Raw genomic sequence first — 54,434 nt, 5'->3', positions numbered from 1 at the left:
GCACTGCCGCCGCAACGCTGGTTCCTCGACCAACTGGCCGCGCTGAGCGACTAGTTCAGGCCAACGCGTCGGCCAGCGCGGCGAGCAGCTCCACCATGCCTTCCGGGCCGTCGACCACCAGGTCGGCGCGGGCGGCGAGTTCGGCGACCTCGTTGCTGCCGCTGCACACCAGCACCCCGGGCACGCCCTCCGCCCGGAGCTCCTCCACCGCGTCGAAGGCGGCCAGGTCACCGAGGTCGTCCCCGCCGTAGAGCACCGCGCCGGCGCCGGTCTCCCGTACGTAGGAGGCCAGCGCGACGCCCTTGTCCATGCCCGGCGGCCGAAGCTCCAGCACCATGCGTCCCGGTTCGACGATCAGGCCGTGCTTGTGGGCGAGTTCGGTGAGCGGCCCGCGCAGCGCCTCCAGGGCGGCGTTCGGGTCGTCGGTCCTGCGGGTGTGCACGGCGACGGCGCGACCGCCCTTGTGCTCGATGTGCGCGGTCTCCACCCAGGTGTCGCGCCAGGCGCCGAGGCGTTCGAGGAATCCGGGCAGCTCGGCCCGTACCGCCAGTACGCCCGGGTCGTCGCCGGGACCGCGCACCTCACCGGAGACGGCGTCCCAGCGCTCGGCGCCGTAGTGGCCGAGCACCACCAGGTTCTCCAGGCCGGGTACGCCCGCGAAGCCCCCGTAGCGCACCGCGACTCCGGCCGGGCGGCCGGTGATCACCACGACCGAGGCTACCCGCGGCGCCAGCCGGGAGAGCACCGGCACCGCGCGCGGATGCGCCCGGGCCTGCTCCGGGTCGGCGACGATCGGAGCCAGCGTGCCGTCGAAGTCCAGCGCCACCACGGCCCGCTTGGGCTCGGCCAGCAGCGCGGCCATCCCGGCCTTGCCCGCTGGCGTTACGGGGGTGGGAACAGGTTGGCTGCCCATGCCCCGACCCTACCGGCAGCAGGTGCGGCCGTGGTCGCATTCCCCCCCGTCGGCTAACGGTTGGCGCGGCGCGCCTCGCGCAGTCGGCGCAGACGGTTGACGGTGGCGGGGGCGTGGGCGAGGGCGCGGGGGTCGTCCAGCAGGGCGTTGAGGAGTTGGTAGTACAGGTGCGGCGAGATGCCCAACCGCTCCCTTACGACCCGCTCCTTGGCGCCCACCGTCGGCCATGAGCGCCCGGCCACGTCGAGGATGCCGCGCTCCCGCTCGGACAGGGCGCCAACCCGCTCCGTCACCGGCGCCACCTCCTCGGCACGTCCCACGCCGTCAACGCTACTTCGCTGCGGCGCTGTTGTCCGCCGCTTCCGCGGTGCGCTGGAGGTCGCCGAGGACGCCGACCGGGTCCTGGGTGGCCGCCCGGCCGATGACCTGCTTCAGCTTGGCGTTGACCGGGCCCCAGGAGACCTTGTTGTCCGGGTAGAAGCGGGCGCTCGGCAGTTCGTTCAGGAACGGCCAGACCGGCTTCAGGGAGGAGTCGGCGAGCATCGCGTTGGACGCGGACACCGTGACCGGCTGGAGGTCGTAGGCGCGCAGGAACCGCAGCGTGTTCTGCTGGCTGTACGCGAACTCCAGGAACTTGCCGATCTGCTGCCGGTTGCCGTTCTTCTTGAACGCCATCATCCAGTCGGCGACACCGACCGTGGACGCCAGCGGACCGCCCTTGCCGGGGATCTTGGCGATGCCGAAGTCGACCCTGGCCCTGTCGGCCATCTGCATCAGCGTGGGGTGGCCGTTGAGGAAACCGCAGTCACCGGCGGCGAACGCGTTGAACACGTCCTGGCGGTTGGTGGTGGCCGGGTTGCGGCCGGACAGGCCGGTGTCGGAGAGGTTGGCCTTGATCCACTGGAAGGCCTCGATGTTCTGCGCCGAGTTGATGGTGTAACTGCCCACGTCGTCGGTGTAGTTGCCGCCGTTGCCGAGCATCCATATCAGCGTCTCCGCGGCCGGCTCCTCCGGCCCGAACGGCAGGCCGAACGGCACCTTCACGCCCGCCGCCTTCAGCTTCTGGGCGGCGGCCTTGAGGTCGTCCCAGCTCTTCGGCGGCTGAGCGGCGCCGCTGGCGTCGACGATCCCGGCCTGCTTGAACAGAGTCTTGTTGTAGAAGAGCATGCGCGCGCTGGAGACGAACGGCATGCCGTACTGGGTCCGGTTGACGCTGCCCGCGTCCGCCATGGAGCTGATGAAGTCGGCCTGGGCGGGTATGGAGAGCAGGTCGTCCACGCTGTAGAGCAGGCCCTTGGCCGCGTAGTCGGCGTACGCGCCGCACTGCGCGATGTCGGGGGTCTGCCCGGCGGCCACCATGTCGGCGACCTTCTTGTCCACCACGTCCCAGCTGTAGACCTTGACGTCAACCGTGATGTCGGGGTTCTTCTGCTTGAACTGGCCGGCGACGTCGTTCCAGTACGTCTGCGAGGTGTTGGTGGCGTTGTCGCCGTAGTCCGCCGCGACCATGGTGAGCTTGGTGCCGCCGCCCGTCGCGCCGCCACCGCATCCCGTCAGCGACATCGCTCCCGCGAGGCCACCCCCCGCCGCGAGCCCAAGGAACCGCCGCCGCTCCACTGTGTACCTACCGCCCTTTGCGCCTCGTCCCCGCCGAAAGCGCCAATATACGTGCCGCGCCAGGTGCGCCCGCCGCCCACCCACCCCGTCCACGGGGACGGCAAACGGGTGGGCGGCCGGCGCAGCACAACGGGTGGACTAGACCAGTGCGGCGCGACCGGTCAGACTGGTCACCGTGGAACACGTCATCGCCCTGGACGTAGGCGGCACCGGCATGAAGGCCGCGCTGGTCGCGGCGGACGGCACCCTCCTGTACGAGGCGCGCCGCCCCACGCACCGCGAGCGCGGTCCGGAAGCCGTGATCACCGCCATACTCGACTTCGCCGCGCAGCTGCGCTCCCACGGCGAGCGGACCCTCGGCAGGACCGCCGCCGCGGCGGGCGTCGCGGTACCCGGGGTGGTCGACGACGCGCGCGGCGTCGCCGTCTACTCGTCCAACATCGGCTGGCGGGACGTGCCCATGCGCTCGCTGCTCGCCGACCGGCTGGGCGGGATCCCCACCGCCCTCGGCCATGACCTGCGCTGCGGCGGGCTCGCCGAGGGGCGGCTGGGCGCCGGGCGCGACCAGGACCGGTTCCTGTTCCTCGCGCTGGGCACCGGGATCGCCGCCGCCATCGGCATCGACGGCCGGATCGAGCCGGGCGCGCACGGCTCGGCGGGCGAGATCGGCCACATCGTGGTGCGCCCCGGCGGACGCCGCTGTCCCTGCGGGCAGACCGGCTGCCTGGAGACCGAGGCGTCGGCCGCCGCGGTGGCCCGCGACTGGGCCGAGGCCAGCGGTGACCCGGCGGCCACCGCCGCCGACTGCGCGCAGGCGGTCGACAAGGCCGACCCGCGCGCGCTGGCCGTCTGGCGCAACGCCGTCAGCGCCCTGGCCGACGGCCTGGTGACCGGGCTCACCCTGCTCGACCCGGGAACGCTGATCGTCGGCGGCGGGCTGGCCGAGGCGGGCGAGACGCTGCTGGCGCCGCTGCGCGAGGCCGTCACGGAGCGCGTGACGTTCCAACGGCTCCCCCTCATCGTTCCGGCGGCCCTCGGGGACGCTGCCGGGTGCCTGGGCGCGGGTCTGCTCGCCTGGGACCGACTCTCCGTGGAGGTAACCGCCTGATGGACACACAGCACACCGATCGCCGCGAAGTCCTCACCGGGGCACGGGTGGTACTGCCGTCGGGCGTCGTCCGGGACAGCCTGACCGTCGAGGGCGGCCGGATCGCCGCCAACCGCTACGACGAGCGCGGCGGCACCGACCTTTCCGGGCACTGGATCGTGCCCGGTTTCGTCGACATCCACGTGCACGGCGGCGGCGGTGCCTCGTTCTCCGCGGGCACCGCCGAGGAGGCGCTGACCGCCATCGGCACCCACCGCGCCCATGGCACCACCACCATGCTCGCCTCGACCGTCACCGGTGACCTGGACGACCTCGCCCGCCAGGCCGGCGCGCTGTCCGAACTGGTCGAGCAGGGCGAGTTGGCCGGAATCCACTTCGAGGGTCCGTTCATCTCCCCGCACCGCTGCGGCGCGCACGAGCCGACGCTGCTGCGCGATCCGGACCCGGCCGACGTACGGAAGCTGGTCGACGCGGCGCGCGGCACCGCCCGGATGATGACGCTCGCCCCCGAACTGCCCGGCGGGCTGGACTCGGTACGGCTGCTGGTCGAGCACGGGGTCATCGCCGCCGTGGGCCACACCGACGGGGACTACGACGCGACGCTGGAGGCGATCGACGCGGGCGCGACCGTCGCGACGCACCTGTTCAACGCCATGCCGGCGCTGGCCCACCGCGCTCCCGGCCCGATCGCCGCGCTCCTCGGCGACGAGCGGGTCACGGTGGAGCTGATCAACGACGGCACCCATCTGCACCCGTCCGTCCTGGAGTTGGCGTTCCGCAACGCGGGTGCCCGGCGGGTGGCGTTCATCACCGACGCGATGGGCGCGGCCGGTATGAGCGACGGCCGCTATCCGCTCGGCCCGATGCAGGTCGAGGTCAAGGACGGGGTGGCCCGGCTCGTGGAGGGCGGCTCCATCGCGGGATCCACGCTCACCCTGGACACCGCGTTCCGCCGCGCGGTGACCGTCGACCGGCTGCCGATCGAGCAGGTCGTACAGGCCATTTCCGCCAACCCGGCCAAGCTGCTCGGGCTTTACGACCGCGTCGGCTCGCTGGAGCCGGGCAAGGACGCCGACCTCGTGGTCCTGGACGACGACTTCGCGCTGGCGGGTGTGATGCGCAGGGGCGAGTGGGTGGTGCGGCCCACCGGCAGGTGACGCATTCGTACGGCTTCGTGCCGTGAAGCCGGACGGCGGTCGGCCCGACTCTGGGCCGACCGCCGTTCTTTTGGCATGATCGCTCGCGAAACGGCTTCCGAGACCGAGCGAGTCCTATCGAGACAGGGGTGCTGGCGCGATGATCCTGACGGTCACGCTCAACGCCGCCCTCGACGTGACATACCGTGTGCCACGGCTGGAACCGCACGCCACCCACCGGGTGCGCGAGGTCGTCGAGCGGCCCGGCGGAAAGGGCCTCAACGTCGCCCGGGTGCTGGCCGCACTGGGTCATGGCACCACCGTCACCGGCCTGGTCGGCGGCCGTACGGGCGAAGCGCTGCGCGCCCTGCTGCGGCAGACCGCCCCCGGGGTGGCCGACGCGCTGGTCACGGTGGCGGGCGACACCCGCCGCACCGTCGCGGTGGTGGACGGCTCCAGCGGCGACACCACGATGTTCAACGAGCCGGGACCGGTCATCAGCCCCGAGGAGTGGACGGCCTTCCTAGACCGCTACCGCGAACTGCTGGCGGACGCACGGGCAGTGGCGCTGTGCGGCAGCCTGCCGCCGGGCCTGCCGGTGGGCTCGTACGCCGAACTGGTACGCACCGCACGGTCGGTGGGCGTGCCGGTGCTGCTGGACACCAGCGGCGAGGCGCTGCGCCGGGGCATCGCGGCCCGGCCGGACGTGGTCAAGCCCAACGCGGAGGAGCTGGCCCAACTCACGGGCCTGACCGATCCGTTGCGCGCCGCCCGGGAGGCACGGCGGCGCGGGGCACGGGCGGTGGTCGCCTCCGGTGGCGCGGAGGGGATGCTGGCGGTCACCGAACGCGGCATCTGGCGGGCCGCCCCGCCCAGGCGGCTCTCCGGCAACCCGACCGGTGCGGGCGACTCGGCCGTGGCGGGCCTGTTGTCCGCGACGGCGGAGGACCTCCCCTGGCCCGACCGCCTGGCCCGCGCGGTGGCGCTCTCCGCGGCCACGGTACTCACGTCCGCGGCGGGGGAGTTCGACCGGGAGCGGTACGAGGTTCTGCTGCCGCAGGTCGCGGTCACCGAGCAGTAGGGCTTCGGGGGCACACCCACGTTCCAGGACGAGCCCCCGACTCCCCTGCGGTTACCAGCCTTCCGGCTTGGCGTTCTGGTCGACCGTCACGCCCACCCGGTCCAGGTTGTAGTGGCAGACGTCGCCGGGGGCGCAGGTCAACGCGATCGTGTTGGCACCCTGGTTGAGGTTCACCGACATCCACGAGGTGTACCACAGGTCCCAGTTGCCCGCCGTGCCGTAGTTCTTGAGGTTGATCTTGTAGCTCAGCGGCTTGCCGTTGACCACGACGGTGCTCTTCGCGTCGTCCGGCTGGGCGTTGGCGTAGCGGACCCACAGGGCGTAGGTGCCCGTCTTCGGCACGGTGGCGTTCCAGGTGACGGTGGCGCCCGGCGTCTCCATACCGTCCACGAACGCGCCGTTGGGGCCCTTGGCGCCCTGGTGGTTGTTGTCGGTCTTCGCCCCGCCGCTCAACGTCAGCGTGGCGGCGAACTCCTGCGGCAGCTTCGCGTTCGGGTCGCTGCTCGCGGACGGCGAGGGGCTTTGGGAGCCCTGTGAAGTGCTGGGCGCGGGGCTGGTGTTGGCGCCCGCCTGGTTGTCCGACTTGTCACTGCCGGTCAGCGCGGCGACGCCGATGCCGACGGCGACCACCACGACCACCGCGATGGCGCCGAGCATCAGTCCGCGCCGGTTGGAACCAGAACCCCGGCCGCCGCCGTGGCCCCCGCGATGTGCGGGCGGGGCGGCGGCGTACTGCTGCTGCGGCTGGGCCTGGGCCTGGGTCTGGGGCGGCGGCGGATAGCCGTAGCCGCTCTGCTGTGGCGCCTGGCGCCGCTCACCGACCCGGGTGACCTGGTTGTACGAGGTGCGCGGCACGCCCGCCCGGCGCCCACCACCGCCCTCGAACGAGGCGTTTCGCGCCCCTGTGGCGTTCGATCGGTCGGCCGCGGACGCGGCCTCGTCACCCTCCCCGCGGTACAGGTACGCGAAGGGGTCGTCGTTCTCGGGCTCTGGCGTGCCGTTACCCGCGGCCGTCATCCGCTGCTCACTCCCCACTGCGTCCGGCCACCGCGGACCGGATATTGCTGGACCCGCGCGAGCCTACCCCGATCCGGTGGCTCAACGCGTGTCCCCGCCCACAGCGGTGATCAGCCCGCCCGGCGCTGGGCCTTGGCCCGGGAGCGCTTCTCGACGTACATCCGCTGGTCGGCGGAGTGCAGCACTTCCTCCACCGTCATCCCACAGCCCGCCCAGCCGATGCCGAAGCTGGCGCCGACCCGCACCGCCCGGCCGTCCACCCTGATCGGCGGGATGATCGCGTTGCGCAGCCGGACGGCGAGGTCCTGGGCGCCGTCCCGGTCCAGGCCGTCGGCGAGCACCACGAACTCGTCGCCGCCGAGCCGGGCCACGGTGTCCCCGTCCCGCACGACGCTGGACAGCCGCCTTGCCACCTCGATCAGCACCGCGTCACCGGTGTGGTGGCCGAACCTGTCGTTGATCGACTTGAAGCCGTCCAGGTCGCAGAACAGCACCGCCAGGCCCTTGCCGCTCTCGCCCTCACCCTCGTCCGGCTCGATGGCGTGGACGTGGTGGTCATAGGGGTGTGCGGGCGGCGCGGGGAAGCTGTACCCGAACTCGTCCAGGTCGTCGGCGCTGGCGGTGTGCTCCTCGGCGGCGAACGGACGGGAGCAGAGCCGGGCGCTCAGCCGGGCCCGCAGTTCGGCGCTGTTCGGCAGGCCGGTGAGGGAGTCATGGCTGGCGCGGTGCGCCAGGGCGAGTTCGTGCCGCTTGCGCTCCTCGATGTCCTCGACATGGGTGAGCAGGAAGCGCGGCCCGTCGGTGGTGTCGGCCACCACCGAGTTGCGCAGCGACACCCACAGGTACGTGCCGTCCCGGCGGGCAAGCCGCAGCTCGGCCCGGCCGCCCTCGGCCGAGGTGCGCAGCAGCGTCCCGATGTCCTCGGGATGCACCAGGTCGGAGAAGGAGTAGCGGCGCATCTGGTTGGCCGGGCGGCCCAGCATCCGGCACAGCGCGTCATTGGCGCGCAGCAGCTTGCCGTGCTGGTCGCCGCCCATCTCGGCGATCGCCATACCGCTGGGCGCGTACTCGAACGCCTGCCGGAAGCTCTCCTCGCTGGCCCGCAGCGCCTGCTGCTCGCGCTCCAGCCGGACCAGCGCGCGCTGCATGTTGGCGCGCAGCCGGGCGTTGCTGATCGCGATGCCCGCCTGGAACGAGTAGGTCTGCAGAGCCTCCCGGGCCCAGGCGCCGGGGCGGCGGCCACCACGCGGCCGGTCCACCGAGATCACGCCGATCAGCTCGCCGCCGCCCGCCGGGGTGGCGTACATGGGGGCGAGCAGCCGGTCCTGCGGGTGCCACTCGTCGGACAGGCGCGGCGCGGGGCCGCCCTCCCGGTGCCAGCTCGGTACGTCGTCGCCGTCCAGCACCCAGCCCTCGTCGTACGGGATGAAACGCAGCGACCCCCACCGGTGGCCCATCGCCAGCCGCCGCTCCCAGGAGGCCCGGGAACCGACCCGGCCCGCCATCAGCGCCTCGGCGCCCGCGCTTCCGGCGACCGCGGCGACGACCAGATCGCCGTCGGGCCGCACCAGGTTCACAGCGCACAGCTCGTACCCCAACCCGCTGACCACGCCGTCGGCGACGGCCTGCAGGGTGTCGGCCAGGCTGCGGGCGGTGTTCAGGTCCGCGACGACCTGGTGCAGCTGGCGCAGAGTCGCGAGGCGGACGTACGGCTCCGACTCCGTGTCCATGTCTCTCCCCCGAGCCTCGACGAGTTCCACTTCGTACTTCTTGGGTTCCTCGGTTGTTAATCCCTTGGTCTGTTCGCGATTTCCTATCGTCCGATTGCCACCGCAACTGAATCACAGCGAGCAGCCCAGCGGGTACACAGGGTCAACAATTCCCCCTCCTTGTGACTGAGGTCACAGCCCTCTGTCAAAAGTCGGGCACGGTAAGTGGTTTCGTGCGCAAGACTTTGGGGTTCGAACGTTACATACCGGACGCCCGGCCGGAATCTGTGTCCGGAGCGTACGACACGAGCCCCCAGAAGACCTAGGTCTCCTCGCGGAGCCCGTATGGTCCGTCCGCCCGACGCGCGGGCCGCGGCCGCCGGTTACCGTTTGGTACGTGTTGCAGGAATCCCCCGAGCAGACCGCCCCAGCCATGCCCCCGGCCGAGGGCATCCCTCATGCTGGAGGCGTGCCGAACCCCGATGAGCGTGTGAGCCCGGCGGAGCCGCGCTCCGGCGAGCCGCGGGCTAGCGCCGACGAGTTCCGTGCCGCGATGTCCCGGCTCGCCGCGGGCGTCACGCTGATCACCGCGCACGACCCGGAGGACGGGTTGGCGGGCGAGGACGTCGGGATGACCGCGACCGCGTTCCTCTCGGTCTCGCTGGAACCGCCGCTGGTGCTGGTCAGTGTGCGGGTGGGGTCGCGGATGGACGAGCTGCTGGAGCGGCAGCCGTGCTGGGCGGCCTCGGTGCTCAGCGAGAGTCAGCGGCATGTCGCGGGCCGCTTCGCGATGCGCGGCCGGGTCAGCGACCGCCTGCTGTTCGACGACATCCCGTACACCCGGGGCGCCGTCTCGGGCGCTCCGCTGATCGGCGGCGCGCTGTCGATCCTGGAGTGCCGCACCACGCAGCGCGTTCCGGCCGGAGACCACACCCTGGTCATAGCCGAGGTGCTCACCGCCCGCACACCGAGCGCGGGCGGCCGTCCGCTGGCGTACTTCCGCGGGCGCTACCACCAGTTGGGCTGACCCGAGCGCCCTGGGCCGGTCCGCCCCGGGCGGCCCGTCAGTCCCAGCCGCGCCCGCTGCGCCCGCGCTTGATGTCGCTGCGCTCGCGCTTGACCCGCAGCCTGCGTTCGTTGATGCCGCGCGGCACCTTCGTGGGACGGCGCGGCTTGGGCGGTGGCGCGGTGGCCTGCGCCAGCAGCGCGGCGAGCCGAACCGCCGCGGTCTCCCGGTTGCGCCACTGGGAGCGGTGCTCGCTGGCCCGTACCACCAGCACGCCGTCCACCAGGCGGTCCGCCAGCCGCTCCAGCGCGCGCTCCTTCCAGACCGCGGGCAGCGACTGGGTGGCCGCCAGGTCGAAGCGCAACTCCACCTGGCTGTCAGTGGTGTTCACGTGCTGCCCGCCCGGTCCGGACGAGCGCGAGAAACGCCACATCAGCTCGGCCTCCGGTACGGAGACCGAACCGCGTATGACGAGTGGTCCGGACATGGCTCCATGGTCCCCGGTAACGGCGGTCCCGTCACGCCGTTTTACCCTCCCCCGGGCGGTCGCTCCGCCGACGGCACCTAGGATTCCGGGGTGATCGACCTCGGATACGCCCTGTCGCGCCGGTTTCCCGACCCGCCGCAGACCGACTACCGGACCGCTGACGTGTACGCGCTGCGGCACGACCTGTTCTGCGGCGACGTCTACCTGGCGGAGGGCGACCGTGAGCTGTCCACAGCCTGGGGATGGGTGCCGGTGCTGGACTTCGCCTGGGCGCTGTGCGACATCACCGAGCAGCTCGACCAGGACCCCATGGGCAGCCGGGCCGCCCGGCCGCAGCGGGCCGAGCTGGACTTCACCCAGTCGACCGAGCGGCTGCGCTTCGAGCGGCGCTTCGGCTGGGTGGACATCACCGCGGACTGGGCGGAGGACGAGCCGCCCATCTCGGTACGGCACAGTGATCTGCGCCGCGAAGCAAGGGACTTCCTGCACGATGTACTGGCGGACCTGGTAGACATGCACGACGGCCTCGCCGACAACCCCGCCGTGTGGAACCTGCGGGCCCGCCTTCCCCGTGTATAGAGGGGAAGCACAAACCTCCCGTTACGGTGGAATTACATGGAGATACAAACCAGGCGCTCAGGCCGCCGAGGGTGTCTGGTGGGACTGGCCTTCGGAGCCGTACTCGTAGTCGCCGCCGCCCTCGGCATCGTCTGGTGGCTGACCCGGCCGCCCGCGCTGCCCACCATTCCCAACCAGTACCTGGCGACCGTTCAGTCGGCCGCCAAGACGTGCCCGGAGCTGAGCGTTCCGATGCTGGCCGCGCAACTCGACGCCGAGAGCCACTGGAACCCCCAGGCGGACTCCGGCCAGGCCCAGGGCATCGCGCAGTTCTACCCGTCGACCTGGGCGGAGTGGGGCAAGGACTACACCGGCGACGGCAAGGCCGACGTGTGGAACCCGGCCGACGCCATCCCGGCCCAGGGTGCCTACATGTGCCACCTGTTCAACGAGGTCAAGAGCATCCCCGGCGACCCCACCCAGCTCGCGCTCGCCGCGTACAACGCGGGCCCCGGCGCGGTGCTCAAGGCCCAGGGCATCCCGCAGATCCCCGAGACGCAGAACTACGTCAACCGGATCGAGGCGCTGATCCCGAAGTACACCCAGACCTACGCGAAGCAGATCGGCGCGTCACCCAGCCCGTCGGGCAACTGACGACCACACGCGAAAGGGGTCCGCACCTCGTCGGTGCGGACCCCTTTCGCGTGTCCTACGGCGTGGCGCCCCCGAGCCGGCCCCGGGGCGCCGTACGCTGACGTCGTCAGCTGATCATTCGGACGGACCCTGCATGTGCTGGCTGATCCACTCGATCGTGCCCTCGTCCATGCCCCGGGTGTAGCTGCGGGCGTTGTGCTCGCCGCCGGCGATCACCTGCAGCCGGGTGTGGACCGGGCCGCGTCCGTACTCCTGTATGAACTGCTTGACCTTGACCATGTCGGACGTCTCGGTGGTGCCGACCTGGAAGCCCAGGTAGACGTCCGGGCCGCCCTTCTTGGCCAGTTCCTTGGCCAGGTACTGCGGGTTGTTGGCCTGCATCGCGGCCTTGTCGCCGTGCCACAGCGGCGAGTCCGGAACTATGTCCGGACCGCTGGGTATCGCGGCCTTGAAGGTGTCCGGGTACTGCAGCACGCTCTTGAGGCCGCAGAAGCCGCCGGAGGACGAGCCCATGAAGCCCCAGCCGTCACGGGTCTTCAGGGTGCGGAAGTTCTGCTTCACCAGGTCCGGCACGTCCTGGGTGAGCCATGTGCCCATCTTCTGCGAGCCCGGTATGTCACTGCAGTCGTGGTACTGCTTGTCCGGGTTGATCACCGGCATCACCAGGATGAAGGGCAGCGCCTTGCCCTCCTGGGACCACTTGTAGAAGTCCTCCTGGAGCTTCAGGTCGGCGCCGAACCAGTAGTTGGTCGGCCAGCCCTCACCACCGGGCAGGGCGATGATCACCGGGAAGCCCTTGTTGGCGTTCTCCTTCTGGAAGTACTGCGGCGGCGCCCAGACCCACACCTTGCCGGTGAAGCCGGACTTCGCACCGTGGTAGGTGGTCACACCTATCTTGGTGTTGTCCGCCGCCTCGACCGTCCGCTGCACCTTGAAGTTCGCGGCCGGGCCGGTCGGCATCTGTGCCAGGGAGTTCGGGTTGTCCGGCTTCGGCGCCGCGGAGCCCGCGGCGCTCGGGTTCGTGTTGCCGAACGACACCGGGTCGCCTTCGTCGCTGCAACCGGCGACCAGGCCCAGGGATATCAGGGCCACAGCCGCGGTCAGCCAACGTTTCATCAAGGGTCGCTCCACCGAATCGTTCTTCCTAACGGGTCCATGGCGAGTCATCTGCCCTCTGTGAGATGCAGAAAACGAGCGGGTGGATCCCGTCCTCCTCCATGAATTACGTCATAGGTTCGTAACAGCCGACAAACAGGGGGGTGATAGCCGGGTGAGAGCACCCGCCCCGTCACCGTCCGTGAAGATCAGTCTCCCAGCCCACGAGTTCGCCGCGCGAGCTGACGCCCAGTTTGGGATACGCCTTGTAGAGGTGATAGCCGACCGTGCGCGGGCTGAGGAACAGCTGTGCCGCGATGTCGCGATTGGACAGCCCCCGTGCCGCCAATCGGACGATCTGTAGCTCCTGTGGGGTAAGCCCGGCCGGCGCCCCCGACCGCCCCGGTGTGCGCGGCGCCGACTCCCCGGTGGCCCCCAGCTCGGTGCGCGCCCGCTCCGCCCAGGGACCGGCCCCGAGCCGCTCGAACGTCTCGACGGCGGCCCGCAGTGGCGCCCTGGCCTCCGCCTTGCGCCGAGCGCGGCGCAACCACTCCCCGTACAACAGGGCGGTACGGGCCTGCTCCAACGGGCGGTCAGGGCCGTCCGTCTCCTGGTACGCGGCGAGCGCCTTGGTGTAGCAGGCCTCCTGGTCGGCGGGGTCGTCGGCGAGCAGCGCCCGGCAGCGCAGCGCCAGCGCCTCGGCCCAGGGCTGCCCGGTGAGCGCGGCCCACCCGGCGAACCGCTCGGCAGGTCCTCGGGCCCGCTCCGCACGGCCGAGCCGCACCGCCGCCTCGACCAGGTCGGGCACCGCCCGCGTGGCCGAGACATGGTGCCGCATCGGCCCTTCGACCAGCGGCGCCAACCGGTCCAGGGCCTCCGCCGCGCGTCCGGCGCCCAGGTCGAGCAGGCCGAACGCCCACCGCGTCCACGGCTCACCCGGCGCCATGGCCGGGGACCCGCCGGTGTCGGTGAGGGCGTCGTCACCCAGGCGGCGGCAGCCCTCCGCGTCGCCCTCGACGGCCGCCAAGTAGGCCAGGAATGCGGTCAGTTGACTGCTCCACTGCCGCTGCCCGGTGTCCCGGGCGATGCGCAGCGCCTCGGTGGCGCTGGCCAGCGCGTCGCGGTGGCGTCCGTGGAACAGTTCGGCCTCGGCCAGGAAGAACAGCACGGTGGGGAGTTGCCCGAAGCCGCCGCTCGCCCGGCAGCCGACGGCCAGCGAGGCGGCGAGGCGGTACGTTTCCGCGTCCCGCCCGTGGATCAGCGACGCCCCGCACACCTGGACCACGTCCCACGGCACCCGAGCGCCGTTCGCCTCGGCGGCGGCCACCGTCTCGGCGAGCGGCGGCAGCGGCACGGCGCGACGGCCGAGCAGCGGCGAGGTGGCGGCGACGAGGTAGTGGACCAGCGGGGTGACCGCGTCGTCCGCCGGATGCGTCAGCCTCCCCAGCCCGTCGACGACCTCGCCCAGTTCGCGTTCGCCGAGGTACCAGGCGACGTGGAAGGCCTGCATCAGCATCCGGGCGGCCTGCCGCGGGTCGCTCCCGGCGGCGCGGTCGGCGCCGTCGACCAGCAGCCGGTAGGCGCCCGGGAAGTCCCCCCGCAGGAAGCGCGCGGTGGCCCTTACATGGGCCAGCACATCGCGCATTCCCGGCTCGCCCGGCATCACCGGGACGTCGTACAGCGGCTCGGTCAGGCGGGCGGCGGCGCGCTCCGCGAGGGACTCGGCGCGCGCCGGGTCGCCCGCCTCGATGGCCGCCTCCGCGGAGAGCGCGAAGCGGCGGGTGGCGGTGTCGCGGTCCGGGCTGAGGCGCGCGGCGCGTTCGATCGCGGCGGCGGCCGCCGCGTGGCCGCCACGGCCGTGGGCCCGCACGGCGGCCTGTTCCAGGGCCGCCGCCACCGTCTCGTCGGGGGCCGGGGCGGCCAGCGCCAGATGCCAGGCGCGGCGGTCGGCGGCCTCGTCGTCCGTCGACCGGGCGAGCGCGTCGGCCAGTGCGCGGTGTGCGGCGAGTCGGCTGGCGAGCGGCGCCCGGCGGTAGACGGCGGCCCGCAGCAGCGGATGGCGGAAGGCGAGCGTCCGCGGTGCCGGGTCCGACTCGACGGTGTGTACCAGGTCCGCCTCCTCGGCGGGGCGCAGATCGGGCAGCCCGGCGCCGAGCCGTTCCGCGGCCCGGCGCAGCACCTCCAGGTCGCCGCCGGGTTCGGCGGCAGCCACCAGCAGCAGGGTCTGGGTGGCCGCGGGCAGTCTGCTGACCTGGCCGTGGAAGGCCACCTGGAGCCGGTCGGTGAGCGGAATCGCGCCCGGCACCTCGGGAACGCCCGCCGGTTCGGCGGCGAGCGCGGCGGGCAGTTCGGTGAGCGCCAGCGGATTGCCCCGCGCCTCGGTGAGCACCCGGTGCCGCACCGGGGCGGCGAGCCGGCCGAAGCGGGCGTCCAGGAGCTCCGTCGCGGCCGGCTCGGCGAGCCCGGTCAACCGCAGCTCGGGCAGTCCGGCGGTGGCCAGCCCACCCTCGCCGTCGCGGGCGGCCAGCAGCAGCGCGACCGGCTCGGCCTGTAGCCGCCGGGCGGCCAGCAGCAGGGCGTCGGCGGAGGCGCGGTCCAGCCACTGCGCGTCGTCCACCACGCACAGCAGGGGCCGTTCCTCGGCCAGTTCGGACAGCAGCGACAGCACGGCGAGCCCGGTCAGCAGCCGGTCCGTGACGGCGGGCGGTGCCAGGCCGAAGGCGCCCTCAAGCGCCTGGCGCTGCGGCTGCGGCAGGGCGGAGAGCCGGTCAAGGCCGGTTCCGAGCAGCAGATGCAGCGCGGCGTACGGCAGCTCGGCCTCGTACTCCACACCGGCGGCGCGGATCACCCGCATGCCCGCGGCGGCGCCGGTGGCGACCGCGTGGTCGAGCAGCGCCGTCTTGCCGATCCCGGGTTCGCCACGCAGCACGAGGACGCCGCTCATGCCGTCCCCGGCCCCTTCGAGGAGACGGTCGAGCACCGCCTGCTCGTGCTCCCTCCCGTACAGCGATCCCGGCATGGACGTAAAGCTTAACGACGTCAACTCCCCTACCGGCTACGGGAATACCTATGGGCGACGGATTCCGCCGACCGTCGTTCCGCGTACGTTTCTGACCAGCGGGAACGCCCCGCGGTCGAGCAGGAGGAGATGACCATGAGCGACATCCAGGACCTCGTCGAGCGCTACATCGCCGTCTGGAACGAGACCGACCCGGTCGCCCGGCGCGGCAGGCTCGAAGCGCTGTGGGCCGAGGACGGCAGCTATGTGGACCCGCTGGCGGTCGCGGAGGGGCGGGAGGCGTTCGACGCCACCATCGCGGCGGTGCAGGCGCAGTTCCCCGGGCTGGTCTTCCGGCTCGCGGGACCGGTCGACGCGCACCACCATCTGGCCCGTTTCACCTGGGAGTTGGGGCCGGTGGACGGTGCTGCGCTGGCCGTCGGCTTCGATGTGGCGGCGGTCGGGGCGGACGGCAGGATCCAGACGGTGCACGGCTTCCTGGACAAGGTCCCGTCCCTCTGAACAACGCCGGCGGCGGGCGGTCGAACCCCTGACGGGCCATCTGGGCGGAACCCTCCGGACGGCTGCGCCAACCGGCGTACAAGGCGGCTTATCTGACGCCGGATGAGCTGATTATCGGGGTACATATCTGGCGTATCAGCCAGCCAGGGGAGGAAGCGCCCATGACCGCCAGCCTCGACCAGTTGCGCCGCTGCACCGTCGCCGTGGACCTCGGCCCGTCCAGGACCAGGGTGTATCTGAAGAACACCGGCATCATCGTGGACGAGCCCAGCATGGCCGCCGTCGACTGCCGTTCCGGTTCGCTCGTCGCCGTGGGAGACGACGCCGCGCACATGGTGGGCCGCACCCCCGAGCACATCCGAGTGGTGCGGCCCGTCGTCGGCGGCACCGTGGTCAACATCGACATGGCGCAGCGCATGCTGCGGGCGCTCATCGGCGACAAGCTGAGCAAGGCCTGGCGGTTCAAGCCGGTGCTGCGCGCCGCGGTGTGCGTACCGCACGGCAGCGAACCGCTCGCCCAGCGCGCCAGCATCGAGACGCTCGCCGGTCTCGGTGCCCGCCGGGTGGAGCTGATCGACGCGCTGGTCGCCGCCGCGGTCGGCTGTGGGCTGCCCGTGGAACTGCCCGAGGCGACGATGATCGTGATGTCCGGGGCGGCGACCACGCAGGTCGCGGTGCTGTCGCTGGGCTCGATCGTGGCGGCCGAGACGATCCCGGTGGGGCGCGACATCATGGACCGCGCCGTCATCCAGCACCTGCGCAACCACCACGCGCTGATGATCCCCGGTCAGGAGGTGCATCCGCTGCACCAGATGCTGGACGCCGACGGCACCGCCATCCGCAGCACCGAGGTACACGGCATGGACGCGGCCAGCGGGCTGGCCCGCTCGGTGCTGGTCGACTCCGAGAGCGTACGGATGGCGGTGCGCACCCCCATGAACGCGGTGCTCGACGGGCTGCGCTCGGTGCTGCGCCGCTGCCCGCCGGACCTCGTCGCCGATCTCGCCGACCGGGGCATCACGCTCGCCGGCAGCAGCGCGCCGATGCCGGGACTTGACACGATGCTGCGTACGACGACCGGGATGCCGGTGCAGATCGCGGAGAACCCGGACGACTGCGCGGTGCGTGGGCTGGGCGCGATGCTGGAGGGCCGGGTGCGGCCGGTGGCGTTCGACCCGATGCGCTGACGGCGCGGCCCCTAGGGGATCCCGGGTGGGAAATCCCGCCCCAGGACCGGTTGGCCGCCCCATGGTCCGGTGCCCGCGGAACAGAGATCCTGACCGGGACTTCGCACCACGACCAGGGGGATCTCCATGCACACGTCCACGACCCGCCGCGGTTCAGGCGTCCGGCGATGCGCCGGACTACTGCTCGGCGCCGCGCTCGCGGCCACCGCACTCGCGGCATCCCAGGCGACCGCCGCGTCGAACGGCCCGACGCTGCCCGCACCCACCGGCTCCCACCAGGTCGGCACGGTCTCCCTGCACCTGGTCGACCCGGCCCGGCGCGACCCGTGGGTCGCCGCCCGGCAGCACCGCGAGCTGATGGTGAGCGTCCGCTACCCGGCGCGCGACGCCGACCGGTATCCGCTGGCGCCGCAGATGCTGCCCGGGGAAGCGGCCGGGTTCGACGCGCTGAACAACTTCACCGGCGTCCCCAAGGGCAGGGTCGACTGGTCGGCCACCCGCTCCCACGCTCACGAAGGAGCGCCGGTGGACCGGCGGGGCGGCCCGCTGCCGGTGGTCCTCTACGAACCCGGGACGCTGGACCCGCGCTCGCTGGGCACCACCCTTGCCGATGACCTCGCTTCGCACGGCTTCGTCGTGGTCACCGTCGACCACACCTATGACGCCTCCGCCGTGCAGTTCCCCGGCGGCCGGGTCGAACGCTCGGTACTGCCAAAGGAGTGCGCCGCCACCAAGGGCGAACCAGCCGCGATCACCGCACTGTTGAAGAAGGTGATGGCGGTGAACGTCGCCGACACCCGCTTCGTACTGGACCAGGTGGACGCCCTGGCCGCCGGGCACGATCCGGACGCGGAGCACCGCCCGCTGCCGCAGGGCCTGGTGGGCGCCCTCGATCCGCACCGCGTCGGCATGTTCGGCCAGTCCTCCGGGGGCATGGCGGCGCTGGAGACGATGCACGAGGACCCGCGCATCACGGCGGGCGCGGACCTGGACGGCGTGCTCGCCTACGAACAGGGTGACCACACCCCGGGCAACCCCTTCCCGGTGGCCACGGCCGGGCTGAAGCGCCCCTTCCTGCTGATGGGCATGGACGGCGACAACCACCACACCGTGCCGTCCTGGGGTCAGTTGTGGAACAACAGTCGCGGCTGGCACCGGGATCTGACACTGCGCGGCGGCCAACACGCCTCGTTCACCGACGCCGAGTCGCTGCTTCCGCAGGTCGCCCGCCAGTTGGGGCTGCCCGCCAGTACGGTGCGGGAGAACGTGGGCTCCATCGACCCCGGCCAGGCCGTGGCCGCCGAAAGTGCCTACCTCACCGCCTTCTTCGACCAGTGGCTGCGCGGCGGCAGCGGCGATGGCCTGTTCGACGGCCCGTCCCCGCGCTTCCCCGTGATCGATTACGTACGCTGACGGCAAGACAGGAAACGGGCAGCGTAAGGGGAGCCGCATGGCACAGCGGGTACGTGGTGTGATCGCCCCGGGCAAGGGCGAACCGGTGCGGATCGAGACGGTCATCGTGCCGGATCCGGGCCCCGGCGAGGCGGTGGTACAGGTCCAGGCCTGCGGGGTCTGCCACACGGACCTGCACTACCGCGAGGGCGGTATCAACGACGAGTTCCCCTTCCTGCTCGGGCACGAGGCCGCGGGCGTGGTGGAGTCGGTGGGCGAGGGCGTCACCGACGTCGCGCCCGGCGACTTCGTGATCCTCAACTGGCGTGCGGTGTGCGGCCAGTGCCGCGCTTGTCGGCGCGGTCGGCCCTGGTACTGCTTCAACACCCACAACGCCCGGCAGAAGATGACCCTGGAGGACGGCACCGAGCTGTCCCCGGCGCTGGGCATCGGGGCGTTCGCCGACAAGACGCTGGTGGCGGCCGGGCAGTGCACAAAGGTCGATCCGGCCGCCTCCCCGGCCGCCGCCGGGCTGCTGGGCTGCGGGGTGATGGCCGGCCTTGGCGCGGCCATCAACACCGGCGGGGTCACCCGGGGCGACTCGGTGGCCGTCATCGGCTGCGGAGGCGTGGGCAACGCGGCCGTCATGGGCGCCCGGCTGGCTGGTGCGGCCAAGGTGATCGCCGTCGACATCGACGACACCAAGCTCACCGTCGCCCAACAACTGGGCGCCACGCACACCGTCAACTCGCGTTCCCAGGACCCTGTCGACGCCATCCGCGAGCTGACCGACGGCAACGGCGCCGACGTGGTGATCGAGGCGGTCGGCCGCCCGGAGACGTACAAACAGGCCTTCTACGCACGGGACTTGGCCGGCACGGTCGTCCTGGTCGGTGTACCAACTCCCGAGATGAAGCTGGAACTACCGCTGCTGGACGTGTTCGGGCGCGGTGGCGCGCTCAAGTCCTCCTGGTACGGCGACTGCCTGCCGTCCCGCGACTTCCCCATGCTGATCGACCTCTACCTCCAGGGACGACTGGATCTGGACGCGTTCGTCTCCGAGACGATCGCGCTGGACGGTGTCGAGGCGGCGTTCGACAAGATGACGAAGGGCGAGGTGCTGCGCTCGGTCGTACTGCTGTAGCCCCACCCATACCCGGGCTGCCGCTCGCCTTCAGCGCACTCGCGCCGCACACCGTGCGCTGGCGGCACGTGAGCCAGGGCGTCCCGCCCGGACAGCCCGGCGGCCTCGCCGCGTTCCCTGGGGAGCGCGGCGAGCACGCTGGACCGCCCCTGATCACCCGCGCGCCTTGACGCGCTCCTGACGCTACTTGCGTCAATACGCAAGTAGCTGCGTATACTGCCGATGGTTCCAACAGGAGGCACCTCGTTCGGTGAGGCGTCTTCACGGACACAGGCCACTGATCCCACCCGTCGAGAGACGCTCCGGATCAGGACAGGTCTCCCCGAGTTAAGGGGTGATCCCAAGTGGCTGCCCCCACGGGGGACTACGCCGTGAAGTGCCAAAGCTCTGACGAGTTGGGGTGAGCCGGTCGGTCATGCGGGCCGGTCCGCTCCTGCCGAGTCGATGATGACGCGCACCATGCGCGGCCCCGGCCGGAAGGAGGCGAAAGACATGGATCGCAGTAGCAGTACGTCGAGCAGCCCGAGTACTCCGGGCCATAGTCAGCCGCACACCCGGCCCGCTCCGCGCGCGTACTCGCCGTGTCCGGCGCCGCGTTCCGCGCGCTCTGCCGCCGACCGCTAGCGCCCCCTTTCCGTCGACCACCGCACCGACCCGCTCACGGCTCGCTGCGCACCACAGCACGTTGACCGATCTCCCCGCGTGCCGCGGGGGCACCGTCATGCCCTCGTGTCCCCCTCCCCGGAGGTGACCTCCATGACCGTACTGACCCTTCGCCGTACCCGCACCGTCCGCCTCGCGCTGTCCGACGGCGTGGAGCGCGACTACCTGCTTGACACTCCGACCTCGACCGCCAGCGCACTCGGCTGCCCCGTCTACGACCGGCTGGTGCACGCCGCGTACGTCCTGGCCCGCCAGGGCTACGACGCCCACTGGCTGACCCGGTTCGCCCAACTGCCGCCGACCGCCGCCCATCGCATCACCGAAGCGGCGGCGCACGCTTCCCACTGAACCCGCTCATCCCCCTTGCCTTCCTTCGATCTCCCCGAACTCCTCGGGAGGTGTCATCAGCATGACCGCGACCATCACCACCGTCCGCTTCCTACGCCCCTCGTCGACCACGCGCCTGCGGCGCTTCCTCGCCGACGCGCTCAACCGGATCGCCGACGCCCCACTGCACAGCCCGGTCGTCACCGCGCTCCGGCCGACCGCACGCGCCGCCACCCTGCCGCACGGCGCCTGCCAACGCTCGTCGGTGACCCTGCACTTGGCGTGCGACGTACGCCAGGAGGGACGGATCCGCGCGCTGTTGAGCGATGCCCTCGCCACCTCGGGCCTGCGGTACGAGGGGCTTCGAGCCCAACTCGCCGACAACACCGTCAAGTTCCAGGCCACGGTCACCGTGCACGGCGCACCCGCCCCGGCCGTGGAGCCCCTGGTCTCCCGGCTGTTCCTCCAGCCTGGCGTACACGACGTGCGCTGGACCGCGACGGACGTGCGGCCCCCGTCCCCGCCCGGGCCCCGCGCCGTAGCCGCCTGAACCGTCCCAACAGCCCCCAGGGCCTCAAGGAGCACCGATGCCCGTCCGCTACCCCCGAGCCCACCGCCGTCGCGCCGTCTTCATACCGCCCTTCCGGGACATCCCGGCGACCGACGCGCCCCGGGCCGCCGCCCCCTCGGCCGCCGCCATGGTGCGGACCATCCCTGTCCCGGAGGTGTCCTCAGCCCCAGGCCTGACCGTTGACACCGAACGCCGAGTGGCCTCGATCGACGGCCGGGTGCTCAAGCTGACGTATCTGGAATTCGAACTCCTCGCGCATCTGGTCGTCCACCCCCGACGGGTGCACAGCCGCGCCCAGTTGATCGCCGCCGTGTGGAACCAGCCCGCGGTCGGCGACACCCGTACCGTCGATGTGCATATCGCTCGCCTCCGCAGCAAACTCGGAGCGGGTCACCGCCAGTTGATCGCGACGGTCCGCCAGGTCGGTTACAGCTACAGCCCCCTCTCCGCTTCCCCCGGCGACGACGAACGGCCATGACCGCGCATGAAGGCCGTGCCTTGCCGGGCATCACCAAGGTGACGGGGTTTCGGGCCGGGATGGTGGTGGCCGGGATGACGCTCACGACACTGGTCCTCCTGCCGAGCCCGGAGGGACTTTCGACCGGCGCGGTGTTCGCCGTCGTCGCGGTGGCGGGCGCCGCCATGGTCTCGGTCGCCCTGTTCGGCGTCGCACGGCGGCGTCGGCGCGGCACGGTCCGGGTGTTCGATCCGGTGCTGCTCGTGACGGAGGAACCGTGGTTCCCGGCCACGACACTGACCGGCTTTCCCGCGGACGCCCTGGACGCCACGCTCTCCGGTCCCGACGCACCGAGCCTCAACCGCCTCCACGTCGCCTGGGTGTTCGCCACCCAGGGCTACGACGCACCGTGGATCGCCCGCCACTTCGATCTCCGGTTGTCGGTGGCACGGATGCTGGAGGACGCGGCGCGCGAGTACCGGTGAGGGGCACGCCCCTGGCACTGCCTGTTCGTCGCGGCCGTAATGCACCGCGACCCGCGTCCCGTCCCGCGCGAGCCGCTCCGCGATGGGCCGCCCGATGCCCTTGCTGCCGCCGGTGATCAGCGCCGTCCTGCCTGCGAGCGCGCTCATGGCGGCACCCCCCTTCGCTTTTCTAGTGGTCGCTACAGAAGTAGCGTAGGGCACTTCCCGAGCGAACGCTACGGAATTTGGTTTTGGAATCAGGTTTCCACGTGACCGACGCGAAGGCGGGTTGGCGGCGCGGGAGCGGCGGGAGTGGTCGGGGAAGGGTGCCGGGATGCGAGGGACGGGCGGGGACGGCGCGGCGGGCCGGGAGGGGCCAGCAGCCGCGGCGGCGAGGGGTCGCGGCGACGGCAGCCGGGTCAGCGGCGGGAACAGCGGCAGGCGGGGCGGTGGCAACGGCGGCCGGAGCGGTGGCAGCGGCGACCCGGGCGGATGAGGGCCGGACGGACCCGCCGAGGGCCCTACTGCGGGCGCGATGCGTCCAAGTGGGCGGCGAGCCGCTTCGGGGCGACCGCCCGGTAGCTGTCCTCGATCCAGTCGCAGAGCACCTCCAGCGGCGGGATGCCGTCGCTGAAGGGCACTGTCACCCAACCGGACTTGCCGAGTCCGTATCCCGCGGGCTCAGCGCCAGGAACGGCCAGGGCATCGGCGTGCACATCCTCATCCGTGAGCTTGAGCGTGAAGCGGAGCGGCCCCTCACCCTCGTCAGGACCGAGGAAGACGAAGATCTTCTTGTTCACCTTGGCGACCGAGCCATCCCACGGGAACTCCTCCCGCGCCTCCGGCAACGACAGCGCGTACTCGCGCACCGCCTCCCGGACCCTGCCCGCGTCGAACGCCGCGCCCATCCCGACCTCCCGCCGCCCGATCCATTCCCGGCCGATGCTAAGGCCTCCCCCCGGCGGCGCGCCCCCTTCCTAGCCGCAGGCCTGCAAGTCTCCGCCTGGACCGGTCCGCACGGTCTCCGTGACCGAGGTATCCCTCGCGCCGAAGAAGTCCGCCGCCCACGCGCCGCCTATGACAAGGCACTTGAGCAGGTGGGCCTGCTCCTCATGCCCACCACCCCGCGGAAGGCGGAGCCACTCCCACCCGCCGACGCGTCGGTCGCCCAGTGGCGCACCCGAGCAACGGAAATGTTCGCCGACACCTCGCCCTTCAACGCCACCCACCATCCGTCCCTGGCCCTCCCCTGCGGCACCTCGACGCCCTCCCCGTAGGCCTCACCCTGGTAACCCGCCCCTTCACCGAACCCACCCTCTACCGCGCCGCGCACGCGGATGAGCGGCGGGACGGGAGGTGCCCCAGGGGAGCCGCGACAAACACAAGGCCCGCGACCTACAAGGTCACGGGCCAAGGCGTCATTCCGCCAAGAGCCCCCTGTCGGGTTCGAACCGACGACCCCCGCTTTACAAGAGCGGTGCTCTGGCCAGCTGAGCTAAGGAGGCTTGGCCCTGCCGGATGGACGGCTGGGGCCACGAGAAGGGTACCAAGGGGCGGGCGGGTGGCCACACAGATCGGGCAGGAAAACGCGGGTTCCGGGCGCTGACAAGTGGGCGGGCGGGGGGTAGCGTCACGGGCAGTCCACGCTTCGTGGACTAGACCTTTACTCGGATCGTCCGGCACGTTCCTGCCGGTGAAGGGATCTGCACCATGGCCACTGTCACGTTCGAAAAGGCGACCCGTATCTATCCCGGCGCGGAGCGGGCGGCCGTCGACAAGCTGGACATCGAGATCGCGGACGGCGAGTTCCTGGTACTCGTCGGGCCGTCCGGATGCGGCAAGTCGACGTCGCTGCGGATGCTCGCGGGGCTTGAGGACGTCGACGACGGCGCGATCCGGATCGGGGACCGCGACGTCACGCATCTGCCGCCGAAGGACCGGGACATCGCCATGGTGTTCCAGAACTACGCGCTCTACCCGCACATGACCGTCGCCGACAACATGGGGTTCGCGCTCAAGATCGCCGGAGTGAACAAGGCGGAGATCAGGACCCGCGTCGAGGAGGCGGCGAAGATCCTCGACCTCACCGAGTTCCTGGGACGCAAGCCGAAGGCGCTCTCCGGCGGCCAGCGGCAGCGGGTCGCGATGGGGCGGGCGATCGTGCGGGAGCCGCAGGTGTTCCTGATGGACGAACCCCTGTCGAACCTCGACGCCAAGCTTCGGGTGCAGACCCGCACTCAGATCGCCGGGCTGCAGCGGCGGCTGGGGACCACCACGGTCTACGTCACGCACGACCAGGTCGAGGCCATGACGATGGGCGACCGGGTCGCCGTGCTCAAGGACGGGCTGCTGCAGCAGATCGACTCGCCGCGCAACATGTACGACCGTCCGGCGAACCTGTTCGTCGCGGGGTTCATCGGCTCCCCCGCCATGAACCTGGTCGAGGTGGCGATCACCGACGGCGGAGTGAAGTTCGGCAACAGCATCGTGCCGGTCAACCGCGAGGCCATCGCGGCGGCCGCCGAGAAGGGCGACCGCACGGTGACGGTCGGGGTACGGCCCGAGCACTTCGACATCGTCAGCGGCGAGGCGCAGTCCCTCGCCAAGGACGAACCGGCGGGCGTCGCCGTCACGGTGAACGTGGTCGAGGAACTCGGTGCCGACGGATACGTCTACGGAACCGCCGAGATCGGCGGGGAGCACAAGGACATCGTGGTCCGGGTCGGCGGCCGCCAGGTGCCGATGAAGGGCGACGTACTGCACGTCGTACCGCGCGCGGGCGAGACGCACGTGTTCTCGACGTCGTCCGGCGAGCGGCTGAGCGACTGAGCCGGGCGTGGGCCCGTAGGGTCGATCCGCCGTACGGGCCCACATCGGCGAGTGCCGGGGCGATCACCGGCTCTGTCGACAAATAGCCAGACGTGGCGGGGCTTTCCGAGGGGCACGCGTCAATCAACAACCCCCGATCCAGGGACTTGCATCACTCGTAAGGGTGACTAAATGTCGCCAAATCATCACCCCTCGCTACCATCACCGTCGTGAACCAGGCAGCTCGCCGTATCGGCAAGACTCTCGCACTCGTGCTCCCGGTCGTCCTCGTACTGTCCGGGACCCTCGCCGTCACCCGCGTTCCCTGGGCCGCCTCGCCCTCCGACGCGCAAGTGCTCACGGCCTCCTCCCACCGCGGCACCACGGAGTCCGGCACGGCCGCGCAGGATGTGCTGCGCCGTCGCCTCCTCGCCGAGCTCCAGGAGCGGAACCCCGGCGTCGCGCTGACCGACCTCCAGACGGAGATGGCCAGGAAGCCGTCGCTCGCCCGCTACTGCGCCGACCTCGCACGCGCCCTCGGCCAGGCCGCCGTCGCCAAGTACACCCGCCTGTACGGCGCTTCGTCGGCCGGTCGGCGGGCCCAGGCGTGGTCCCGGCCGGTGTGCGACACCTCCTTCGCCTCCGGCGTCGCCTCGATCCGCTGACCAACCCCGGGGTGACCAGGCGGCCTTGTCGTCAACCGGTGTTAACGCGAAGCCTGCCCAGCGTTATACCGAGCCCGTATCGTGCGCAGCATGACGACAGGTGCCATCTCCAACGCCCCGGTCACCCAGGCGGTCATCCTGGCCGGTGGCCAGGGTTCGCGACTGCGGCCGTACACCGACGACCGGCCCAAGCCGATGGTCGAGATTCCCGGGACCGGGACCCCGATCATCGGCCATCAGCTCGACTGGCTCGCCGCCGAGGGCGTCACCGACGTCGTCGTCTCCTGCGGGCACCTCGCCGAAGTGCTGCAGAAGTGGCTGGACTCGGCCGACCTGCCGCTGAAGGTGACCACGGTGGTGGAGCGGGAACCGCTGGGCCGCGGCGGTGGGTTGAAGTACGCGGCCGCCGCCCTGCCGCGCCCCGAGGAGCCGTGGTACGCCACCAACGGCGACATCTGGACGCGCTTCTCACTGCGCGCCATGGCCGACTTCCACGCCGAGCGGGCGGCCACCGCGACGCTCGCACTGGCCCGGCCGAACATCCCCTGGGGCGCCGTCGAGACCGACGAGTTCGGACACGTCCTGGACTTCATCGAGGCTCCGCCGTCCCCGTATCTGATCAACGCGGGGCTGTACGTGTTCGCTCCCGAGTTCGCGGAACTGCTGCCGGAGCGCGGCGACCACGAGCGGACCACCTTCCCGCAGCTCGCCCGCGAGCGGCGGCTCGCCGGCTTCCCGCTGCCGCAGGGCGCCTACTGGCGGGCCATCGACACCGCGAAGGACCTCACCGAGGCGGCGAAGGAACTCACCCAGTCGGGCACCACGTCGGCCTGACGCATTAAGTACCGAGGACGCGTCAAACCGCCAACACGTAGGCCGCGCAACCCGACTGGGTTGCGCGGCCTCGTGTTGACGCTCAGGCGATGCCGTTGTTCGACTGTGCCCTGCGCTCGCCCGGCATGCCCAGCAGCCAACCGGTCGGCGGCTTGCTGCCCAGCAGGCCGCCCAACGAGCCGCCGGTCGACGAACCGCCGCTGGACGGAGGCGGGTTGGCGGGCTCGGAGCGCGGCGCCGGAGCGGAGTCGTGCGGAGCCTGCACCGTCTGGTCCTGGGTGGGCACCCGGTGACGGCCAGCCGTACCACCCAGGTGCGACGTACCGGCCGTGGTCCCGGCCCCCGATGTCGCGGACGCCCCCGGGGTGCCCGCGGTGGCCGCGGACGAACTCGCGCCCGCGGAAGGTGACTTGGAGCGCCCTGCGCCGGGCAGCAGCGAGTGACGCGGCGACGGAACGCCGGTGTCCGGCGCCTGCGGCAGCGGCGAGCCGGGCAGGTCGTTGGTGGGCAGGTCGCTCGGGACCGTCGGGGGCACGAGGTGGGTGTGCGAGGCACGCACCGCGCTGCCCAGCACCGCGCCCAGCACCAGCGTGCCGCCCGCGGCGAAGGTCGCCAGCACGATGCCGCGCCGCAGCACGTACCGCCGCAGGTCCCACAGCGGGGCACGCGGACCGAGGCGCCGCCAGGCCTCGCCCGCCAGCTTGGCGTCCACCGAGTAGACGGGGGCGCCCGCGATGACCAGCGGGCTCCAGGCGGCCAGATAGATGATGTCCGGCGCGTCGTAGACCGGAACGGTCCGCCAGCTGACGGTCACCAGCAGCGCCACCGACAGCAGCGCGCCGAAGCTCGCCGCCACCCGCTGCCACAGCCCCATGATCGTCAGCACGCCGACGGTCACCTGGAGGAACGCCACCGTCAGCCCGGCGCCCACCGGGTGGGCGAGCGCCGTGGCGCGCAGCGGCTCGGCGACCGACCACGGGTGCAGCGCGTGCAGCCAGTGGACCATCGAGCCGCGCGCGCCACCGTCGAAGTACACCGGGTCGCAGAGCTTGCCGAGGCCGGCGTAGATGGAGATGAAGCCGAGGAAGATCCGCAGCGGGAGCAGGACCACGCCGAGGTTCATTCGGCGCCCTGGATACCAGGCGTGCCGAACCGGTTCCCCGCGCCTGCGGTCCCGGCGGTCGGCGCGGCCGAGGTACTCGTCCTGCTCGTCGTCGTACACCTCGTCGTACGAGGCGCCGTGCGGCGGCGTGCCGTACTCGTCGTGGCCGTCGCGCGGCGGCCGTACGCCGCCGGGAGCCTCACCCGGAGCGGGGCCGCCCACGACCGGTGACCGGGGCGCCACGACCGCGGGCCGCACCGGCGGCATGCCGTCGTCCAGGTCCTCGTCGTGCAGCCGCTCACCGACCCTGGGCAGCAACTGGGTGCCGCCCGCGCCGCGGACCGCCTGGAGGAGCTGGGTGGCCGCCGGATCGCCGTCGGTGTGCCCGGACCACACCACGGGCGCGGCACGGCGCCTGCGCGGCATGCGGGCTTCCGCCGCGGAGCGCACTGATGTCGGGATGACCGGGATCGGGGTGGTGTCGTCGGCGGGGTCGTACTTCGGCTCGGGCGCGCTCGCGCCGAGTTTCACCCGGAAACTGGCGTGGTTGACGATGACCTGGGCCGGATCGCTCGGGACCCGCACCGTGTTGAGCACGTCCTCTTCGAACCCGGGTGACCGTCCCCCCGTGGATGAGCGGGGTGTTCTGGTATCCACACTCATCTAACCGAGTGACGCCCGGTTAGGACACTGCCTGACGGCCGGTGCGGTGTCCGAGGCCCGTCAAAGTTCCAGTCAAAACGCGGATCTTGGCCGACCGGTCCGGCGGCCGTCGCATTAACCGACCGCGCCGCCGCCGGACCCGCGGGGCAAGAGCTACGCCTGTGCCCGGCGGCGAGCCGCCTCGTACAGCACGACGCCCGCCGCTACACCGGCGTTCAGCGATTCGGCCGCGCCGCCCGGCATCGGGATCCGCACCCGCAGGTCACAGGTCTCGCCGACCAGTCGGGACAGGCCCTTGCCCTCGCTGCCGACCACGATCACCACCGGGCCGTCCAGCGCCTCCAGCTCGGTCAGCTCGACGTCGCCGTCGGCGGCCAGGCCGACCACGATCATGCCCGCCTTCTGGTAGGCCTCAAGGGTGCGGGTCAGATTGGTGGCGCGGGCCACCGGGACGCGCGCCGCGGTGCCCGCCGAGGTCTTCCACGCTCCCGCGGTCATGCCCGCCGCGCGCCGCTCCGGCACCACCACGCCGTGCCCGCCGAAGGCGGCGACGGAGCGCACCACGGCGCCGAGGTTGCGCGGGTCGGTCACACCGTCGAGCGCGACGATCATCGCGTCCTCGCCTTGGTCGGCGGCGGCGGCCGTCAGGTCGTCGGGGTGGGCGTAGTCGTACGGCGGGATCTGCATCGCCAGACCCTGGTGGTTGATGCCGTTGGTCATCCGGTCCAGCTCCGGGCGCGGCGCCTCCATCAACGGGATGCCGCGCTCGGTGGCGAGCTTGAGCGCCTCGCGAACGCGTTCGTCGTTGTCGATGTACTGCTGGACGTAGAGCGCCGTCGCCGGGATGTCGGCGCGCAGCGCCTCGACCACCGGGTTGCGGCCGACGACCAGCTCGGACGCGGACTTGCCGCCCTTGCCGCCCGCCGCGCGCCGCTGGGCGGTGACGGCCCGCTTGGCCTTGGCCTGCGCGGCGCGCTGCTTGACGTGGCCCTTGCGCATCTCGGCGGGCGGGGTCGGGCCCTTGCCCTCCAGGCCGCGGCGCCGCTGACCGCCGCTGCCGACCTGGGCGCCCTTCTTGGACGCGGTGCGGCGGTTACGTCGCTGGCTGTTCCCGGCCATGGGGCACCTTCACTTCTTCTTCGAGCCAAAACTTGTGGGCGGGGTGGATCCCGGGGGCACTGCGGCCCCCGGGCCCCGCTGCGGAACCGTTGGCTCCGCGGGGCGGTGGGTGCGGTGATCGCTCACCGCGAGCCGATCGACCACCGGGGGCCGGACGGTGTGTCCTCGATCTCCAGACCCGACTGCTGGAGCTGGTCCCGGATGGCGTCGGCGGTGGCGTAGTCCTTGCGGGCGCGGGCGCTCTCGCGCTGCTCCAGCACGAGACGCACCAGCGAGTCGACGACCCCGTGCAGGTCGTCACCACGGTCGGTACCGGCCCACTGCGCGTCCAGGGGGTCCAGACCCAGCACTCCGAGCATCGCACGGACCTCGGCGAGCCGCGCCACCGCGGACTCCTTGTCGTCGGCCGTGAGCGCGGAGTTCCCCTGGCGGACGGTGGTGTGCACGATCGCGAGCGCCTGCGGAACCCCGAGGTCGTCGTCCATCGCCTCGGCGAAGGCGGGCGGCACCTCGGCGGCGGGAGGGATGACCTCCCCCGCCTTCTCGGTGACCCGCTGGACGAAGCCCTCGATCCGCGCGAACGCCGCCTCCGCCTCGCGCAGCGCGTCCTCGCTGTACTCGATCGTGGAGCGGTAGTGCGCGGACCCCAGGTAGTAGCGCAGCACGATGGGCCGCCACCGGGTGACCATCTCGGAGACCAGCACCGAGTTGCCCAGCGACTTGCTCATCTTCTCGCCGCTCATGGTGACCCAGGCGTTGTGCACCCAGTACCGCGCGAACTCGTCTCCACAGGCCACCGCCTGTGCGATCTCGTTCTCGTGGTGCGGGAAGATCAGGTCGATCCCGCCGCCGTGGATGTCGAACGCCGAGCCCAGGTACTTGTGGGCCATCGCCGAGCACTCCAGGTGCCAGCCGGGCCGTCCGGGGCCCCACGGTGTCTGCCAGCTCGGCTCGCCCGGGCGGGCCGCCTTCCACATGGCGAAGTCCCGCGGGTCGCGCTTGCCGGTCTCGCCCTCGCCCTCCGGCTGGCGCAGGTTGTCCAGCTCCTGGTTGGACAGGGACAGGTAGCCGGGGAAGGAGCGCACGTCGAAGTACACGTTGCCGTCGGCGGCGTAGGCATGTCCCCGCTCGATCAGCTCGCGCATCATCTCGATCATCTCGGGAACATGGCCGGTCGCCCGCGGCTCGTACGTCGGCGGCAGGCAGCCCAGCACGTCGTAACCCGCGGTGAAGGCGCGCTCGTTCTCGTAGCCGATCGCCCACCACGGGCGGCCCTGCTCGGCCGACTTGGCCAGGATCTTGTCGTCGATGTCGGTGACGTTGCGGACGAACGTCACGTCATAGCCGCGGTAGGCGAACCAGCGCCGCATGATGTCGAAGTTGAGCCCCGACCTGATGTGCCCGATGTGCGGGGCGGCCTGCACGGTGGCACCACACAGGTAGATCGAGACGCAGCCCGGCACGAGCGGGGTGAAGTCACGGACCTGGCGGGCGCTGGTGTCGTACAGGCGAATAGTCACGGCAACAAGGGTAGTGGGCGTGACGGGGTGCCCTGCGTCCAATAGGACCGCGGGGACACAAGAATGTGACGGCGGGCGCGTCAGCGCTCTCGTTCGAGGGTAGTGGCGAGCGATCCCGACCGTGTTTTCCGCCGTACCGAAATGTGTGAACGCGCCCGGCGGCTCAGATGCTTCCCACGACCTTGCGCGGCGTAATGCGGACCACGACCCGCTGGGCGTCATTCACGGACGCCGGGTTGAACTCGGCGTACGGCTTGCCGGTGTACTTGCGGGAGAGTTCCTCGATCAGTTCCGGTCCGCCCTCGGTGGTCAGCATGGCCTCGCCGCGGATCTCGGCGTACGTGTACGGCGCGTCGGAGGGCTGCACGAGGACGGTCACGCGGGGGTCGCGCCGCATGTTCTTCTCCTTGCGGCGGCCGATGGTCGTCGAGATCAGCACGTCGTCTCCGTCGCGCTTGCACCACACCGGGGAGAGCTGCGGGCTGCCGTCCGGCTGGATGGTGGCGAGGACGACGAAGACCGGGCTGTCGAGGAGCTTCTTCAGGTCGTCGGAGAGTGCGGCTGCCATGGCGGTCCCCTTCGGGCGTGGTACGTCGGGCCGTTGTGTACGTACCCCGGCATACCGGGACGAAGTGGTACGACACGTACGATCCACCGTGTTCCACACCCGTACGGACGCAACACTGACGGGGCGTCAGGCGCGGGGCAGCACCAGGGCGGTGGCGATGGCGGCCAGGCCCTCGGCGCGGCCGGTCAGGCCGAGGCCGTCGGTCGTGGTGCCGCTGACGGAGACCGGGGCGCCGATCGCCTCGGACAGCGTGCGCTGCGCCTCGTCACGCCGCTTGCCGATCTTCGGTCGGACGCCGATCACCTGGATGGCGACGTTGCCGATCTCGTAGCCCGCCGCGCGGACGATCCGCGCCGCCTCGGCCAGCAGCGCCACCCCGGAGGCACCGGCCCACTCCGGGCGGTCGGTGCCGAAGTGCGCGCCGAGGTCGCCGACCCCGGCAGCCGAGAACAGCGCGTCACAGGCGGCGTGTGCGGCCACGTCGGCGTCGGAGTGACCGGCCAGGCCGTAGGGCTCGCCGTCCCAGCGCAGCCCGCCGACCCACAGCTCGCGCCCCTCCTCGAAGGCGTGCACATCGGTGCCGACGCCGATGCGCGGGATCACCGGAACGTCAGAAGGCATCGCTGGCCCTCCGTCGGGCGAGCACCGCTTCGGCGAGCACCAGGTCAAGCGGCCTGGTGATCTTGAAGGCCTCCTCGTGGCCCGGCACGACCACGACCTCGACGCCGAGCCGCTCGACCATGCCGGCGTCGTCGGTTGCGCCGTCGCCGTTGGACGCGATCTTCTCGTGCGCCTCGGCGAGCACATCGCGACGGAACCCCTGCGGTGTCTGCACCGCGCGCAGCCGGGCCCGCTCGGGCGTGCCCACCACCGGTTCCGGGCCGCCGCCGGGCTCGGGGACGACCTCCTTGACGGTGTCGGCCAGCGGCAGCGCGGGCACCACGGCGGGGGCTCCGGCGCGCACCGCGGCGGCCACCGCGTCCACCGTCTCGACCGGCACCAGCGGGCGGGCGGCGTCGTGCACCAGGACGACGTCCACGTCGCCGGGAAGGGCGGCCAGTCCCAGGCGCACCGAGTCCTGGCGGGTGTCGCCACCCGCGACGACCTTTATCTCCTTGGACTCGGGCAGGCCGTGGGTGTCCAGCAGGCCGCGCACCTCGGCCACGCCGTCCGCCGGGGCGACCACCACGACCAGGGAGACCTCGCGGGCGCGGATGAGCGCCCGTACGGCGTGCACCAGGATCGGGATGCCGCCGAGGGTGCGCAGCGCCTTGGGCGCGCCGGGGCCGAGCCGGACGCCTCGTCCGGCGGCGGGGATGACGGCCGCGACCGCTCGCGGCGCGGGCGGGGTCGCGGGCAGCGGGGTGGGAGTCAGGTTTGCGTCCTTGGCCGAGTTGGGTATCGCCTCAACGTGCCGGGCACGGTGTCACCGCGGACCCCTTCCGTGAAGCCGCAGTGGCACACCCCCGCCGACGCGGGGCAGGCTGCCCGGGCCCGGCACGCACGGCGCGCGCAGCGGCGCGTCGTACGTACGCGCTCAGCATGCCAGATGTCGGTGTACGCCATACGCCCGGATCCCGGGCCGCGGCGGACCTGACAAACATGCCGCAGCGCCCGGCTACGAGACCGGGCACCGCGGCAGACTGGGTGTCCCAGGGGTTGCCCCCCGGACCCCCAGGCGTCAGGACGCGAGAACTTCGTCGAGGAGCGCTTCGGCCTTGTCCTCGTTGGTGTTCTCGGCCAGCGCGAGTTCGCTGACGAGGATCTGGCGGGCCTTGGCGAGCATGCGCTTCTCGCCGGCCGACAGCCCACGCTCCCGCTCACGACGCCACAGGTCGCGCACGACCTCAGCGACCTTGATGACATCGCCGGAGGCGAGCTTCTCCAGATTTGCCTTATAGCGACGGGACCAGTTGGTCGGCTCTTCGGTGTACGGCGCGCGCAGCACCTCGAAGACCCGATCCAGCCCGTCCTGACCGACCACGTCGCGTACGCCGACGAACTCCGCATTGTCCGCGGGCACACGTACCGTCAAGTCGCCCTGGGCGACCTTGAGCACCAAGTAGGTCTTGTCCACGCCTTTGATCTGGCGAGTTTCGATGGCCTCGATCAGCGCGGCCCCGTGATGGGGATAGACCACGGTGTCGCCAACCTTGAACGTCATGTGACAGGTACCCCTTCCGTGGCTATCCAGGGTAACACGGGAACGGCCTCATCTGAATGGCGTTTTCGCAGGTCAGGGCATATCTCAGGGCTTGACAAGTGCGACCGGATCGTGCTGGAGGGAACGGTTCTGGGCAGGTATCCGCAGGTCGGAGCGGCTGTACGGGCGAGTCGAAACGCGCACGTTACACGCCTGGAAGCTCCGATCGAGGGGCGTTTCGTCCCGCTTTGCCACCCACTCATGAGTGCACTTCCGCTACTCCGTTCGGAGATCGGACACCGAACCACGGACCGGTTCGGGCCGTTCCCGGCCCCCTTCACACCTTCCACACCACCCTCCCCGCACGAAATGGCGAATTAGCGCTCCCGGGGGTGATCCACATTTGGACAGATTCCGATAACCGGTCTAGTGGTACAGCCGACAGAATTGATCTTCGGATTGATCTTCAGCTGCCGGACAAGCGCTGGACATCCGCCGGACAAGCACCGCAATCACCCCTTGGGAATCAGCGAACGCAATCCGTTCACGGGCCGCTGGGGGACCGCCGCGCGGCTCCTCCCGGGGCGGTCCCACGGGCGGCCGTTCAACCGCCGCGTGGGTGAGGCGGGGCCGCGAAGGGGTGGCCGGGTGCGGCACCGCATCGGCGGCTCGGTAACCTAAGCGCGCTGGAAGATCCTTAGTGCGGCTTTACACGGCGCCACCGGGCACCGCGACGGCCGCCGAAGCCCGCCGCCGTAACTCGTCCAAGTCGTCCAAGGAGATGCCGCCGCCGTGAGCCGCAGCCTTCGACGCGGCGCTGTCGCCGCCGTTCTCGCTCTCTCCCTCGCCCCGTTCGCCGCCGCCTGCGGGGCCGGTAGCGACTCGCAGACCCTCGAGGTCAAGCCGGATTCCGTCGCCACGTCCGTGGGCAACATCAAGATCCAGAACGCCTACATCATCACCGAGCCGAACGGTACGGGACCTGCCACGGTCACCGCCCGCGTCTTCAACAACGGCAGCAGCCCGGAGCAGCTCACCGGGATCACCGTCGAGGGCGCCGCGCAGCAGGTGAAGCTGACCGGCACGGACGGCAAGACCGGTCCGATCAACATCCCGGCGAACGGCTCGGTCACGCTCGGCGGCAGCGGCAACCCGACCGCCATGCTGTCCAGCAGCCAGGGCATCACCCCCGGCAACTTCCAGAGCACCGTCTTCAACTTCAGCAGCACCGGCCAGGTGAGCCTCGCCCCGCAGGTCACCCCGGCCACGCACTACTTCCAGCCGTTCGGCCCGGGCGTCGAGGCGACCCCGTCGACCCCCGCCTCCGGCGCGCCCTCGGCCCACCCGTCCGGCTCGGCCTCGACGAAGCCGGGCGCCTCGGGCAAGCCGGGCACGCCGGGTGAGTCCGGCGCGCCGAGCGCTTCCGCGTCGGCCCTGCGCTGAACCCGCGCACAGATACGCGGAAGGGGCGCCCGGATCACTCCGGGCGCCCCTTCCGCGTATCGGCCGCCGTGGTCTACGGCTCGAACTTGTAGCCGAGGCCGCGGACCGTCACCAGGTAGCGCGGCGCGCCAGGGTCCGGCTCGATCTTGGCCCGCAGCCGCTTGACGTGCACATCCAGGGTCTTGGTGTCCCCGACATAGTCGGCGCCCCAGACCCGGTCGATGAGCTGCATCCGGGTCAGCACCCGGCCCGCGTTGCGCAGCAACATCTCCAGCAGGTCGAACTCCTTGAGCGGCAGGTCCACCTTGCCGCCGGAGACCGTGACGACGTGCCGGTCGACGTCCATCCTGACCGGCCCTGCCTCCAGGGCCGCCGGGGCGACCTCCTCCGGCTCGCCCTGGCGGCGCAGCACGGCGCGGATCCTGGCGACCAGCTCGCGCGAGGAGAACGGCTTGGTCACGTAGTCGTCGGCTCCTATCTCCAGCCCGACGACCTTGTCGATCTCGCTGTCCTTGGCGGTGACCATGATCACCGGGACGTTCGACCTGTTGCGCAGCTGGCGGCAGACCTCGGTGCCGGGCAGACCGGGCAGCATCAGGTCGAGCAGCACCAGGTCGGCGCCGTTGCGTTCGAACTCCTCAAGGCCGTCCGGCCCGGTGGCCGCGACCGCCACCTCGAAGCCTTCCTTGCGGAGCATGTACGACAGTGCGTCGCTGAACGATTCCTCGTCCTCGACAACGAGCACTCGGGTCACGGAAGGACCTCCGGAGCAGGATGGGGGGTTGCATGGGTCGGGGTTGGGGTGGTGGTCGCGTACGGCTCGCCAGGCGGTACGCGATGCCCGGCACCGTCGTCGGGCGCGTCGGCGTCCGATGTGCCCGCGGCGTCGTCGCGGCGGTCGGAGGGTCGGGCGCTCCCGGCCTCCGGCAGCCTGAGGGTGAACGTGGAGCCCTGTCCCTCGGCGCTCCACACGGTGACCTCCCCGCCGTGCGAGGCGGCCACGTGCTTGACGATCGACAGGCCGAGGCCGGTGCCTCCGGTGGCGCGCGAGCGCGCCGGGTCGACGCGGTAGAACCGCTCGAAGATCCGCTCCCGGTCGGCCTGAGAGATGCCCATGCCCTGGTCGGTCACGGAGATCTCGATCAGATCGCCGCCCGGTGCCGGGACCCGGCGTCCGGCGATGCCGACGCGGGTACGCGCCGGGCTGTAGTTGACCGCGTTCTCGACCAGGTTGCCGAGCGCGGCGGCGAGCTGGCCGCGGTGTCCCCACACGTACAGGTCGGGGGCGCCCACGGTGGCCATGGTGATCTGCTTGGTGTTGGCCGGGTGGCGGCAGCGGTCGATGGCCTCGGCGACCAGGTCGTCCACCGCGACCGGCTCGGCGTCCTCCAGCGGGTCGTCGTTCTGCACCCGCGACAGGTCGATGATCTCCTGGACCAGGCTGGTCAACCGGGTGGCCTCGACCTGCATCCGGCCCGCGAAGCGGTTGACCGCCTCCGGGTCGTCGGCCGCGTCCATCACGGCCTCGGAGAGCAGGGAGAGCGCGCCCACCGGGGTCTTCAGCTCATGGCTGACGTTGGCGACGAAGTCCCGTCGCACCGCCTCGATCCTGCGGGCCTCGGTCAGGTCCTCGACCAGCAGCAGCACCAGCCGGGAGCCGAGCGGCGCCACCCGGGCGGAGACCGCCAGGGGCTCGCCGCGCCCGCTGCGGCGCGGCAGGTCCAGCTCGACCTGCCGTATCTCGCCGTCCCGCCGGGTCTCCCTGGCCATCTGGAGCATCCGGTCGACGGCCAGCCGGCCGCCCCTGACCAGCCCCAGCGCGTACGCGGCCGAGCTGGCCTTGACGACCGTGTCGCCCTCGTCCAGCACCACCGCGGAGGAGCGGAGCACGGACAGCACGGTGTCCACACCGGGCGGCAGCACCGCCTCGGTGTGCAGCGAGGTACGGGTCGGACGCGCCTGCTCGCGCTCGCTCCAGCGGAAGGCCAGCACGGCGGCGGCACCGGTACACACACCGCCGATCGCACTGGCTGCGGCGATTGCCGCGTTCACGTCCATGTCGTCAAGACTAGGCGGGTGGAATGACTGGTCCACAGCCTTCCGGGGATGGACTCGAACACTCGTTGCCAAGAGTTCACCGTGGTGTCGGGATCGGTTCACTCTGGGTGCCCGGCCGGGACGCGTGTACGAAGCACCGTGGGTGGCCGAGACTCGTACCGCCATACGGGCGCGGCTGCAAGAGAGGAAAACTGATGCGGGACGCCTACCACGAGGAGCTGGACTCGATCGGCGACGGCCTGGTCGAGATGGCCCGGCTCGTCGGCTCTGCGATCGGGCGGGCCACCACCGCGCTGCTGGACGCGGACCTCAAGCTCGCCGAGAACGTGATCGCCTCCGACGAGCGGGTGGACGATCTCCAGCGCGAACTGGAGAACCGGGCCATCGACCTGCTCGCCCGGCAGCAGCCGGTCGCCACCGACCTGCGGATCGTCGTGACGTCCCTGCGGATGAGCGCCGACCTGGAGCGCTCCGGGGACCTCGCCCGGCACGTCGCCAAGCTGGCCCGGCTGCGCTACCCGCAGTCCGCGGTGCCGCGCGACCTGCACAGCACGGTGCTGGAGATGGGCCAGCTCGCGCAGCGGCTGATGGCGAAGGCGGCCGAGGTGATCGTCTCGAAGGACGTGGACGCCGCCCTGCAGCTGGAGGCGGACGACGACCGCATGGACGAGCTGCACCGCACCCTCTTCCAGCACCTGCTGGACGACCGCTGGCAGCACGGCATCGAGACGGCCGTCGACGTGACGCTGTGCGGTCGGTACTACGAGCGCTTCGCCGACCACGCGGTGTCGGTGGCGAACCGGGTCGTCTACCTGGTGACCGGTGAGCACGCGGACGAGCTGACCTCGTCGCAGTCCTCCGCCACGGACGGCTCCTGACCCGGCAGCGCGAGGGCGCGGACGGCGCGTCGGAAACTTGCGCCACGCGCCCTTGATGCGCCGGGGGGTGCGAGCGTTCACTGAGCGCCAGCACGTGTGTTTGGCACGTAGCTCGGGCTCCACACCAAGGAGGGTGTTGATGAGTGGATGCGCTTGCGGTCCCGGTTGCAGCTGCGGATGCCAGTCGGGCGGCCCGTGCCAGTGCGGAGGGTCCTGCGGCTGACGCAGGAAGAAGACGAACCCATTGACGGAGTCGGCCCCAGCCGGATGGCTGGGGCCGACTCCACTGCGGCCCAACTCACTTGGGCACGGGGCTACTTCTTCTTGCCCTGGTTCTTGACCGCCTCGATGGCGGCCTTGGCGGCCTCCGGGTCGAGGTAGGTGCCGCCGGGGGTGATCGGGCGGAAGTCGGCGTCCAGTTCGTAGGCGAGCGGGATGCCGGTGGGGATGTTCAGGCCCGCGATGTCGGCGTCGGAGATGCCGTCGAGGTGCTTGACCAGGGCGCGCAGCGAGTTGCCGTGCGCGGCGACCAGCACGGTGCGCCCGGCGATCAGGTCCGGCACGATGGCGTCGTACCAGTACGGCAGCATGCGGGCGACGACGTCCTTGAGGCACTCGGTGCGCGGGCGCAGCTCGCTCGGGATGGACGCGTAGCGCGGGTCGTCGCTCTGCGAGAACTCGGAGCCGTCCTCAAGCGGCGGCGGAGGGGTGTCGTAGGAGCGGCGCCAGAGCATGAACTGCTCCTCGCCGAACTCCGCCAGCGTCTGCGCCTTGTCCTTGCCCTGTAGGGCGCCGTAGTGGCGCTCGTTCAGACGCCAGGAGCGGTGCACCGGGATCCAGTGCCGGTCGCTGGCCTCCAGCGCGAGGTTCGCGGTGCGGATGGCGCGCTTCTGCACGGAGGTGTGTACGACGTCGGGGAGCAGGCCGGCGTCCTTCAGCAGCTCACCGCCGCGGACCGCCTCCTTCTCGCCCTTCTCGGTGAGGTTCACGTCCACCCAGCCGGTGAACAGGTTCTTCGCGTTCCACTCGCTCTCGCCGTGGCGGAGCAAGATCAGCTTGTACGGAGCAGCAGCCATGGATGTGAGCCTAATCGAAATCCGCTGGTGCCCTGCCCGCGCGGGGTGCGCCGGGCCGGCCCTACACGTCCCGCGTCAGATGGGTGAACGCCTCCAGGTTGCGGGTGGACTCACCGCGGGCGGTACGCCATGCGTACTCCCTGCGGATCGCTGACGCGAAGCCCAGCTCCAGCAGGGTGTTGAAGCTGCCGTCCGCGTTCTCCACCACCGCGCCCAGCAGTTGGTCGACCTGCTCCGCCGTCACCGCGGCCAGCGGCAGCCGGCCGACCAGGTAGACGTCGCCGAGCCGGTCGATCGCGTAACTCACCCCGTACATACGGGTGTTGCGCTCCAGAAGCCAGCGGTAGAACACCTCGTGGTTCTCGTCGGGACGGCGTACCACGAACGCGTTCACGGAGAGCGTGTGGCGGCCGACCACCAGCGAGCAGGTGGTCGACAGCTTGCGCGTGCCGGGCAGTTGCACGACGTACGTGCCCGAGGCGCCGTCCGGCGTGTCCCATTCGAGCCCGGCGTCCTTCAGCGCCTGCTCCAAGGTCGCGCGGGCTGCGTCGTGCTCGCTCATGTACTGATCGTAGGCGACCCGCCTACACCTTGCGGCGTCGGGCGGTCGCGCCCGCGTAGACGTCGGCGGTCGCCGCGGCGGAGGCGTCCCAGCCGAAGGCGCGGGCGTGGTGTGCGGCGGCGGCGCCCAGTTCGTCGGTGAGCCGCGGCTGGTCGACGAAGCGGCGCAGCAGCCGCGCGTAGTCGGCCGGATCGTGTCCGGAGACGAGGAAGCCGCTGCGCCCGTCGTGCACCGCCACCGGCAGGCCGCCGACCGCCGCCGCTATCACCGGCGTGCCGCACGCCTGGGCCTCGATCGCGACCAGTCCGAAGGACTCGCTGTACGAGGGCATGACCAGCACGTTCGCCGACCGGTACCAGTCGGCCAGCCGGTCCTGGTCGACCGGCGGCTGGAACCGTACGACATCGGCGACGCCGAGCCGGGCGGCCAGCTTGTGCAGCCGCTCCGGCTTGGCGAGGCCGCTGCCGCTGGGGCCGCCGACCACCGGGACCACCAGGCGCTCGCGCAGCGAGGGGTCCTCGTCCAGTAGTACGGCGACCGCGCGGACCAGCACGTCGGGGGCCTTGAGCGGCTGTATCCGCCCGGCGAACAGCGGAATCACCGCATCCGGCGGCAGGCCCAGCCGGGCGCGGGCGGCAGCCCGGCCGTCCGCCGGGCGGAAGCGGTCGAGGTTCACGCCCGGGTGGACGACGGCGACCTTCTCGCGGGCGGCGCCGTAGTGCCGGACGAGTTCCTCGGCTTCCTCTTCGGTGTTGGCGATCAGCCGGTCGGCCGCCGCCACTATCTGGGTCTCCCCGATCACCCGGGCCGCGGGCTCGGGGGTGTCGCCCTTGGCGAGCGCGGCGTTCTTCACCTTGGCCATGGTGTGCATGGCGTGCACCAGGGGTACGCCCCAGCGCTGGGCGGCGAGCCAGCCGACGTGGCCGGAGAGCCAGTAGTGCGAGTGGACCAGGTCGTAGTAGCCGGGCCGCTGTGAGGCCTCCGCCTGCATCACGCCGTGGGTGAAGGCGCACAGCTGGGCGGGCAGTTCCTCCTTGGCCAGCCCCTCGTACGGTCCGGCGTCGACGTGCCGTACCAGGACGCCGGGCGCCAGCTCGACGACCGGCGGCAGGCCGCCGGTCGTGGCGCGAGTGAAGACCTCGACCTCTATACCCAACTCGGCGAGGCGTCTGGCCAGCTCCACGATGTAGACGTTCATACCGCCCGCGTCGCCGGTGCCGGGCTGGTGGAGCGGGGAGGTGTGGACGCTGAGCATCGCTATCCGGCGCGGGGTTCCCGCACGGCGCAGCCGTCGTGGCATGTGCGCTCGGGCACGCAGACGTTGCGCGCCCAGCCGGGGCGCGTGGGCCACCTGGTGGTTCACCGTACGGTGCCTCCCTCGGTCCTCTTGCGTCTGTCGTGTAACGGCGGCGGCGGGGCGGGCATTTCCGCTTTGCCAAGTCGTTATCCGCACGGAGGGCGGCGTGGCTGAAGTGGCGTCGCCCGACGGCTGGCGGCGGCGGTGCGGGAGCGGCCAATTACCCTGAATCGTCAGCCCGCCACGCCCCCGTACCCGAAGGCCCCCATGAACCCCATCGGCACCGTCACCCGGGGGACCACCAACCCGAACCGCCTGCGCCGCATGGACCGCTGGATAGCCGCCACCTTCGGCGCGGCCCTGCGCCGGAGCGGGGATCCGGTGGTCGTCGACCTGGGCTACGGCGCCGCGCCCTGGACCGCCGTCGAACTGCTCACCAGGCTGCGTACGGTGCGTACGGACACCGAGGTCGTGGGTATCGAGATAGATCCGGCGCGGGTGACCGCCGCCGCGCCCTACGCCCGGGAGGGGCTGCGCTTCGTCCGGGGCGGCTTCGAGGTCCCGCTTCCCGCCGGGCGGCGTCCGACGCTGATACGGGCGGCGAACGTGCTGCGGCAGTACGGCGAGGCCGAGGTCGCCGCGGTCTGGGCGCGGCTGTGCGATCGGCTGGCGCCGGGCGGGCTGCTGGTCGAGGGGACGTGCGACGAGATAGGCCGCCGCCATGTGTGGGTGGCGCTCGGCCCGGAGGGGCCGCGCACGGTGACGTTCGCCACCCGGCTGGGTTCGCTGGAGTGGCCGTCCGATCTGGCCGAGCGGCTGCCGAAGGCGTTGATACACCGCAATGTGCCGGGCGAGCCGGTGCACGCGTTCCTCACCGAGTTCGACCGGGCCTGGGCGGCCGCCGCGCCCTTCGGCGCGCTGGGCGCCCGGCAGCGCTGGATCCGCTCCGTCCAGGCGCTGCGGACCGCGGGCTGGCCCCTCACCGACGGCCCGGCGCGCTGGCGGCAGGGCGAGGTGACCGTCCGCTGGGACGCGTTGGCCCCGGCGCGGCCCTTCGTTCCGGCCCAGCGCGGCTGACCTCCGCACGCATCTGTCGCATTGCGCCCCCCTGTGGCACCATCCGCACCGAGGTGACGGTTCGTCAGATTCGAGGTGGCCTCATGCGGTTGCGGGCGGCGGCGGTGGCGTCCACGGTACTGGCGTGCGCGGCGGGCCTGCTCGCCGTACCGGGCGACGCGCAGGCGGCGAAGCAGAAGTCAGTGGCCGAGGTGCGGGCCGAAGTCGACCGGCTGTACCGGCAGGCGGAGACCGCCACCCAGTCGTACGACGCGGTCACCGAGCAGATCGACCAACAGCAGCGGGACCTGGTCACACTGGCCCGCGCCGTCGTCGCCGCGCAGTCGAAGGAGGACCGGCTGACCCAGCGCCTGGGCGCGTTGGCCAGGGCCCAGTACCGCAGCGGCGGCGGCCTGCCGCTCGCCGCGCAGTTCCTGCTCTCCACCGATCCCGCGTCGTTCCTGAACGACGCGGGCCTCGCCGAGAAGGGCGCACAGGCCGCCACGACCGCGCTGAGCCAGCTGCGAACGACCAAGGACGCACTGGAGGGTTACGCGAGCGCCGCCACCAGGGGCTGGGAGAGCCTGACCGCCGAGCAGGCCAGGAAGGCCGCCGCGAAACAGCAGGTCGAGCGGAGACTGGCGCAGGCCCAGGCGCTGCTCGGCACTCTCGCGGCACAACAGCGGGCACGGCTGAGGCAGTTGGACGACGAGTCCGCCTACCGGTCGCAGGCCGACTGGCTGAAGAACGGCGTCGGCGCCAAGCTCGGCGGCGCCGCGGGCACGGCCAGCGCCCTCGGCGCACGGGCGGTGGCGTTCGCGTCCGCCCAGCTCGGCAAGGCGTACGAATGGGGTGCGCAGGGGCCGTCCACATACGACTGCTCGGGCCTGACGGAGATGGCCTGGGCGGCGGCGGGGGTGGCGATCCCGCGCACCTCGCAGGAACAGTGGGCCCGGCTGCCGCACATCCCGCTGGACCAGCTTCGCCCCGGCGACCTCGTCATCTACTACTCCGACGCCAGCCATGTGGCGATCTACGTAGGCGACGGCGCGATCATCCAGGCCCCGCGGCCCGGCCGAACGATAGACATCACGGGCGCGGGCTCCATGCCGATACTCGGCGCCGTAAGGCCAGGCTGACCCTGCCGACCCCGCTTGTACCGCTGACCCCACCCGTCCCAACCGACGCGCGCCCGGCCTCAGCCCAAAGCCTCAACCCACAGGTGAGCGCGCCCGCGTTGGCGCGTGATGTATCTCATGCCCAGATCCCCCCGCGCCCCCCGAAATCCGCTCCCCACCTCTGTATATGCCAACGGCGAATCCCTCACACGCCCTCCCGCCGGGCCTGCCCTGCCGCTATGGTCGCCTGGCAGTGCCCAGCATCCGGCCGCCCCACATGGTCCGGACCTGGGACGGCGGCGCCTCCCCACAGCGTCCGCCACACCCTCGGGGGAGGGAAGGAAGCAAGCCATGTCCGCCACCGGCCGGTCCACCGACCGGCAGCCCGACCAGCGCCCCGGCTGGACGCCCGACCAGCGTCCCGCGGGAACGGCCGCGATGCTCCCGCGCCAGCGGGTGACCGAGCCGGTACCCGTGGAGCGTCCGGGCGAGCCGGTGCGGTCGCAGCAGCCGTTCACCCTGCTCGTCGTCGGTGACGATCCCACCGGAAGCCTGGCCGCGGCCGATCTGCTGGACGCCGCGGGGCACCCGGTCCGCATCCGCCGCGCCCGCAACCTCACCGAGGCCGCGCGGCTGCTCACCGATGACGTGAGCTGCATCCTGCTCGACCTGGACATCGAACTGGTCCCCGACCACCCCAAGGCCGGTGGCCTCACCGCGCTGCGCGAGGTACTGCGGATGGCCCCCACCACCGCCGTGCTCGCGCTGGCGGCCGGCGAGGAGGACGCCGAGCTGGCCGCGGAGGCGGTACGCGTCGGCGCGCAGGACTACCTGTTCCGTGACGAGTTCGACGCGTCGCTGCTCAACCGCGCGATGCGCTACGCCGTCGAGCGCAAGCGCGCCGACCTCGCCCAGCGGCAGCTCACCGAGACCCGGCTGCTGGCGCAGGAGAACACCCGGCTGGAACGCGGTCTGCTGCCCACCCCCCTGCTGGACGGGGCCGACGACCTGCGGTTCGCCGCGCGCTACCGGCCGGGCCGCAGCCGTGCGTTGCTCGGCGGGGACTTCTACGACGTCGTCCGCACCCCCGACGGCACCGTGCACGCGATGATCGGCGACGTCTGCGGGCACGGCCCGGACGAGGCGGCCCTCGGTGTCGAGCTGCGCATCGCCTGGCGCGCGCTGACGCTGGCCGGGCTGAGCGGCGACGAGTTGCTGGGCACCCTCCAGGAAGTGCTGGAGTACGAGCGCCCGCACGACGAGATGTTCGCGACGCTGTGCACGATCGACATCGCGCCCGACGGCCAACGGGCCGGACTGTGCCTGGCCGGTCATCCTTCGCCCCTGCTGGTCCGCAGCGGGCGACCGGTCGAGCTGCTGCCCTACGAGCACGGCGGACCGGCGCTCGGTCTGCTGGAGCGGGCCGAGTGGAAACGCCTCACGGTGGAGTTGGGCGAGGCGTGGAGCCTGATGCTCTACACCGACGGGCTGATCGAGGGGCGGATCGGCGAGGGCACCGCCCGGCTCGGCACGGACGGGATGATCGAGCTGGTCGACCGCCACCGGCGCGCCGGACTGCGCGGTGAGGAACTGCTGGACTCGGCGATGGACGAGGCCAGGGAACTCAACGGCGGCGAACTGACGGACGACGTCGCGGTGGTGCTGCTCGACCGCGGTTGACGCGACGGCCGTGGTCGATGTGGCGGCCACGGTCGATGCGACGGCGTCCGGCGGTCATCGTGCGGACCACGCCCACGGGGAACGCGGCGGTTGGCGCGGGCCAGCCTGCGCTCAGCGGCGGAACGGTCCGTAGGGCCCGTCGCTGCTGCTTCCGCGACCGCCGCCGCCACGCCCCGACACCTCCTTGAGCGCCGGGCGTACGTCGACCATGTACACGATCGTGGCGACGAGCCCGATCAGCGGCAGGATCGACAGGATCGGGAAAAGTCCCATCACCACGGCCGCGATGCCGAGGATGATCAGCCAGAACGGCTTGGTGTGCTTGTCAGCAGCCCGGTACGCGTCCTCCCGGTGGATCGCCGCGTTGATGAACGCGACGACGGTGAACACCAGAAGGCCGGTCGAGACCCAGCTGAAGATCGTGTTGAACCCTTGGATCAGCATTCCGTCCACCGCCTTGTCGTCCCCCGACGGTCCCCTTCGCCGCCACGGTACCCGTACAACGGGCCGGGCACGGCGTACGTGCCCGGCCCGTTGTCACACCCTTGTCACCGCGGCGCGTCACTCACCCGGCTTGCCCTGCGCGGTCTTGCGCGGCGTGGTCTTCTTCGCGGCGGGCTTGCGGGACGCGGCGGCGGACCGCTCCTCGGCGTCGTGCTTGGGCTCCGGCTCCGGCTCGAGGGCCACGGCCAAGTCCTCGGTGCTCTCGGCGGCCTGGCCGCGCCAGGTCCTGACCGCGCCACGGCCGCGGTCGACCAGGCCGTTGTAGGTCTCCCCCGCCTTGACGGCGGCCTCGGCCGCCCAGCCGACCTGGCGCAGCGCGAAGTCCTGCGCGGAGTCGGAGAGCTTCTTCAGGTCCAGCTCGACGGTGCCGAGCCGCTCGCTGAGCTTCGCCTGGACCTCCTTGGCCTGGCGGGACACCCGCTCCTGGACGATCTTGGGGTCCGTGGCGCGCACCTTGTTGATCCGCTCCGGCGCCTCCTCGCGCAACTTGTCCAGAAGCGGCGGCACTTCGCCCAGCTTCTCGGCGGCGAGGTCGACGGCGCCGGCGACGGCGTAGAGAGGGGCCGGGTCGGTCAGTACCTTGCGGACGTTTTCGGTGGTCACCATGAGGGTCCTCCGTACGGGGTGGTGGCGTGTTCGTGGTCTTCGTTCGTGGGCGCCCGATCAGGCTCCGGCGGCGAGGTCGCCATCACCGCCGGGCTTGTCCTGATTGTGCTGCTTATCCTTCGCCGGTACGGACTTCAGCGCACGCGTCCGCGCGGCGACGGTCTCCGCGACGGCGTCGGCGACCCTGGTGGCCGCCTTCTTCGCGGCGGCCTTCTTGGCGGCGGTCCGTGCTGCCGCCGCCTTCTTGGCCTGGGCGGCCTTGGCGGCGTCGACCGCAGGACCGTCCGCGACACCGTTCTCCTTGCGGAACGACTCGTAGATCTGCAGCAGCACCTGCTTCTGCTTCTCGTTGATCGTCGGGTCGGTGAGGATCGCGGTGCGCACCTCGATACCGTTCTGGTCGCGCTCGTCGAGGATCCCGGCCTGCACGTACAGCGTCTCGGCAGAGATCTGCAGCGCCTTGGCGATCTGCTGAAGGATGTCGGCGCTCGGCTTGCGCAGCCCGCGCTCGATCTGACTGAGGTACGGGTTCGACACCCCGGCGGCCTCGGCCAGTTGACGCAACGACAACTGAGCACTGCGCCGCTGCTCGCGCAGATACTCACCGAGGTTCCCGACATTCAGTGACGCCATGACACGACCGTGCCACACCGCCGCTAACTTTTGCAAGCACTCCGCTTGCAAAAGTGTCGTTTCAGCCGTGTGACACGACGCGCCCTGAGCACGAAGGTGGTCGAGCGGACCACCGCAGCGCTCGCCGCGACCGCGACCGCGGCCACGGCCGCCCTGCAGGCGGAGTTCGGCACCTGTTCGGCCGCCGAGGCCGAGCGGTCCGTGTCAGTCCTCGAAGCCCTTGTCGCAGAGGATCCTGTTGATGCGGGCGCGGTGTGCCGCCTCCCAGGCGTCGAGGGATTCGGCGGCCTCCTTGGCCAGCCTGGCCTCGGCGGCGAGCCGTACCTCCTCCTGGCGGCCATGGGGAACGACCACGACACCCTCCTCGTCGGCCACCACGACGTCCCCGGCGTTCACGTCCACACCGCCGCAGCGCACCCGGACGTTGAGCGGCCGGGCCTCCGTCTTGGCGCCCGGGATGGGGATGACGCCCCTGGCGAAGACGGGAAAGCCCATCGCGCGCACCTCGGCGAGGTCACGGATCACCCCATCGGCCACGAACGCCGCGACACCCCGGCGCTGAGCGATGGCGCAAACGTTTCCCCCGGCGAGCGCGTAGTCCAGGTCGCCGGATTCGACGACGATCACCGAGCCGGGCTGTGCGCGGTGAACGGCCGCGTGCAGCATGAGGTTGTCACCGGGCGGGCACCGCACGGTGAACGCCGGACCGGCGACTCGCGGGGAGGGCCACAGCGGGCGGATGCCGCAGTCCATGACCTGCTCGCGACCCAGGATGTCGGCAAGGGTGGTCGGGGGAACGTTGTCGAATCCGGTGACGTCACTCATGTTCTTCCTTCGTCCGGGCGCCCCGCGGGACAGGGCTGCCAGCTTCTTCGACGGGCCGAGAACCCGGCGCGACATCACGGGGGCGGGCCGTCAGCGGCGAAGCGCCAACCAACTCACGCCTGATTTCTCCCTCGTGGCCGGGCCATGACGCGCTCGCGGCAAGCGTAGTGCGCGACGATCAACGGGGCCGGGGCAAACCGGGTCCGTCGCCCGGGCGTTGGCGTGCTCGCACCTCGTCACGGCAGCGCCCAGATGATCTGTCCCCAAGTCCAGCCTGTCGGCTGGACGTTATGCGCCGAACGACAGCGACAGCCCCACCCCTCACTTCACCGGCTTGCGGGCCAGCACGAAGGCCTGCGGGGTACGTTCCGGGAACTCGCCCTCCTCGTCGCGCTCGCGCCGCAGTCTGGCACGCAGGGTCAGCCCGGCCTGGCCCAGCAGTTCGGCGACGTGGTCCGGCTGGCGCCGGTGGAAGTCCAGCGAGACGGCGTTCCCGAACGCTTCCGCCAGGTGCAACGGCTCCTCGCCCACCTGGAAGGCGAGCAGTAGGTGACCGCCCGGCGCCAGCACCCGTCGGAACTCGGCGAACACCTCCGGCAGCCGTTCCTCCGGTATGTGGATGATGGAGTACCAGGCCATGAGCCCGCCCAGTGAGCCGTCCGGCAGGTCCAGGTCGAGCATCGATCCCACCTCGAACCGCAGGTCGGGATGTGTCCGCCGGGCCACCTCGACCATCCCCGGTGACAGGTCGACGCCGAAGACGGGCACCCCCAGGCCGCTGAGATGGGTCGTCACGCGGCCGGTGCCGCAGCCGATGTCGGCGACCGGTCCGAGATCGGCGACCCGGACGAGTTCGGCGAACCCGGCGAGCATCGCCCGCTCCACCGGCTTGGCCGCCAGTTCGTCGCCGAAGCGCTCGGCGTATCCGGCTGCCATGGTGTCGTAGGACGCGCGGGTGTCGCGCAGGAAGCCTGGCTCGGTCATGGCCGAGCACCCTACTGCGCGCGGAGACTGGCCGCTCGGGCTGGCCGTCTCACTCGGGCGGCGCCTGCCACTCACCCCCTTCGGGCCCCAGCTGCGATTCGAGCCTGTCCGCCAACTCCCTCAGACCGGCGACCACTTCGTGGCCGGTCGGGGCGTGCGCCGGATCGGTGAGCCACTGCATCATGACACCGGAGAGCAGGGCCATCTGGACCGAGCCCAGGGTGCGCGCGTCGGTCTCGTTGATCGCCGACTCGTCAACTCCCCTTATCCAGGCCGCCATCCCACGGCGGCCCTCCTGCTGACCGTGCGCCAGCCCGGCGCGCACCTCTGGGGCGTGCTCGGCCTGTAGCAGCGCCTCGATGCTGGCGAGCCACAACTGGCGCCGCTCGGCGAGCGAGTCGACCATCGCGGTCCACGTCGCCGTGTAGCGCTCCACAGGAGTGGCCGCGGGGTCGACGGATTCGGCCAGGGCTCCTCTGACCTCGGCGCCCCACTCGTCCATCCCCTCGATCAGCGCCGCGTTCAGCAGCGCTTCGCGGGAGCCGAAGTGGTAGCCGATGGCGGCCATGCTGACGCCACCGGCGGCGGCGGTGATGTCGCGGACGGTGGTGCGCGCATACCCCTTCTCCCACAGGCAGCGCTTGGCCCCGGCGAGCAGATCTTCACGGTTTCCCATGTCAGAAGCGTATCGAAGGGGTAGGACAGGTGCCCTACACGATCGTTTTATACAAACGTCTTGCACGCTTGCCCAACGCGGGCGTATGGTCGTTCCACAGCCCGTCAGACGGCAGGATCCGGCAACCGGCGGCTGAGGAACGACGGCTGAGGAACGACGGCGGTCAACGGCGGCCGCCGACCGACGACATGTGGACCTGGGGGGATTCCCATGAAGACCGTGCTGATCTCCGGCGGCAGCATCGCCGGACCCGCGCTCGCCCATCAGCTGGGCCGGTACGGATTCCGCACCACGCTGGTCGAAAAGGCACCGGCGCTACGCGAGGGCGGCCAGGCGGTGGACTTCCGCGGCACCGCGCATCTGACCGTGCTGGAACGCATGGGGATACTGGACGAGATCCGGCGGTTGCAGACGCAGATGGGCGCCGTGGCCGTCGTCAACGGGGACGGCAAGCAGGTCTCCAGCCTGCCGTCGGAAATCATGAGCGGAGACATGGAGATCGCCCGCGGCGATCTGAGCCGGGTGTTCTACGAGGCCACCAAGGACCGTACCGAGTACGTCTTCGGCGACTCGATCAGTTCGCTCAGCGAGCACGCCGACGGGGTGGACGTCACCTTCGAGCGCTCCGCACCCCGCACCTTCGACCTGGTCGTCGGCGCGGACGGCGCGCACTCGGGCGTGCGTCGGCTGGCCTTCGGGCCGGAGTCCGATTTCCGTCGCGACCTGGGCGTGTGCTCCGCGGTCTTCACCGTGCCGAACCAGTTCGGACTGGACCACCGCGCCCTGATGTACAGCACCCCGGGCAAGGGCGCCTACGTCTACAGCAAGCGGAACACCGCCGAGGCCACCGCCGCTCTCTTCTTCGCGTCACGGCGGCTGGAGTACGACCACCGGGACGCCGAGCAGCACAAGGACATCGTCACCGGCGTCTTCGCGAACGAGGGCTGGCAGGTGCCGTGGCTGTTGCGGGCCATGCGGGATGCACCGGACTTCTACTTCGACCGCGCCAGCCAGATCCACATCGACCGGTACTCCACCGGACGCGTGGTGCTGCTCGGCGACGCGGGCTACGCCGGTGGGCCGGGCGCCATGGGCACCGGACTCGCGGTGGTCGGCGCGTATGTCCTGGCGGGCGAGTTGGCGGCGGCGCCCGATGACCATCGAACCGCCTTCGCGCGGTACGAGGAGCAGATACGCCCGTACGCCGCGGTGTGCCAGAAGCAGGCCGAAGGCATGGACCGGTTCCTGGTGCCCGGAACACGGTCCCAGATATGGACGCGCAACCTGATGTGGAAGGCGCTGCCCTATCTGCCGTGGAAGGGGATCATCAACAAGCTCACCACGAAGGCCGCCAACGCGATCTCGCTCAAGGAGTACGTGAAGGAAGGGGAGTTGGGGCAGCGCCTCGTCTCCGTCAACGGCTGACAGGCCGTCATCGCCCGTCGTGCGGTATGGCTGGCGTGGCGCGCACACGGTAGCTTCGCAGGATGGAGCTGCGGCTGATCGACACCGGTGACGTCCGGTTGGCCTGCCGGGTGTCGGGGGATCCCGACGGGCCGCCCGTGGTGCTGCTGCACGCACTGGGCGAAACCAGCACGGACTGGGACGCGGTCGCGGAGGAGTTCGCGGCACGCTGGCGGGTCTACGTACCGGACCTGCGCGGACACGGACGCAGCGACTGGCCGGGCAGATACTCGTTCGACCTGATGCGCGACGACGTGTTGGCGCTGCTGAACGCGCTCCGGCTGGACCGGGTGACGCTGCTCGGGCACTCGATGGGCGGGGTCGTGGCCCATCTGTTCGCCCAGGCGCACCCGGAACGGGTGGAGCGGCTGGTGCTGGAGGAGGTTCCGGCACCGTACCCGCGGGACCACAAGGAAGCCGAACGACCGGACGGGGAGCTGGATTTCGACTGGGAGGTGGTGGCCGCGCTGCACGCGGAACTCGCCGCGCCACCGGAGCAGTGGCGCACCGGGCTCGCGGGGATCACCGCGCCGACGCTGGTGATCGCTGGCGGATCGCGCAGCCACATACCGCAGGACCAGCTCGCCCAGATGGCCCGGCTGATCCCCGGCGGCAGGCTGCTGACCATTCCGAGCGGGCACCTGGTGCACGCCGAGCGCCCGGAGGACTTCACGGCGGCGGTGCTCGGGTTCCTGCCGGGCGGCCGACGCTGAACCCACGCCCAGCGGTCGGCCGTCCAACCAGCCGTGCCGTCAGCGCAGTTCGGCGGCTACCAGCTCGGCGATCTGCACCGCGTTGAGCGCCGCGCCCTTGCGGAGGTTGTCACTGGAGCAGAACAGCGACAAGCCGTGGTCCACGGTCTCGTCGGTACGGATCCGGCCGACGAACGTGGGGTCCTGGCCCGCGGCCTGCTGCGGGGTGGGGATGTCGGACAGTGCCACACCCGGCGCGCCGCCCAGCAGTTCGCACGCACGGTGCGGGGTGATGGCGCGGGCGAACCGGGCGTTGATCTGTAGTGAGTGTCCGGTGAACACCGGGACACGGACGCAGGTACCGGAGACCTTCAGGTCGGGGATCTCCAGGATCTTGCGGCTCTCGTTGCGGAGCTTGCGCTCCTCGTCGGTCTCGCCCGAGCCGTCGTCCAGCAGGGACCCGGCGAATGGCAGCACATTGAAGGCGATGGGCCGGGCGTAGACCTCGGGCTCGGGGAACTTCACCGCGCCGCCGTCAAAGGTGAGTTCACGGGCCCGCTCCCCCGCCGCCGCTGCCTGGTCGGCGAGTTCGGCGACGCCACTGAGGCCGCTGCCGGACACCGCCTGGTAGGTGGCCACGACCAGGCTGACCAGCGTGGCCTCCTCGTGCAGCGGGCGCAGCACCGGCATCGCGGCCATGGTGGTGCAGTTGGGGTTGGCGATGATGCCCCTGGGGCGGTCGGTCACGGCATGCGGGTTGACCTCCGAGACCACCAGCGGGACCTGTGGATCGAGCCGCCAAGCCGAGGAGTTGTCGATCACCACCGCACCGGCCTCCGCGACGCGCGGCGCGAGCGTCAGCGAGGCGGTCTTCCCGGCGGAGAACAGCACGATGTCCAGTCCGCGGTAGTCAGCGGTGTCGGCGTCCTCCACGACCACGTCGGTGCCCTGCCAGGGCAGCGTACGGCCCGCGGAGCGCGCCGAGGCGAACAACCGCAGCTCGCTCACGGGCAGCCCGAGGCCCTCGGCGGCGCGTTGTGCCAGGACGTGGCGCATGACGCCGCCGACCTGGCCGGTCGCGCCGACGATTCCGACCTTCATCCGATTCACCTTTCGCCGGTGGGCGTGCTCGATGGTTTCGCTGGAGAGGTTTCCCCCAGGCCCGCGTCGGGGATCCCGGGGGGTTCCGTGGGCTGGTTCGCCTACTGGTCCGCGAGTGTCCCGAGCACCAGCATGGCAGCCTCCACCGCCTGGCGGCTCGCGGGCACCATGGGCAGCCGGACCGCCGGTGTGGGGATGCGGCCCTGTGCGTGCAGTACGCCCTTGAGCACGCCGGGGCTCGGCTCAGCGAACAGGGCCCGAGCCATGGTGGACAGGGCGCCGCCGAGGCGGCGCGCCCGTGCCAGGTCGCCGTCCCGCCAGGCAGCGGCCAGTTCCGCGTAGCGGGCGGTCGCGCAGTGCGCCGAGGCCAGGATGCCGCCGGAGCCGCCGAGTGCCAGCAGGCCGGAGAGGTAGATGTCGTCGCCCGCCAGCACCGCGAACCCGTCCGGCAGGTCGGCCAGCAGGTCGATGGTCTCGGCGTCGATGGCGCCCACCGCGTGCTTGACGCCGACCACTTGGGGCAGCGCGGCGAGCCGACGCAGGGTGTGGGCGCTGAGCGACTGCCCTGAGCGGTAAGGGACGTTGTAGACGACGAGCGGCAAGTGGCTCTCGGCGGCCAGGGCTTCGAAGTGCGCGAGGACGCCCTCCTCGGACGGGCGAGTGAAGTACGGGACGCTGACCAGTGCCGCGGTCGCCTCGGGCCAGCGCTTCAGCGCGTGCAGCGCGGCGGCGCTGGTGCGGGTGTCGTTCGTGCCCGCCCCGATGCTCAGCGGCACCGCGCGTTCGCCGCACACCCGGGCGATCACATCGATGACGGCGAGACGTTCGGCTTCGTCCAGCGTGGCGGGCTCGCCGGTGGTGCCCAGCGCGACGAGTCCGTCCGCGCCCTCATCGAGCACCTGATGGGCCAGCGCCTCCAGGGCCTGGTACGCGACCGAGCCGTCCGCCGTGAAGGGGGTGACCAGGGGGACATGGATGCCGGTGAGCGTACTGCTGTTCTCCATGCCGCGAGCCTGACCCACCCTGACACTTGAGGTCTAGTTAATTGCCCTACAGAGAACAACGAAGCAACACTTAACCATCGATTCGGACGGGTCTGCGGGCCGCACGCCACGCGCTCCGGCGTCGACCAGCAGCGACCGCGTTCCGTGAGCTCTTTACGCGTCCTTTTCATCCCGGTGCGACATGAATGGGCCGGTCCGGTTGTGAAGCCGCTGGTGGGCGGGGTGTCTGCGGTGCTGGTGGCGGGGCCACTACGAAATCCCCTCGACGCGGGGCCAGTTGGCCTGCCAGCCTCCCCAGCATGGAAGCCGTGTACGACATCTCCACCGATCCGGCTCGACTGGACATCTGCCGGGTGCACCGCTGGCTGAGCACCGACGCGTACTGGGCGATAGGCCGCAGTCGCGAGGCGCAGGAACGGGCCATCGCCGGATCGCTCAACTTCGGTGCGTACCGGGCGGATTCGGGAATCCAGGTGGCGTACGCCCGGGTGGTCACCGACCACGCCACCTTCGCTTGGCTCTGCGATGTCTACGTCGACCGCCCGGCCCGCGGCCACGGCCTGGGCACCGCCCTGGTGGAGGCGGTGCGCGACCATCTGGCGCCGTACGGACTGCGCCGCATCATGCTGGCGACCGACGACGCCCATGGCGTCTACGAGAAGGCCGGATTCCGGCCACTGGACGACCCGCGGCGCTGGATGGTCCTCACCAAGGGCTGACTCCCGCGGTCAGAAGATGTCCGGGCACCACGGACGGCGCGGGGTGCGCAGCAGGGCGTCCGCGCGGGCGGCGGCGCCCGGACGGCGCTCCTCGACACGACCGAGGGCGGCCAGCCGCACCGCCGACTCGTCGCCCAGGTACAGGGCGCCCAACTCCCCCACGTCCAAGGTGAGATCGGGCTCGGCGGTCGTGGCGAGGACCTGGGCGCCCTCGGGCGAGGCGGTCAGCCGCCAGCGGCCGTCTGCGTAACCGTCCGCGTCCCGGACCTCCAGCACCAACTCGCCCGTGCCCGCGTAGCCACGTGCCTCCAGCGCTGCCGGCACGTCGAGCATCCGCAGCCACATGAAGTCCGCGTGCGAGGTGATCCTGGCGGCCCGCGGGTCCCCCAGGAGCAGCGGCAGCAGGTCGTCGGGCGCACGGGAGCCGGAGTCGAGGCTGACCACCCAGTCGACGGACATCGCGTACCGCCACAGCGCGCCCTCCGCCTCCGGGCTGGTCGCGATCAACTTCCGCACGGTGACGGTGCACT

57 protein-coding genes, 1 tRNA gene, 1 pseudogene and 1 riboswitch (2 of these 60 cut by a window edge) are annotated in these 54,434 nt (G+C 71.4%); of the genes and pseudogenes, 27 read left to right on the top strand and 32 right to left on the bottom strand.

The genetic code is table 11. The annotated features are described in order from the left end of the window. On the top strand, window positions 1–54 hold the end of the coding sequence (locus tag O5O46_RS28650; RefSeq protein WP_269858505.1) for an alpha,alpha-trehalose-phosphate synthase (UDP-forming). It extends 1,398 nt beyond the left edge of the window; the window shows 54 of its 1,452 coding nt (coding positions 1,399–1,452); its start codon lies beyond the left edge, outside the window; the stop codon is at window positions 52–54. A gap of 1 nt (window position 55) precedes the next feature. Here the strand turns inward: O5O46_RS28650 and otsB are convergent, their stop codons facing one another. Genes otsB through O5O46_RS28635 form a run of 3 tightly spaced genes read right to left on the bottom strand, consistent with a single transcriptional unit; the run spans window position 56 to window position 2,476 of the window. Further along, complete coding sequence (gene otsB / locus O5O46_RS28645; protein ID WP_269858504.1) at window positions 56–913, bottom strand: trehalose-phosphatase; 858 nt, start codon at window positions 911–913, stop codon at window positions 56–58. Window positions 914–966: 53 nt separating this feature from the next. Then, complete coding sequence (locus O5O46_RS28640; protein ID WP_269858503.1) at window positions 967–1,233, bottom strand: DUF3263 domain-containing protein; 267 nt, start codon at window positions 1,231–1,233, stop codon at window positions 967–969. A 10-nt stretch (window positions 1,234–1,243) separates the two neighbouring features. Beyond that, on the bottom strand, window positions 1,244–2,476 hold the full coding sequence (locus O5O46_RS28635) for an extracellular solute-binding protein (protein ID WP_269858502.1): 1,233 nt from the start codon (window positions 2,474–2,476) through the stop codon (window positions 1,244–1,246). 229 nt (window positions 2,477–2,705) lie between these two features. Between O5O46_RS28635 and O5O46_RS28630 the strand changes: the two genes are divergently transcribed. The 3 genes from O5O46_RS28630 to O5O46_RS28620 all read left to right on the top strand — a co-directional run bounded on the left by O5O46_RS28630 (window position 2,706) and on the right by O5O46_RS28620 (window position 5,855). Continuing rightward, window positions 2,706–3,638 carry an ROK family protein gene (locus O5O46_RS28630; protein ID WP_269858501.1) on the top strand — a complete coding sequence of 311 codons (933 nt, stop codon included), beginning with the start codon at window positions 2,706–2,708 and terminating at the stop codon, window positions 3,636–3,638. Further along, window positions 3,638–4,795: an N-acetylglucosamine-6-phosphate deacetylase gene (gene nagA / locus O5O46_RS28625; RefSeq protein WP_269858500.1), complete on the top strand. Its 1,158-nt coding sequence runs from the start codon at window positions 3,638–3,640 to the stop codon at window positions 4,793–4,795. Before O5O46_RS28630 ends, nagA begins: the two co-directional genes overlap by 1 nt. Before the next feature lie 139 nt (window positions 4,796–4,934). Further along, complete coding sequence (locus tag O5O46_RS28620) at window positions 4,935–5,855, top strand: 1-phosphofructokinase family hexose kinase (RefSeq protein WP_269858499.1); 921 nt, start codon at window positions 4,935–4,937, stop codon at window positions 5,853–5,855. A 51-nt stretch (window positions 5,856–5,906) separates the two neighbouring features. On the opposite strand, the gene O5O46_RS28615 is transcribed toward O5O46_RS28620, so the two are convergent. Together O5O46_RS28615 and cdgB are read right to left on the bottom strand one after the other, a co-directional pair. After that, window positions 5,907–6,872: a CBM35 domain-containing protein gene (locus tag O5O46_RS28615; protein WP_269858498.1), complete on the bottom strand. Its 966-nt coding sequence runs from the start codon at window positions 6,870–6,872 to the stop codon at window positions 5,907–5,909. Window positions 6,873–6,982: 110 nt separating this feature from the next. After that, the gene (gene cdgB, locus O5O46_RS28610) at window positions 6,983–8,602 is read right to left on the bottom strand and encodes a diguanylate cyclase CdgB (RefSeq protein ID WP_269858497.1); all 1,620 of its coding nucleotides are present in this window, start codon (window positions 8,600–8,602) and stop codon (window positions 6,983–6,985) included. A 532-nt stretch (window positions 8,603–9,134) separates the two neighbouring features. Here cdgB and O5O46_RS28605 point away from each other — a divergent pair. Then, window positions 9,135–9,608, top strand: a complete 474-nt coding sequence (locus O5O46_RS28605; protein ID WP_269858517.1) for a flavin reductase family protein — start codon at window positions 9,135–9,137, stop codon at window positions 9,606–9,608. A 37-nt stretch (window positions 9,609–9,645) separates the two neighbouring features. On the opposite strand, the gene arfB is transcribed toward O5O46_RS28605, so the two are convergent. Beyond that, window positions 9,646–10,074, bottom strand: coding sequence for an alternative ribosome rescue aminoacyl-tRNA hydrolase ArfB (gene arfB / locus O5O46_RS28600; protein ID WP_269858496.1), 429 nt, complete (start codon window positions 10,072–10,074; stop codon window positions 9,646–9,648). A gap of 90 nt (window positions 10,075–10,164) precedes the next feature. Between arfB and O5O46_RS28595 the strand changes: the two genes are divergently transcribed. Next, window positions 10,165–10,653 carry a hypothetical protein gene (locus O5O46_RS28595; RefSeq protein ID WP_269858495.1) on the top strand — a complete coding sequence of 163 codons (489 nt, stop codon included), beginning with the start codon at window positions 10,165–10,167 and terminating at the stop codon, window positions 10,651–10,653. A 36-nt stretch (window positions 10,654–10,689) separates the two neighbouring features. Further along, window positions 10,690–11,286, top strand: a complete 597-nt coding sequence (locus O5O46_RS28590) for a lytic transglycosylase domain-containing protein (RefSeq protein WP_269858494.1) — start codon at window positions 10,690–10,692, stop codon at window positions 11,284–11,286. A 114-nt stretch (window positions 11,287–11,400) separates the two neighbouring features. Here the strand turns inward: O5O46_RS28590 and O5O46_RS28585 are convergent, their stop codons facing one another. Together O5O46_RS28585 and O5O46_RS28580 are read right to left on the bottom strand one after the other, a co-directional pair. Beyond that, window positions 11,401–12,402: an alpha/beta hydrolase gene (locus tag O5O46_RS28585; protein WP_269858493.1), complete on the bottom strand. Its 1,002-nt coding sequence runs from the start codon at window positions 12,400–12,402 to the stop codon at window positions 11,401–11,403. Between the two features lie 172 nt (window positions 12,403–12,574). Next, complete coding sequence (locus tag O5O46_RS28580; protein ID WP_269858492.1) at window positions 12,575–15,400, bottom strand: ATP-binding protein; 2,826 nt, start codon at window positions 15,398–15,400, stop codon at window positions 12,575–12,577. A gap of 135 nt (window positions 15,401–15,535) precedes the next feature. Between O5O46_RS28580 and O5O46_RS28575 the strand changes: the two genes are divergently transcribed. From O5O46_RS28575 to O5O46_RS28540, 8 genes are all read left to right on the top strand, one after another. Further along, window positions 15,536–15,901 (top strand): nuclear transport factor 2 family protein, encoded by a 366-nt coding sequence (locus tag O5O46_RS28575; protein ID WP_269858491.1) that lies wholly within the window; start codon window positions 15,536–15,538, stop codon window positions 15,899–15,901. A gap of 161 nt (window positions 15,902–16,062) precedes the next feature. Further along, the gene (locus O5O46_RS28570; protein WP_269858490.1) at window positions 16,063–17,088 is read left to right on the top strand and encodes a rod shape-determining protein; all 1,026 of its coding nucleotides are present in this window, start codon (window positions 16,063–16,065) and stop codon (window positions 17,086–17,088) included. A gap of 126 nt (window positions 17,089–17,214) precedes the next feature. Then, window positions 17,215–18,501, top strand: a complete 1,287-nt coding sequence (locus O5O46_RS28565; protein ID WP_269858489.1) for an alpha/beta hydrolase family protein — start codon at window positions 17,215–17,217, stop codon at window positions 18,499–18,501. Window positions 18,502–18,538: 37 nt separating this feature from the next. Beyond that, entirely contained in the window at window positions 18,539–19,624 is a 1,086-nt protein-coding gene (locus O5O46_RS28560; protein WP_269858488.1) for an S-(hydroxymethyl)mycothiol dehydrogenase, read from the top strand. Between the two features lie 235 nt (window positions 19,625–19,859). Continuing rightward, a riboswitch (M-box (ykoK) riboswitch) is annotated at window positions 19,860–20,031 on the top strand. 349 nt (window positions 20,032–20,380) lie between these two features. Further along, window positions 20,381–20,635 (top strand): hypothetical protein, encoded by a 255-nt coding sequence (locus O5O46_RS28555; protein WP_269858487.1) that lies wholly within the window; start codon window positions 20,381–20,383, stop codon window positions 20,633–20,635. Between the two features lie 61 nt (window positions 20,636–20,696). Beyond that, complete coding sequence (locus O5O46_RS28550; RefSeq protein WP_269858486.1) at window positions 20,697–21,164, top strand: hypothetical protein; 468 nt, start codon at window positions 20,697–20,699, stop codon at window positions 21,162–21,164. A gap of 37 nt (window positions 21,165–21,201) precedes the next feature. Then, complete coding sequence (locus O5O46_RS28545; protein ID WP_443072646.1) at window positions 21,202–21,663, top strand: winged helix-turn-helix domain-containing protein; 462 nt, start codon at window positions 21,202–21,204, stop codon at window positions 21,661–21,663. Continuing rightward, window positions 21,660–22,127: a hypothetical protein gene (locus tag O5O46_RS28540; protein WP_269858518.1), complete on the top strand. Its 468-nt coding sequence runs from the start codon at window positions 21,660–21,662 to the stop codon at window positions 22,125–22,127. Before O5O46_RS28545 ends, O5O46_RS28540 begins: the two co-directional genes overlap by 4 nt. Before the next feature lie 18 nt (window positions 22,128–22,145). On the opposite strand, the pseudogene O5O46_RS28535 reads toward O5O46_RS28540, so the two are convergent. Then, window positions 22,146–22,274 (bottom strand): annotated as a pseudogene (locus O5O46_RS28535) (SDR family NAD(P)-dependent oxidoreductase); the annotation flags it as partial. 353 nt (window positions 22,275–22,627) lie between these two features. Continuing rightward, window positions 22,628–23,014, bottom strand: a complete 387-nt coding sequence (locus tag O5O46_RS28530; protein ID WP_269858485.1) for an MmcQ/YjbR family DNA-binding protein — start codon at window positions 23,012–23,014, stop codon at window positions 22,628–22,630. 204 nt (window positions 23,015–23,218) lie between these two features. Here O5O46_RS28530 and O5O46_RS28525 point away from each other — a divergent pair, with 204 nt between their 5' ends. Continuing rightward, window positions 23,219–23,383, top strand: coding sequence for a hypothetical protein (locus O5O46_RS28525; protein ID WP_269858484.1), 165 nt, complete (start codon window positions 23,219–23,221; stop codon window positions 23,381–23,383). 154 nt (window positions 23,384–23,537) lie between these two features. Here O5O46_RS28525 and O5O46_RS28520 read toward each other — a convergent pair. Further along, window positions 23,538–23,611, bottom strand: a tRNA-Thr gene (locus tag O5O46_RS28520). A 205-nt stretch (window positions 23,612–23,816) separates the two neighbouring features. On the opposite strand from O5O46_RS28520, the gene O5O46_RS28515 reads away from it, so the two are divergent. The 3 genes from O5O46_RS28515 (at window position 23,817) to O5O46_RS28505 (ending at window position 26,413) form a co-directional block, all read left to right on the top strand. Next, window positions 23,817–24,935: an ABC transporter ATP-binding protein gene (locus O5O46_RS28515; protein WP_269858483.1), complete on the top strand. Its 1,119-nt coding sequence runs from the start codon at window positions 23,817–23,819 to the stop codon at window positions 24,933–24,935. A gap of 209 nt (window positions 24,936–25,144) precedes the next feature. After that, entirely contained in the window at window positions 25,145–25,579 is a 435-nt protein-coding gene (locus tag O5O46_RS28510) for a hypothetical protein (protein WP_269858482.1), read from the top strand. A gap of 90 nt (window positions 25,580–25,669) precedes the next feature. After that, window positions 25,670–26,413, top strand: coding sequence for a nucleotidyltransferase family protein (locus O5O46_RS28505; protein WP_269858481.1), 744 nt, complete (start codon window positions 25,670–25,672; stop codon window positions 26,411–26,413). A gap of 82 nt (window positions 26,414–26,495) precedes the next feature. Here O5O46_RS28505 and O5O46_RS28500 read toward each other — a convergent pair whose 3' ends face one another. From O5O46_RS28500 to O5O46_RS28470, 7 genes are all read right to left on the bottom strand, one after another. Then, the gene (locus tag O5O46_RS28500) at window positions 26,496–28,178 is read right to left on the bottom strand and encodes a DoxX family protein (RefSeq protein ID WP_269858480.1); all 1,683 of its coding nucleotides are present in this window, start codon (window positions 28,176–28,178) and stop codon (window positions 26,496–26,498) included. A gap of 153 nt (window positions 28,179–28,331) precedes the next feature. Further along, window positions 28,332–29,297, bottom strand: coding sequence for a 23S rRNA (guanosine(2251)-2'-O)-methyltransferase RlmB (gene rlmB, locus O5O46_RS28495; RefSeq protein ID WP_269858479.1), 966 nt, complete (start codon window positions 29,295–29,297; stop codon window positions 28,332–28,334). A gap of 122 nt (window positions 29,298–29,419) precedes the next feature. Further along, complete coding sequence (gene cysS, locus O5O46_RS28490; RefSeq protein ID WP_269858478.1) at window positions 29,420–30,817, bottom strand: cysteine--tRNA ligase; 1,398 nt, start codon at window positions 30,815–30,817, stop codon at window positions 29,420–29,422. Window positions 30,818–30,980: 163 nt separating this feature from the next. Then, the gene (locus tag O5O46_RS28485) at window positions 30,981–31,385 is read right to left on the bottom strand and encodes a PPOX class F420-dependent oxidoreductase (protein WP_269858477.1); all 405 of its coding nucleotides are present in this window, start codon (window positions 31,383–31,385) and stop codon (window positions 30,981–30,983) included. A 126-nt stretch (window positions 31,386–31,511) separates the two neighbouring features. Continuing rightward, window positions 31,512–32,006, bottom strand: coding sequence for a 2-C-methyl-D-erythritol 2,4-cyclodiphosphate synthase (ispF, locus tag O5O46_RS28480; RefSeq protein ID WP_269858476.1), 495 nt, complete (start codon window positions 32,004–32,006; stop codon window positions 31,512–31,514). Further along, on the bottom strand, window positions 31,996–32,760 hold the full coding sequence (gene ispD / locus O5O46_RS28475) for a 2-C-methyl-D-erythritol 4-phosphate cytidylyltransferase (protein ID WP_269858516.1): 765 nt from the start codon (window positions 32,758–32,760) through the stop codon (window positions 31,996–31,998). The genes ispF and ispD overlap by 11 nt, the downstream gene beginning before the upstream one ends. A 306-nt stretch (window positions 32,761–33,066) precedes the next feature. Continuing rightward, the gene (locus O5O46_RS28470; RefSeq protein WP_222975880.1) at window positions 33,067–33,549 is read right to left on the bottom strand and encodes a CarD family transcriptional regulator; all 483 of its coding nucleotides are present in this window, start codon (window positions 33,547–33,549) and stop codon (window positions 33,067–33,069) included. A 771-nt stretch (window positions 33,550–34,320) separates the two neighbouring features. Here O5O46_RS28470 and O5O46_RS28465 point away from each other — a divergent pair. After that, on the top strand, window positions 34,321–34,971 hold the full coding sequence (locus tag O5O46_RS28465; RefSeq protein ID WP_269858475.1) for a hypothetical protein: 651 nt from the start codon (window positions 34,321–34,323) through the stop codon (window positions 34,969–34,971). Between the two features lie 73 nt (window positions 34,972–35,044). Here the strand turns inward: O5O46_RS28465 and O5O46_RS28460 are convergent, their stop codons facing one another. Then, the gene (locus O5O46_RS28460; protein WP_269858474.1) at window positions 35,045–35,725 is read right to left on the bottom strand and encodes a response regulator transcription factor; all 681 of its coding nucleotides are present in this window, start codon (window positions 35,723–35,725) and stop codon (window positions 35,045–35,047) included. After that, window positions 35,722–37,029, bottom strand: coding sequence for a sensor histidine kinase (locus tag O5O46_RS28455; protein ID WP_269858473.1), 1,308 nt, complete (start codon window positions 37,027–37,029; stop codon window positions 35,722–35,724). The genes O5O46_RS28460 and O5O46_RS28455 overlap by 4 nt, the downstream gene beginning before the upstream one ends. A 194-nt stretch (window positions 37,030–37,223) precedes the next feature. On the opposite strand from O5O46_RS28455, the gene phoU reads away from it, so the two are divergent. Next, a complete protein-coding gene (gene phoU, locus O5O46_RS28450; protein ID WP_269858472.1) occupies window positions 37,224–37,907 on the top strand; it encodes a phosphate signaling complex protein PhoU in 684 nt (227 codons plus the stop codon). A gap of 314 nt (window positions 37,908–38,221) precedes the next feature. Here the strand turns inward: phoU and O5O46_RS28445 are convergent, their stop codons facing one another. The 3 genes from O5O46_RS28445 to mshA all read right to left on the bottom strand — a co-directional run bounded on the left by O5O46_RS28445 (window position 38,222) and on the right by mshA (window position 40,845). Beyond that, the gene (locus O5O46_RS28445) at window positions 38,222–38,983 is read right to left on the bottom strand and encodes a phosphoglyceromutase (RefSeq protein WP_269858471.1); all 762 of its coding nucleotides are present in this window, start codon (window positions 38,981–38,983) and stop codon (window positions 38,222–38,224) included. A gap of 61 nt (window positions 38,984–39,044) precedes the next feature. Continuing rightward, window positions 39,045–39,545, bottom strand: a complete 501-nt coding sequence (locus tag O5O46_RS28440; protein ID WP_269858470.1) for a YbjN domain-containing protein — start codon at window positions 39,543–39,545, stop codon at window positions 39,045–39,047. Between the two features lie 22 nt (window positions 39,546–39,567). Further along, window positions 39,568–40,845, bottom strand: coding sequence for a D-inositol-3-phosphate glycosyltransferase (mshA, locus tag O5O46_RS28435; protein ID WP_269858515.1), 1,278 nt, complete (start codon window positions 40,843–40,845; stop codon window positions 39,568–39,570). Between the two features lie 264 nt (window positions 40,846–41,109). Here mshA and O5O46_RS28430 point away from each other — a divergent pair, with 264 nt between their 5' ends. The 3 genes from O5O46_RS28430 (at window position 41,110) to O5O46_RS28420 (ending at window position 44,696) form a co-directional block, all read left to right on the top strand. Beyond that, complete coding sequence (locus O5O46_RS28430; RefSeq protein WP_269858469.1) at window positions 41,110–41,919, top strand: class I SAM-dependent methyltransferase; 810 nt, start codon at window positions 41,110–41,112, stop codon at window positions 41,917–41,919. Between the two features lie 83 nt (window positions 41,920–42,002). Beyond that, window positions 42,003–43,037, top strand: a complete 1,035-nt coding sequence (locus O5O46_RS28425) for a C40 family peptidase (protein ID WP_269858468.1) — start codon at window positions 42,003–42,005, stop codon at window positions 43,035–43,037. A 330-nt stretch (window positions 43,038–43,367) separates the two neighbouring features. After that, window positions 43,368–44,696 (top strand): PP2C family protein-serine/threonine phosphatase, encoded by a 1,329-nt coding sequence (locus O5O46_RS28420; protein WP_269858467.1) that lies wholly within the window; start codon window positions 43,368–43,370, stop codon window positions 44,694–44,696. 111 nt (window positions 44,697–44,807) lie between these two features. On the opposite strand, the gene O5O46_RS28415 is transcribed toward O5O46_RS28420, so the two are convergent. From O5O46_RS28415 to O5O46_RS28390, 6 genes are all read right to left on the bottom strand, one after another. Continuing rightward, entirely contained in the window at window positions 44,808–45,140 is a 333-nt protein-coding gene (locus tag O5O46_RS28415) for a DUF2516 family protein (RefSeq protein WP_269858466.1), read from the bottom strand. A gap of 117 nt (window positions 45,141–45,257) precedes the next feature. Then, window positions 45,258–45,806, bottom strand: coding sequence for a hypothetical protein (locus tag O5O46_RS28410; RefSeq protein WP_269858465.1), 549 nt, complete (start codon window positions 45,804–45,806; stop codon window positions 45,258–45,260). 57 nt (window positions 45,807–45,863) lie between these two features. Next, a complete protein-coding gene (locus tag O5O46_RS28405) occupies window positions 45,864–46,439 on the bottom strand; it encodes a helix-turn-helix domain-containing protein (RefSeq protein WP_269858464.1) in 576 nt (191 codons plus the stop codon). 204 nt (window positions 46,440–46,643) lie between these two features. Next, window positions 46,644–47,264 (bottom strand): RraA family protein, encoded by a 621-nt coding sequence (locus tag O5O46_RS28400; RefSeq protein WP_269858463.1) that lies wholly within the window; start codon window positions 47,262–47,264, stop codon window positions 46,644–46,646. Between the two features lie 321 nt (window positions 47,265–47,585). Continuing rightward, window positions 47,586–48,248 (bottom strand): class I SAM-dependent DNA methyltransferase, encoded by a 663-nt coding sequence (locus O5O46_RS28395; protein ID WP_269858462.1) that lies wholly within the window; start codon window positions 48,246–48,248, stop codon window positions 47,586–47,588. 49 nt (window positions 48,249–48,297) lie between these two features. Beyond that, on the bottom strand, window positions 48,298–48,924 hold the full coding sequence (locus O5O46_RS28390; protein ID WP_269858461.1) for a TetR/AcrR family transcriptional regulator: 627 nt from the start codon (window positions 48,922–48,924) through the stop codon (window positions 48,298–48,300). 210 nt (window positions 48,925–49,134) lie between these two features. Between O5O46_RS28390 and O5O46_RS28385 the strand changes: the two genes are divergently transcribed. Both O5O46_RS28385 and O5O46_RS28380 read left to right on the top strand, forming a co-directional pair. Continuing rightward, on the top strand, window positions 49,135–50,349 hold the full coding sequence (locus O5O46_RS28385) for an FAD-dependent monooxygenase (protein WP_269858460.1): 1,215 nt from the start codon (window positions 49,135–49,137) through the stop codon (window positions 50,347–50,349). A 62-nt stretch (window positions 50,350–50,411) separates the two neighbouring features. Then, window positions 50,412–51,101 (top strand): alpha/beta fold hydrolase, encoded by a 690-nt coding sequence (locus O5O46_RS28380; protein WP_269858459.1) that lies wholly within the window; start codon window positions 50,412–50,414, stop codon window positions 51,099–51,101. Between the two features lie 39 nt (window positions 51,102–51,140). Here the strand turns inward: O5O46_RS28380 and O5O46_RS28375 are convergent, their stop codons facing one another. Together O5O46_RS28375 and dapA are read right to left on the bottom strand one after the other, a co-directional pair. Beyond that, on the bottom strand, window positions 51,141–52,181 hold the full coding sequence (locus tag O5O46_RS28375; RefSeq protein WP_269858458.1) for an aspartate-semialdehyde dehydrogenase: 1,041 nt from the start codon (window positions 52,179–52,181) through the stop codon (window positions 51,141–51,143). 101 nt (window positions 52,182–52,282) lie between these two features. Beyond that, window positions 52,283–53,185, bottom strand: a complete 903-nt coding sequence (gene dapA / locus O5O46_RS28370; RefSeq protein WP_269858457.1) for a 4-hydroxy-tetrahydrodipicolinate synthase — start codon at window positions 53,183–53,185, stop codon at window positions 52,283–52,285. Between the two features lie 299 nt (window positions 53,186–53,484). Here dapA and O5O46_RS28365 point away from each other — a divergent pair, with 299 nt between their 5' ends. Further along, the gene (locus tag O5O46_RS28365) at window positions 53,485–53,904 is read left to right on the top strand and encodes a GNAT family N-acetyltransferase (protein ID WP_269858456.1); all 420 of its coding nucleotides are present in this window, start codon (window positions 53,485–53,487) and stop codon (window positions 53,902–53,904) included. A gap of 9 nt (window positions 53,905–53,913) precedes the next feature. On the opposite strand, the gene O5O46_RS28360 is transcribed toward O5O46_RS28365, so the two are convergent. Beyond that, window positions 53,914–54,434, bottom strand: the 3' end of a protein-coding gene (locus O5O46_RS28360) for a GNAT family N-acetyltransferase (protein WP_269858455.1). 727 nt of this gene lie beyond the right edge of the window; 521 of the gene's 1,248 nt are visible here — the last part of the coding sequence; its start codon lies beyond the right edge, outside the window; the stop codon is at window positions 53,914–53,916.

This window comes from Streptomyces sp. RPT161 (assembly GCF_027533845.1).
GTDB classification, from domain to species: Bacteria; Actinomycetota; Actinomycetes; order Streptomycetales; family Streptomycetaceae; genus Streptantibioticus_A; species Streptantibioticus_A silvisoli_A.
This window is presented reverse-complemented; position numbering and strand designations above follow the sequence as displayed.

Bases quoted from the DNA above. Each gene is read 5' to 3' on its own strand.
- otsB (WP_269858504.1), bottom strand. From the start codon at position 913: ATGGGCAGCCAACCTGTTCCCACCCCCGTAACGCCAGCGGGCAAGGCC.
- O5O46_RS28635 (WP_269858502.1), bottom strand. From the start codon at position 2,476: ATGTCGCTGACGGGATGCGGTGGCGGCGCGACGGGCGGCGGCACCAAG.
- nagA (WP_269858500.1), top strand. From the start codon at position 3,638: ATGGACACACAGCACACCGATCGCCGCGAAGTCCTCACCGGGGCACGG.
- O5O46_RS28620 (WP_269858499.1), top strand. From the start codon at position 4,935: ATGATCCTGACGGTCACGCTCAACGCCGCCCTCGACGTGACATACCGT.
- O5O46_RS28615 (WP_269858498.1), bottom strand. From the start codon at position 6,872: ATGACGGCCGCGGGTAACGGCACGCCAGAGCCCGAGAACGACGACCCC.
- cdgB (WP_269858497.1), bottom strand. From the start codon at position 8,602: ATGGACACGGAGTCGGAGCCGTACGTCCGCCTCGCGACTCTGCGCCAG.
- O5O46_RS28605 (WP_269858517.1), top strand. From the start codon at position 9,135: ATGTCCCGGCTCGCCGCGGGCGTCACGCTGATCACCGCGCACGACCCG.
- arfB (WP_269858496.1), bottom strand. From the start codon at position 10,074: ATGTCCGGACCACTCGTCATACGCGGTTCGGTCTCCGTACCGGAGGCC.
- O5O46_RS28590 (WP_269858494.1), top strand. From the start codon at position 10,690: ATGGAGATACAAACCAGGCGCTCAGGCCGCCGAGGGTGTCTGGTGGGA.
- O5O46_RS28585 (WP_269858493.1), bottom strand. From the start codon at position 12,402: ATGAAACGTTGGCTGACCGCGGCTGTGGCCCTGATATCCCTGGGCCTG.
- O5O46_RS28580 (WP_269858492.1), bottom strand. From the start codon at position 15,400: ATGCCGGGATCGCTGTACGGGAGGGAGCACGAGCAGGCGGTGCTCGAC.
- O5O46_RS28575 (WP_269858491.1), top strand. From the start codon at position 15,536: ATGAGCGACATCCAGGACCTCGTCGAGCGCTACATCGCCGTCTGGAAC.
- O5O46_RS28570 (WP_269858490.1), top strand. From the start codon at position 16,063: ATGACCGCCAGCCTCGACCAGTTGCGCCGCTGCACCGTCGCCGTGGAC.
- O5O46_RS28565 (WP_269858489.1), top strand. From the start codon at position 17,215: ATGCACACGTCCACGACCCGCCGCGGTTCAGGCGTCCGGCGATGCGCC.
- O5O46_RS28560 (WP_269858488.1), top strand. From the start codon at position 18,539: ATGGCACAGCGGGTACGTGGTGTGATCGCCCCGGGCAAGGGCGAACCG.
- O5O46_RS28555 (WP_269858487.1), top strand. From the start codon at position 20,381: ATGACCGTACTGACCCTTCGCCGTACCCGCACCGTCCGCCTCGCGCTG.
- O5O46_RS28550 (WP_269858486.1), top strand. From the start codon at position 20,697: ATGACCGCGACCATCACCACCGTCCGCTTCCTACGCCCCTCGTCGACC.
- O5O46_RS28545 (WP_443072646.1), top strand. From the start codon at position 21,202: ATGCCCGTCCGCTACCCCCGAGCCCACCGCCGTCGCGCCGTCTTCATA.
- O5O46_RS28540 (WP_269858518.1), top strand. From the start codon at position 21,660: ATGACCGCGCATGAAGGCCGTGCCTTGCCGGGCATCACCAAGGTGACG.
- O5O46_RS28530 (WP_269858485.1), bottom strand. From the start codon at position 23,014: ATGGGCGCGGCGTTCGACGCGGGCAGGGTCCGGGAGGCGGTGCGCGAG.
- O5O46_RS28525 (WP_269858484.1), top strand. From the start codon at position 23,219: ATGCCCACCACCCCGCGGAAGGCGGAGCCACTCCCACCCGCCGACGCG.
- O5O46_RS28515 (WP_269858483.1), top strand. From the start codon at position 23,817: ATGGCCACTGTCACGTTCGAAAAGGCGACCCGTATCTATCCCGGCGCG.
- O5O46_RS28505 (WP_269858481.1), top strand. From the start codon at position 25,670: ATGACGACAGGTGCCATCTCCAACGCCCCGGTCACCCAGGCGGTCATC.
- O5O46_RS28500 (WP_269858480.1), bottom strand. From the start codon at position 28,178: ATGAGTGTGGATACCAGAACACCCCGCTCATCCACGGGGGGACGGTCA.
- rlmB (WP_269858479.1), bottom strand. From the start codon at position 29,297: ATGGCCGGGAACAGCCAGCGACGTAACCGCCGCACCGCGTCCAAGAAG.
- O5O46_RS28485 (WP_269858477.1), bottom strand. From the start codon at position 31,385: ATGGCAGCCGCACTCTCCGACGACCTGAAGAAGCTCCTCGACAGCCCG.
- ispF (WP_269858476.1), bottom strand. From the start codon at position 32,006: ATGCCTTCTGACGTTCCGGTGATCCCGCGCATCGGCGTCGGCACCGAT.
- O5O46_RS28470 (WP_222975880.1), bottom strand. From the start codon at position 33,549: ATGACGTTCAAGGTTGGCGACACCGTGGTCTATCCCCATCACGGGGCC.
- O5O46_RS28455 (WP_269858473.1), bottom strand. From the start codon at position 37,029: ATGGACGTGAACGCGGCAATCGCCGCAGCCAGTGCGATCGGCGGTGTG.
- phoU (WP_269858472.1), top strand. From the start codon at position 37,224: ATGCGGGACGCCTACCACGAGGAGCTGGACTCGATCGGCGACGGCCTG.
- O5O46_RS28445 (WP_269858471.1), bottom strand. From the start codon at position 38,983: ATGGCTGCTGCTCCGTACAAGCTGATCTTGCTCCGCCACGGCGAGAGC.
- O5O46_RS28440 (WP_269858470.1), bottom strand. From the start codon at position 39,545: ATGAGCGAGCACGACGCAGCCCGCGCGACCTTGGAGCAGGCGCTGAAG.
- mshA (WP_269858515.1), bottom strand. From the start codon at position 40,845: ATGCCACGACGGCTGCGCCGTGCGGGAACCCCGCGCCGGATAGCGATG.
- O5O46_RS28430 (WP_269858469.1), top strand. From the start codon at position 41,110: ATGAACCCCATCGGCACCGTCACCCGGGGGACCACCAACCCGAACCGC.
- O5O46_RS28425 (WP_269858468.1), top strand. From the start codon at position 42,003: ATGCGGTTGCGGGCGGCGGCGGTGGCGTCCACGGTACTGGCGTGCGCG.
- O5O46_RS28420 (WP_269858467.1), top strand. From the start codon at position 43,368: ATGTCCGCCACCGGCCGGTCCACCGACCGGCAGCCCGACCAGCGCCCC.
- O5O46_RS28415 (WP_269858466.1), bottom strand. From the start codon at position 45,140: ATGCTGATCCAAGGGTTCAACACGATCTTCAGCTGGGTCTCGACCGGC.
- O5O46_RS28410 (WP_269858465.1), bottom strand. From the start codon at position 45,806: ATGGTGACCACCGAAAACGTCCGCAAGGTACTGACCGACCCGGCCCCT.
- O5O46_RS28405 (WP_269858464.1), bottom strand. From the start codon at position 46,439: ATGGCGTCACTGAATGTCGGGAACCTCGGTGAGTATCTGCGCGAGCAG.
- O5O46_RS28400 (WP_269858463.1), bottom strand. From the start codon at position 47,264: ATGAGTGACGTCACCGGATTCGACAACGTTCCCCCGACCACCCTTGCC.
- O5O46_RS28395 (WP_269858462.1), bottom strand. From the start codon at position 48,248: ATGACCGAGCCAGGCTTCCTGCGCGACACCCGCGCGTCCTACGACACC.
- O5O46_RS28390 (WP_269858461.1), bottom strand. From the start codon at position 48,924: ATGGGAAACCGTGAAGATCTGCTCGCCGGGGCCAAGCGCTGCCTGTGG.
- O5O46_RS28385 (WP_269858460.1), top strand. From the start codon at position 49,135: ATGAAGACCGTGCTGATCTCCGGCGGCAGCATCGCCGGACCCGCGCTC.
- O5O46_RS28380 (WP_269858459.1), top strand. From the start codon at position 50,412: ATGGAGCTGCGGCTGATCGACACCGGTGACGTCCGGTTGGCCTGCCGG.
- O5O46_RS28375 (WP_269858458.1), bottom strand. From the start codon at position 52,181: ATGAAGGTCGGAATCGTCGGCGCGACCGGCCAGGTCGGCGGCGTCATG.
- dapA (WP_269858457.1), bottom strand. From the start codon at position 53,185: ATGGAGAACAGCAGTACGCTCACCGGCATCCATGTCCCCCTGGTCACC.
- O5O46_RS28365 (WP_269858456.1), top strand. From the start codon at position 53,485: ATGGAAGCCGTGTACGACATCTCCACCGATCCGGCTCGACTGGACATC.